This window comes from Singulisphaera rosea, from assembly GCF_054877945.1.
In genome coordinates this window covers 57,672-115,342 of record NZ_JBTYIP020000026.1, presented here as the reverse complement: position 1 = coordinate 115,342, position 57,671 = coordinate 57,672, and the positions used below count along the sequence as shown (strand labels likewise).

48 protein-coding genes and 1 pseudogene (2 of these 49 cut by a window edge) are annotated in these 57,671 nt (G+C 64.7%); 25 read left to right on the top strand and 24 right to left on the bottom strand.

Annotation, left to right across the window (positions count from 1 at the left end):
- From ACYOEI_RS31575 to ACYOEI_RS31555, 5 genes are all read right to left on the bottom strand, one after another.
- A protein-coding gene (locus ACYOEI_RS31575; RefSeq protein ID WP_462853808.1) for a DUF4838 domain-containing protein crosses the window boundary here: on the bottom strand, positions 1-650 show its 5' portion. Its footprint begins 1,228 nt before the window's first position; 650 of the gene's 1,878 nt are visible here — the first part of the coding sequence; its start codon is at positions 648-650; its stop codon lies beyond the left edge, outside the window.
- Between the two features lie 69 nt (positions 651-719).
- Positions 720-1,133: a hypothetical protein gene (locus ACYOEI_RS31570; RefSeq protein ID WP_462853806.1), complete on the bottom strand. Its 414-nt coding sequence runs from the start codon at positions 1,131-1,133 to the stop codon at positions 720-722.
- Between the two features lie 272 nt (positions 1,134-1,405).
- A complete protein-coding gene (locus tag ACYOEI_RS31565; RefSeq protein ID WP_462853805.1) occupies positions 1,406-2,509 on the bottom strand; it encodes a DUF1559 family PulG-like putative transporter in 1,104 nt (367 codons plus the stop codon).
- Between the two features lie 137 nt (positions 2,510-2,646).
- Positions 2,647-4,353 carry a LamG-like jellyroll fold domain-containing protein gene (locus tag ACYOEI_RS31560; protein ID WP_462853804.1) on the bottom strand — a complete coding sequence of 569 codons (1,707 nt, stop codon included), beginning with the start codon at positions 4,351-4,353 and terminating at the stop codon, positions 2,647-2,649.
- Positions 4,350-4,907, bottom strand: a complete 558-nt coding sequence (locus ACYOEI_RS31555; protein ID WP_462853802.1) for a sigma-70 family RNA polymerase sigma factor — start codon at positions 4,905-4,907, stop codon at positions 4,350-4,352. Before ACYOEI_RS31555 ends, ACYOEI_RS31560 begins: the two co-directional genes overlap by 4 nt.
- Before the next feature lie 509 nt (positions 4,908-5,416).
- Here ACYOEI_RS31555 and ACYOEI_RS31550 point away from each other — a divergent pair.
- The 4 genes from ACYOEI_RS31550 (at position 5,417) to ACYOEI_RS31535 (ending at position 9,602) form a co-directional block, all read left to right on the top strand.
- Positions 5,417-6,352: an alpha/beta hydrolase gene (locus tag ACYOEI_RS31550; protein WP_462853801.1), complete on the top strand. Its 936-nt coding sequence runs from the start codon at positions 5,417-5,419 to the stop codon at positions 6,350-6,352.
- A gap of 341 nt (positions 6,353-6,693) precedes the next feature.
- On the top strand, positions 6,694-7,782 hold the full coding sequence (locus ACYOEI_RS31545; protein WP_462853799.1) for an aminopeptidase: 1,089 nt from the start codon (positions 6,694-6,696) through the stop codon (positions 7,780-7,782).
- 214 nt (positions 7,783-7,996) lie between these two features.
- Positions 7,997-8,257: a GxxExxY protein gene (locus ACYOEI_RS31540; protein WP_462853842.1), complete on the top strand. Its 261-nt coding sequence runs from the start codon at positions 7,997-7,999 to the stop codon at positions 8,255-8,257.
- Between the two features lie 55 nt (positions 8,258-8,312).
- On the top strand, positions 8,313-9,602 hold the full coding sequence (locus ACYOEI_RS31535) for a hypothetical protein (protein ID WP_462853797.1): 1,290 nt from the start codon (positions 8,313-8,315) through the stop codon (positions 9,600-9,602).
- Positions 9,603-9,710: 108 nt separating this feature from the next.
- On the opposite strand, the gene ACYOEI_RS31530 is transcribed toward ACYOEI_RS31535, so the two are convergent.
- On the bottom strand, positions 9,711-11,135 hold the full coding sequence (locus tag ACYOEI_RS31530; protein WP_462853796.1) for a sigma-54-dependent transcriptional regulator: 1,425 nt from the start codon (positions 11,133-11,135) through the stop codon (positions 9,711-9,713).
- A gap of 118 nt (positions 11,136-11,253) precedes the next feature.
- Positions 11,254-12,828 carry a trypsin-like peptidase domain-containing protein gene (locus ACYOEI_RS31525; RefSeq protein WP_462853794.1) on the bottom strand — a complete coding sequence of 525 codons (1,575 nt, stop codon included), beginning with the start codon at positions 12,826-12,828 and terminating at the stop codon, positions 11,254-11,256.
- A 325-nt stretch (positions 12,829-13,153) separates the two neighbouring features.
- Here ACYOEI_RS31525 and ACYOEI_RS31520 point away from each other — a divergent pair, with 325 nt between their 5' ends.
- The 4 genes and pseudogenes from ACYOEI_RS31520 to ACYOEI_RS31505 form a co-directional block, all read left to right on the top strand.
- Positions 13,154-13,453, top strand: coding sequence for an acyl carrier protein (locus ACYOEI_RS31520; protein ID WP_462853791.1), 300 nt, complete (start codon positions 13,154-13,156; stop codon positions 13,451-13,453).
- Between the two features lie 340 nt (positions 13,454-13,793).
- Complete coding sequence (dinD, locus tag ACYOEI_RS31515) at positions 13,794-14,711, top strand: DNA damage-inducible protein D (RefSeq protein ID WP_462853789.1); 918 nt, start codon at positions 13,794-13,796, stop codon at positions 14,709-14,711.
- 5 nt (positions 14,712-14,716) lie between these two features.
- Positions 14,717-15,010 (top strand): nucleotidyltransferase family protein, encoded by a 294-nt coding sequence (locus ACYOEI_RS31510; RefSeq protein WP_462853787.1) that lies wholly within the window; start codon positions 14,717-14,719, stop codon positions 15,008-15,010.
- Positions 15,011-15,095: 85 nt separating this feature from the next.
- A pseudogene (locus ACYOEI_RS31505) lies at positions 15,096-15,344 on the top strand (HepT-like ribonuclease domain-containing protein); the annotation flags it as partial.
- Between the two features lie 125 nt (positions 15,345-15,469).
- Here ACYOEI_RS31505 and ACYOEI_RS31500 read toward each other — a convergent pair.
- The 3 genes from ACYOEI_RS31500 to ACYOEI_RS31490 form a co-directional block, all read right to left on the bottom strand.
- Entirely contained in the window at positions 15,470-18,154 is a 2,685-nt protein-coding gene (locus tag ACYOEI_RS31500) for a bifunctional YncE family protein/alkaline phosphatase family protein (protein ID WP_462853785.1), read from the bottom strand.
- A 109-nt stretch (positions 18,155-18,263) separates the two neighbouring features.
- Entirely contained in the window at positions 18,264-18,653 is a 390-nt protein-coding gene (locus ACYOEI_RS31495; RefSeq protein WP_462853783.1) for an EamA family transporter, read from the bottom strand.
- A gap of 61 nt (positions 18,654-18,714) precedes the next feature.
- Positions 18,715-19,944, bottom strand: coding sequence for an aminotransferase class I/II-fold pyridoxal phosphate-dependent enzyme (locus ACYOEI_RS31490; protein ID WP_462853781.1), 1,230 nt, complete (start codon positions 19,942-19,944; stop codon positions 18,715-18,717).
- 303 nt (positions 19,945-20,247) lie between these two features.
- On the opposite strand from ACYOEI_RS31490, the gene ACYOEI_RS31485 reads away from it, so the two are divergent.
- From ACYOEI_RS31485 to ACYOEI_RS31470, 4 genes are all read left to right on the top strand, one after another.
- Positions 20,248-21,099, top strand: coding sequence for a beta-ketoacyl-[acyl-carrier-protein] synthase family protein (locus ACYOEI_RS31485; RefSeq protein ID WP_462853779.1), 852 nt, complete (start codon positions 20,248-20,250; stop codon positions 21,097-21,099).
- On the top strand, positions 21,096-22,310 hold the full coding sequence (locus tag ACYOEI_RS31480; protein ID WP_462853777.1) for a beta-ketoacyl-[acyl-carrier-protein] synthase family protein: 1,215 nt from the start codon (positions 21,096-21,098) through the stop codon (positions 22,308-22,310). The genes ACYOEI_RS31485 and ACYOEI_RS31480 overlap by 4 nt, the downstream gene beginning before the upstream one ends.
- A 252-nt stretch (positions 22,311-22,562) precedes the next feature.
- Positions 22,563-23,339 carry an SDR family NAD(P)-dependent oxidoreductase gene (locus tag ACYOEI_RS31475; RefSeq protein ID WP_462853775.1) on the top strand — a complete coding sequence of 259 codons (777 nt, stop codon included), beginning with the start codon at positions 22,563-22,565 and terminating at the stop codon, positions 23,337-23,339.
- Positions 23,340-23,344: 5 nt separating this feature from the next.
- Entirely contained in the window at positions 23,345-24,472 is a 1,128-nt protein-coding gene (locus tag ACYOEI_RS31470) for an ABC transporter permease (protein ID WP_462853773.1), read from the top strand.
- 117 nt (positions 24,473-24,589) lie between these two features.
- Here ACYOEI_RS31470 and ACYOEI_RS31465 read toward each other — a convergent pair whose 3' ends face one another.
- The 5 genes from ACYOEI_RS31465 to ACYOEI_RS31445 form a co-directional block, all read right to left on the bottom strand.
- Entirely contained in the window at positions 24,590-24,880 is a 291-nt protein-coding gene (locus tag ACYOEI_RS31465; protein WP_462853771.1) for a hypothetical protein, read from the bottom strand.
- A gap of 872 nt (positions 24,881-25,752) precedes the next feature.
- On the bottom strand, positions 25,753-26,931 hold the full coding sequence (locus tag ACYOEI_RS31460) for a potassium channel family protein (protein WP_462853769.1): 1,179 nt from the start codon (positions 26,929-26,931) through the stop codon (positions 25,753-25,755).
- Between the two features lie 134 nt (positions 26,932-27,065).
- Positions 27,066-30,071, bottom strand: a complete 3,006-nt coding sequence (locus ACYOEI_RS31455) for an ATP-binding protein (RefSeq protein ID WP_462853768.1) — start codon at positions 30,069-30,071, stop codon at positions 27,066-27,068.
- A 282-nt stretch (positions 30,072-30,353) separates the two neighbouring features.
- Positions 30,354-31,313 (bottom strand): acyl-ACP desaturase, encoded by a 960-nt coding sequence (locus tag ACYOEI_RS31450; RefSeq protein ID WP_462853766.1) that lies wholly within the window; start codon positions 31,311-31,313, stop codon positions 30,354-30,356.
- Between the two features lie 260 nt (positions 31,314-31,573).
- Complete coding sequence (locus ACYOEI_RS31445; RefSeq protein WP_462853840.1) at positions 31,574-31,951, bottom strand: response regulator; 378 nt, start codon at positions 31,949-31,951, stop codon at positions 31,574-31,576.
- A gap of 990 nt (positions 31,952-32,941) precedes the next feature.
- Between ACYOEI_RS31445 and ACYOEI_RS31440 the strand changes: the two genes are divergently transcribed.
- The 10 genes from ACYOEI_RS31440 to ACYOEI_RS31395 all read left to right on the top strand — a co-directional run bounded on the left by ACYOEI_RS31440 (position 32,942) and on the right by ACYOEI_RS31395 (position 43,548).
- Entirely contained in the window at positions 32,942-33,622 is a 681-nt protein-coding gene (locus ACYOEI_RS31440; protein ID WP_462853764.1) for an ABC transporter ATP-binding protein, read from the top strand.
- Positions 33,623-33,626: 4 nt separating this feature from the next.
- Positions 33,627-34,574, top strand: coding sequence for an efflux RND transporter periplasmic adaptor subunit (locus ACYOEI_RS31435; RefSeq protein ID WP_462853762.1), 948 nt, complete (start codon positions 33,627-33,629; stop codon positions 34,572-34,574).
- A 285-nt stretch (positions 34,575-34,859) separates the two neighbouring features.
- Positions 34,860-35,519 carry a phosphoribosyltransferase gene (locus ACYOEI_RS31430; protein ID WP_462853839.1) on the top strand — a complete coding sequence of 220 codons (660 nt, stop codon included), beginning with the start codon at positions 34,860-34,862 and terminating at the stop codon, positions 35,517-35,519.
- A 134-nt stretch (positions 35,520-35,653) separates the two neighbouring features.
- Positions 35,654-36,124 (top strand): hypothetical protein, encoded by a 471-nt coding sequence (locus ACYOEI_RS31425; RefSeq protein ID WP_462853760.1) that lies wholly within the window; start codon positions 35,654-35,656, stop codon positions 36,122-36,124.
- Between the two features lie 348 nt (positions 36,125-36,472).
- Positions 36,473-37,801 carry a PepSY-associated TM helix domain-containing protein gene (locus ACYOEI_RS31420; RefSeq protein ID WP_462853758.1) on the top strand — a complete coding sequence of 443 codons (1,329 nt, stop codon included), beginning with the start codon at positions 36,473-36,475 and terminating at the stop codon, positions 37,799-37,801.
- Between the two features lie 157 nt (positions 37,802-37,958).
- The gene (locus tag ACYOEI_RS31415) at positions 37,959-38,891 is read left to right on the top strand and encodes a DUF1559 domain-containing protein (RefSeq protein WP_462853756.1); all 933 of its coding nucleotides are present in this window, start codon (positions 37,959-37,961) and stop codon (positions 38,889-38,891) included.
- A complete protein-coding gene (locus ACYOEI_RS31410) occupies positions 38,881-39,384 on the top strand; it encodes a hypothetical protein (RefSeq protein ID WP_462853755.1) in 504 nt (167 codons plus the stop codon). The genes ACYOEI_RS31415 and ACYOEI_RS31410 overlap by 11 nt, the downstream gene beginning before the upstream one ends.
- 297 nt (positions 39,385-39,681) lie before the next feature.
- Positions 39,682-40,662: a DUF1559 family PulG-like putative transporter gene (locus tag ACYOEI_RS31405; RefSeq protein WP_462853754.1), complete on the top strand. Its 981-nt coding sequence runs from the start codon at positions 39,682-39,684 to the stop codon at positions 40,660-40,662.
- Positions 40,663-40,737: 75 nt separating this feature from the next.
- The gene (locus ACYOEI_RS31400; protein WP_462853752.1) at positions 40,738-41,205 is read left to right on the top strand and encodes a hypothetical protein; all 468 of its coding nucleotides are present in this window, start codon (positions 40,738-40,740) and stop codon (positions 41,203-41,205) included.
- A 114-nt stretch (positions 41,206-41,319) separates the two neighbouring features.
- Positions 41,320-43,548 (top strand): G8 domain-containing protein, encoded by a 2,229-nt coding sequence (locus tag ACYOEI_RS31395; RefSeq protein ID WP_462853751.1) that lies wholly within the window; start codon positions 41,320-41,322, stop codon positions 43,546-43,548.
- Between the two features lie 52 nt (positions 43,549-43,600).
- Here the strand turns inward: ACYOEI_RS31395 and ACYOEI_RS31390 are convergent, their stop codons facing one another.
- From ACYOEI_RS31390 to ACYOEI_RS31375, 4 genes are all read right to left on the bottom strand, one after another.
- Complete coding sequence (locus ACYOEI_RS31390) at positions 43,601-44,083, bottom strand: GNAT family N-acetyltransferase (RefSeq protein WP_462853750.1); 483 nt, start codon at positions 44,081-44,083, stop codon at positions 43,601-43,603.
- A 112-nt stretch (positions 44,084-44,195) separates the two neighbouring features.
- Complete coding sequence (locus tag ACYOEI_RS31385) at positions 44,196-45,092, bottom strand: NmrA family NAD(P)-binding protein (RefSeq protein ID WP_462853749.1); 897 nt, start codon at positions 45,090-45,092, stop codon at positions 44,196-44,198.
- Between the two features lie 142 nt (positions 45,093-45,234).
- On the bottom strand, positions 45,235-45,519 hold the full coding sequence (locus ACYOEI_RS31380) for a YciI family protein (protein WP_462853748.1): 285 nt from the start codon (positions 45,517-45,519) through the stop codon (positions 45,235-45,237).
- Positions 45,520-45,556: 37 nt separating this feature from the next.
- The gene (locus ACYOEI_RS31375) at positions 45,557-46,447 is read right to left on the bottom strand and encodes an NmrA family NAD(P)-binding protein (RefSeq protein WP_462853746.1); all 891 of its coding nucleotides are present in this window, start codon (positions 46,445-46,447) and stop codon (positions 45,557-45,559) included.
- Between the two features lie 179 nt (positions 46,448-46,626).
- On the opposite strand from ACYOEI_RS31375, the gene ACYOEI_RS31370 reads away from it, so the two are divergent.
- Together ACYOEI_RS31370 and ACYOEI_RS31365 are read left to right on the top strand one after the other, a co-directional pair.
- Positions 46,627-47,253, top strand: a complete 627-nt coding sequence (locus ACYOEI_RS31370; protein WP_462853744.1) for an RNA polymerase sigma factor — start codon at positions 46,627-46,629, stop codon at positions 47,251-47,253.
- A gap of 35 nt (positions 47,254-47,288) precedes the next feature.
- A complete protein-coding gene (locus tag ACYOEI_RS31365) occupies positions 47,289-50,510 on the top strand; it encodes a protein kinase domain-containing protein (protein ID WP_462853743.1) in 3,222 nt (1,073 codons plus the stop codon).
- A gap of 289 nt (positions 50,511-50,799) precedes the next feature.
- Here ACYOEI_RS31365 and ACYOEI_RS31360 read toward each other — a convergent pair whose 3' ends face one another.
- Positions 50,800-51,480: a GntR family transcriptional regulator gene (locus ACYOEI_RS31360; protein WP_462853742.1), complete on the bottom strand. Its 681-nt coding sequence runs from the start codon at positions 51,478-51,480 to the stop codon at positions 50,800-50,802.
- A gap of 238 nt (positions 51,481-51,718) precedes the next feature.
- Between ACYOEI_RS31360 and ACYOEI_RS31355 the strand changes: the two genes are divergently transcribed.
- On the top strand, positions 51,719-52,828 hold the full coding sequence (locus ACYOEI_RS31355) for a serine hydrolase domain-containing protein (RefSeq protein WP_462853741.1): 1,110 nt from the start codon (positions 51,719-51,721) through the stop codon (positions 52,826-52,828).
- A gap of 236 nt (positions 52,829-53,064) precedes the next feature.
- On the opposite strand, the gene ACYOEI_RS31350 is transcribed toward ACYOEI_RS31355, so the two are convergent.
- The 4 genes from ACYOEI_RS31350 to ACYOEI_RS31335 form a co-directional block, all read right to left on the bottom strand.
- Complete coding sequence (locus ACYOEI_RS31350; RefSeq protein ID WP_462853740.1) at positions 53,065-54,297, bottom strand: TlpA family protein disulfide reductase; 1,233 nt, start codon at positions 54,295-54,297, stop codon at positions 53,065-53,067.
- Between the two features lie 706 nt (positions 54,298-55,003).
- On the bottom strand, positions 55,004-55,543 hold the full coding sequence (locus ACYOEI_RS31345) for a DUF2778 domain-containing protein (protein ID WP_462853738.1): 540 nt from the start codon (positions 55,541-55,543) through the stop codon (positions 55,004-55,006).
- A gap of 526 nt (positions 55,544-56,069) precedes the next feature.
- A complete protein-coding gene (locus ACYOEI_RS31340) occupies positions 56,070-56,330 on the bottom strand; it encodes a hypothetical protein (RefSeq protein ID WP_462853737.1) in 261 nt (86 codons plus the stop codon).
- A 342-nt stretch (positions 56,331-56,672) separates the two neighbouring features.
- Positions 56,673-57,671 carry the 3' portion of a SpoIIE family protein phosphatase gene (locus ACYOEI_RS31335; RefSeq protein ID WP_462853735.1) on the bottom strand. It continues 204 nt past the right edge of the window, so the window shows 999 of its 1,203 coding nt (coding positions 205-1,203); its start codon lies off the right edge, out of view; the stop codon is at positions 56,673-56,675.

The following is a 57,671-nucleotide window of genomic DNA, read 5'->3' as shown; positions in this document are numbered from 1 at the left end:
CGATGGAAGCGGAACCAGACGGCGGAGGGCTCCTCGAACCGTGTGTAGGCCTTACGGTCCCAGCCGAGGGCGTCGAGCTTCGGGTCGAGGACGCTCCCGGCGTTCCCGAGGTCGCGGATCCCGCGCTGGACGAGCCGAGGGGTTTCGCGGATGTCGAGGTCGCGGACCTCGATGGTCGGTCGCTTCGGCACGATCTCGCCCAACGCGCCGGGCCAGAGCAGCCGGACGCCGAGCACGCGATCGACGAAGACCTGGGCGGCGAGCGAGGTCCCTCGGATCGGCAGGCCGTCGGCCCGCACGTCGTTGCCGAGGACCACGAGGGTCTTGCTCTCGAACGTCTTGAGGAGGAACTCCTCGCGGCGCAGGCGGCTCGGGTCGATCCCCAGGGCCCTCGACCGCTTGGTGTCGCCGACGAGGATGGCGGTCGACCCAAGCTCGGCGGGGGCCTTCGACTCGACGACAATCGGCACGACCGCACCGCTCGACTTGCGGAGCCAGATCTGAAGATCGCCGGCCGCCTCCCGGGCCGACGGCGAGGGGTCGTCGGCCGTGATAATCGTGCAGGCCGACGTCCCTTCGCGGACCAGGACGACCGGGCCCGTGTCGCCGAGGAGGGCCATGGCGGCGATCAATGCGAACGTCGGGATCATGGGTGCAGTCTCACGAGGTCTCGGATCGTTCGAGTCGAGGGTTCCGGCAATAGGCTTCCCCCGCGGCCGCTACTGGGAAGTGGCGGGAGGGTGAGCCGGGATGTCGATGTCGAGGGTGCTTTCGCCGGGCTTGATGATAATCATCTGCTCGTTCTCGGCCAGGATCCGGTTCTTCGCCGTGAAGAGTTCCTTGCAGGAGACTTCGACGAAGTTCTCCCCCTCGAGCGTCTTGATGCTGTAGGTCCCGTCCTTGCCGATCGGGGCCTCGTTCAGCGGGGCATTCGGGCGGTTGATGTTCGCGGTCCGGAACGAGACGATCCCGTTCGTCACCGCCTTGCCCCGAACCCGCACCGTCCCCTTGAGGTTGACCTCCGTCGTCGACCCCGAGATCGGTGGCGCATCCGAGAAGCTGCACCCTCCCGCCAGAGATGTCGCGGACAAGGCCATGATGAGGATTTGTCGGGGGACCTTGCGCCTTCTCATTCGGATCCTCCTGATTTCGAAGCCCGGTTTTTTTCTTCAAAACCGGGCTTCCGACACCGTCAACGCCGACCCCTCGCCACTGGGCATGTCGTCTCAGGGAAAGGGGCTATCGTCCTGAAATTGCCACCCGGCGATTTCCTGTCGCTCCTCCGGAGCTCGCATACAACATCGAAGCTGCAATACGCGAGGCTGTGTATCTCCGGAGTGAATTACCCTCCAGGAGTCGCACAGCCTTTGCGGACGTTCATGTGTGAGGATAACGGTGTGGCAACTCAATAGCTGTCGGCCGAGATGACCTCGCCGCCGGCGCGGGTGCCGAGGTTCCACCATGTCTGGGGAGAGATGCTCTCCTTGACGAAGCGGACGGAGCCGTCCGCGAAGGTGACGTTGACGCCGCCGGGGTGGTAGCTGTTGGGGCCGAAGGCGAGCTCGCCGCCGTTGATGCCGCCGGCGGTGCAGAACTTCGAGTTCGGCGGCATGACGTGGTTGTAGCGCCCGGAGATCCAGCGTCCGATCCACCAATACATGCCCATGGCGGTGATCGACGTGGTGTCGACCCCCGAGCCCGCGGTGAACACCGTCGACGACGACCGGCAGTTGTTGTACGTCACCTGGATGACGTCCCTCCAGCTCGTGTAAGGAGATGGGGGGCTGTCGGCGAAGTACGCCGTGCTGGGGATCTTGTAATACGTCGTCGAAGGCCTCGAGGAGTCGATGACGTCGTTGTTCTGGGTGCCGACGCCCTTGATCCGCTCGCTGAACGCGGCGGTGTTGCTGGTCCCGTCGGTGATGTCGGCGATCCGGACGACGAAGCCTCGCTGGGCGCCGGCCGATGCCATGAGGACGGCCCCCGAGTTGACGCCGTCGACCTTGCAGAAGATCCCGTCGCAGCCGGTCGAATACGCGAGCGGGACCGTGCCGCCGCTGGCCGCATAGTTGGTGTGGCCCACGGCCAGCGAGAGCGCCTCACGCCCGTCGGACGGACACAGGGCCACGTTCAGGCGAAGCGTGAGCGCGGTCGAGTTCACGGGGACCCTGGCGCCGCTCGGGTAGGGGATCCTCGGCCCGCCGAGGTTGGCCGACCCGAAGACGAAGTTGATGGTGTTGAAGGTGTTGCCCTGCTCCATGTAGGGCAGCATCAACGCCAGGGCCGACCAGTATGTGTCGAGGGTCGGCCCTTCGCCCCATGGGTAGGATCCGAAGCCGCTCTCGTAGTTGGCCATCGACAGGCCGATTTGCTTGAGGTTGTTCGTGCATTGCATCCGGCGGGCCGCTTCGCGGGCCGACTGGACGGCTGGCAGGAGCAGGGCGATGAGGACGGCGATGATCGCGATGACGACCAAGAGTTCGATGAGTGTGAAGCCGCGGCGTCGCATCAGGTTCCTCCTCCCGGGCATCGAGGCCCGGGATGATCCAGAAAAGACGGGGATCCGGTCATCCGAGAAGACGGGAAACGGCAGACGTGAAGAGACGGGCAACCCATCGTCGAGAGGTCCCGGCGATAAGTTTCCACTCAAGGCGTGCGCGAACGCCCTCCATGCACGCCCAAGTCGTAGTGGTGTTGGACCTCCTCGGGGGTCAGGATGTGGTTGTAAAGGGCCAGCTCGTCCATCCGGCCGACGAACGGCCGGCTTTGTCCCAGGCCCGCCATCCTGGGGAGGGGCTTCAACCGCCCCAGGAGTAGGCGGCAGGCCCGTTTCGCGTGCTCGGCCGTGGGCCAGGTGGAGTGGGTTGGCGCCCCGTCCATGTAGAGCTCCATGCGCCCCCCCTTGCTCTGGGCCACGAGGTGGTGCCAGCGGTACGGGATGTAATACTTCGCCCCGAAGACGTTGTCGCCCGCCGAGGCCGCCGGCGGCCAGCGATGCAGGAACCGGGCCGAGGCCGGGGGCAGGAGGGGCGACGCCAGGCGCACGCTGGCCGTCAGCTCGAGGAGGCACAGGTGCTTATAATCGTCGGCCGCCGGATCCGACTCGATCAGGCCGGCGAGCGCGGCGTGGCTGATCTTCTCGGGCAAGGCCCAGAGCTCGATCGCGTATTCCAGCGAGGTCGGAGTTTCCCACAGGCCGTCCATCTCGAATGACTGCTCGGCAGGGTCGTCGGAGAACTCCGCGCAGCGATTGTCGTCCCCCGCGACGACCGCCTGCACGGGGCCGGTCGCCCGGAGCGGCGGCTGTTCCGCGACCTCGTTCGCAACCGTCCCCCGATCGATCGACTCGAAACGCCAGTAACCCCAGGGGCCGTCGTCGAGCACGGCCTGGCGGTAGGAAGGGTCGAGGGCCAGGGGGGGGATGGCCAGGGCCGGGCGCCTGACGAAGTCTTCGGAATGAGCGGTGGCCTCTTCGATCCGTCCGCTCTTCGGGTCGATCTCGAAGGCATGACGCTCGCCGACCTGCCGGCTCCGTAGCGGTGACCCCACTTCGTTCAAGACGGCGGCCTCGGCTTTCCCCTCGAAGACCATCACCTGAGATTTGCCGTCGCCGTCGACATTCAGGCCGAACTCGGTCCCGAGGTCGACCACGGCCGAGTTGGGCGAGGCGACGACGAACCCTTCCGCCCCCTCGGGGACCCTGGCCCGCAGCCGGCCTCGCCGGCAGAAGACCCGCCCCATCGAGACGACGTCGATGTCGGCCGGCCCTTCCAGGGTCAGCGTCACGCCGCTGAGGAACGCCAGCGTTGCCCTGCCCGCCCGCAGGCAGAGTCGCCGGGCGGACACGACGTCCCCCTCGGCGGGCGCCGGTCCATCGAGCGGCTCCCACTCGGCCTGGACGAGTTGGATCACGACCGCGAAGCCATTGGCCTTCGGGGTCTTCGCCAGCACGCCGGCAGGCCTCGACGGCGGGTCGATCGGTCGTCGGGGCGGCCAGAGCCGGACCGTGAGGGCCAGGAGGAACACGGCCGCAACGGCTGCAAAAACCCACGCCTTCCTCGAGACGGGGGCGTCCTCGTGGTGGATCTCGCGGATCCGCTGCAAGAAATCGCGCTCGAGGTCCTCGGCCGTACGCTCCTCGGTCCCGCAGCCCAGCTCCTCGTGCATCATGAGCCAGCGGGGTTCGGTGTACTGGACCGCCCTGAGCATCCCGAGCATGCGGAGCTCCGCGGCGGCCGACGCCCGGAAGTCCCCGTCGCCCCGGAGGCGGGCCAGGAGTTGTTCGCAACGGGCAGGGGAGAGGTCCCCGCCGCGGCAGGCCGAGATCAGGTCGATCAGGTCGTCGTCCATCATCCCAGCTCTTTCTGCATGCAGCCGCGGAGTAACTGGTTGGCGCGGTAGTGGAGGCGATAGATCGCCCCCACGGTCGTCTCAAGCCTCCCGGCGAGGTCCGCCGGCTTGTCGCCTTCCAGCCCGGCCCGGACGACCTTGCGCAAACGTTCGGGCAGTTGGCCGATGCAACGCAACAGGACCTCGATCGACTCCGAGCGGTCGGCGGCGACTACCTCCTCGAGGTCGACCTCCAGCACCCGCACGACCTCCTCGCGGAACCGGGACATGGCCCTGTGCCGCCTCGACGACTTCCGGAAATGCTCGGAGACCTTCTTCCTCGCGATCCCCCGCAGCCAGGCCCCGAAGTCGTCCCCTTGCCGGTAGTCGCGAAGATTCCGGAACGCGACGAAGAAGACGTCCTGCGTCACGTCGTCGACGTCGTCCATGTGGAAGACGTGGCTCGCGACATAGGATCGGACCGGGAGCCCGAACGCGCGCATGATCTTCAGGAACGCGTCGTGCTGCCCTCGAAGGACGGCGTCGACCACGGCCCGAAGTTCGAAATCATTAAGCATCAACGAACACTCAGATGGACAAAACCACGGGACACTGAATGTTGTTCGATTGTGGCCGGATGCTGGGGACGGATGCTAGTAACATTGGCCGGACAAGCCCGGATCTGACATCGACCAGGAAGATTTTTTTGTCGATCCGGCGGAAGTGGCGCAGGTGCCGAGATTTGCAGGTCGCGAGACCGAATTCCATCGCCGGGACGGATCCGCGACGCCAAGGGTACGCTTACTTGAACCGAGGCATTTCGGCGCCCGGAGTTCGCGCCTTGCCGCCCCGCCGACGCCCTGACATCATGGTCCCTCGCGCCGGTCGGGATGCGTGCGGTCGTCTCGGACGAGGTCGGGTGATTCTCCGTCCCGACCCCGGCCATTACTCCAAAGCCGAAATCCTGGCCCTGCCGACGGTGACGACTCCCGCTCGGGATATCATGGCTTTCCCCGACAGGAGCCCGGTTCCGAAGCATCCGTCGGGTTTCCGGATGGGCACCATTCTTCGAAGAGGATCGACTTCAATGACTTACGTGGCTCGGAGTCTGATCGTGGCCTGCCTGTTCGCCGTGCTCGCCCAGCCCGTCGCCGCGCAGCAGGTCGTCAAGACGGACGAGTACGACAGCCCGTCGGTCGGTCGTAAGCTGAGGTGCCGGGTCATCCTCCCCGCCGGGTATGAATCCTCGGGCGAACGATACCCGGTCCTGTATCTGCTCCACGGGTTTTCGGGCGATTTCACCAAGTGGAGCAACCACGGCGCCGAGCAGGCGGCGGCCCCGTTGAAGTTGATCGTCGTCCTCCCCGACGGGGCCAACTCCTGGTACGTGAACTGGGCGTCGAGCGAGCCGGGGGGAAAGAACGACTGGGAAGATGCGATCGTCAAGGACCTCCTCACGCACGTCGACTCGTCCTATCGGACCGTCGCGGCTCGCCAAGGACGGGCGATCTTCGGCCTCTCGATGGGAGGCTACGGCGCGATCACCCTCGGCCTCCGCCATCCCGACATCTTCCTCTCGATCGGCAGCACGAGCGGCGCCCTCGACTACGCCCGGGGCGGCATGAGGCTCCTCAACGAACACCCCGATGCCGTCTTCCCGAGCCGAAACCCCGAGGCCAAGGTCAACTCCGCCATCGGCCAGCCCGACTTCGACAGCCAGGAAGAACGTACCCCCCACGGCCGGATGTTCACGACCCTCGCCGAGTGCCAGGCCCACGACCCCTTCACCCTCGTCGCCAACGCCCGCCTCGAATCCCTGCCTTTCATCCACCTCGACTGCGGGACCGAAGACCCCTTCCTCGGCCACAACCACGAGTTCGCCCGCCTCCTCATGGAGAAACACATTCCCTTCAGCTACGCCCAATCCCCCGGCGAACACCGCTCGGCCTACTGGAAACGCATCATCGGACCGGCCATGAATGAGCAATTTCACATCCTGAAAGACGCGCTCGCCAAAAGTTGATTGTTTGGCCATGAGTTGAGAATTTTTGGCCGCGGATCGAACATGGATGGGATACGAAGATTGAAAATCGAAAATAATGAATATAATTAAAAACTAAGAGAGACTAAGTTTTGATTGGCTGATTCGGCCTGCGTCATCTGTTGATGATCATCTTTCCCATCCGTGTTTCATCCGTGTTCGATCCGTGGCTGAAATCTTCCTCACGTGGCCGACATCCCCTTGATCGGAGACCACCAAAACCTCTCCCCCGTGATGGCTCGGTTGCAGCCCCGACAGGGTTGCGATAAGCTGAATTCTTGCGGTGTTTGACAGTTGTCGCGTGGGTCGGTGGGGGTGGTCTCGTGACGGATGACGTGATCGGGCGTTGGGCGGATCTCCTGGTGGATTATTGCGTGCGGGTCGCGGCCGGCGAGACGATCGTGATCGCGTCGGACTGGGAGGGGCGGCCGCTGGTCGAGGCCTGCGCCCGGGCGGTGATCCTCCGAGGGGCCCATCCGCTGGTCCGGCTCGAGCTGCCGGGCCTGGGCGAGTTCTTCGTCCAGAACGCCAGCGACGCCCAGTTGGAGCACGTTTCCCCCCAAGCGTTGCACGAGGCGGAGACGGTCGACGGACGGATCCGGATCTCGGCCGAGAGCGACACCCGCTCGATGCGCCAGGTCGACCCGGCGCGGCAGGCGAAGCTCGACCGCGCCCGCGACCCGATCCGAAGGGCCGCGCTCAAGTCGCGCTGGGTGCTCACACAGTATCCCACCGCCGCGTATGCCGCCGACGCCAAGATGGACCGGGATGCGTATGAGGCGTATGTCGCCTCGTCGATGTTCCTCGATCGTCCCGACCCCGTCGCCGCCTGGCAGGAGCTCGGCCGACGCCAGGCGGGCCTAGTGTCGTTCATGGGGGGCGTGAGCACCGTCCGGATCGAGGCGGAGGGGACCGACTTGACACTCTCGGTCGCCGGCCGGACCTGGATCAACTCCGACGGCCGGCGCAACATGCCCTCGGGCGAGATCTTCACCGGGCCTGTCGAGACCAGCGTGAAGGGACGCCTCCGGTGCGGATTCCCCGTCTGCCGAGGGGGTCACGAGCTCGTAGGGATCACCCTCGAGTTCGAGGGCGGCCGGGTCGTCTCGGCCCGCGCCGACGAGGGCGAGGCCTATCTCCTCTCCATGCTCGACCTCGACCCGGGCGCCCGTTATCTCGGCGAGCTCGGGCTCGGCCTGAACGGCGGGATCGACCGCTTCACCGGGAGCATCCTCTACGACGAGAAGATCGGCGGGACCGTCCACCTCGCCCTCGGCCAGAGCTACCCCGAGACCGGCGGCACCAATGTCTCCGCCCTCCATTGGGACCTCATCGTCGACACTCGCAAGGGGGGGAGAATCACCGCCGATGGACGAGTCGTGATGGAGGATGGCCGATGGTCGGTGGGGTGAAGCCGAGGATGGAGCGAGAAGAGGTGTTCACCACAAAGGCACAAAGACGCAAAGGAAGACCGAAGAATTTATGGAAAAGCATAATCATTCTGATGAAAATAAAAGGCAAGCCGATCGGCTTTCAAACTTGGTCGTTGGAGCCGCAATCGAGGTGCATCGGTTCTTGGGTCCGTGACTGATGGAATCGACACATGAACAATATCTTTGATATGAGCTGTCGCTGCAAAATACTCAATTCGAGAGACAGTTGGATTTGCCGTTGAATTACAAGGGGTGTCAGCTCGATTGTGGGTATCGACTCGATTTCGTTGTTGAAGCTTTGGTGATTGTCGAGATCAAGTCTGTCGAGAGGTTGATGGCCATACACGAGGCACAGCTCTTAACCTACTTGCGACTTAAAGGTTTATGGCTTGGTTTGCTGATCAATTTCAATGTCCCGCTCCTGAAGAACGGCATCAAACGTCTCGTGGGTTGACTTGCTTTTCTTCCTTTGTGTCTTTGTGCCTTTGTGGTGAAAGGAAGTCCAGGAAATGCGATACCGCTTCGCGGCAATAGGGGTATGGGTTTTGGTCCTCTCACTCACGGGAGCCAAATCCTTCGGGCAGGCGTCGGATGCGGCGCTGAAGGATCGGGTGGGGCAGTTGGTGGAGAGGCTCGGGTCGCCCAAGATGGAGACTCGGAAGGCGGCCGAGGAGGCGTTGATCAAGCTCGGAGCGAAGGTCTTGCCGCTCTTACCCGAGCCGGGGAAAGACCTCACGGGGGAGAAAGAAAAGGGCCTGGGACGAGTCCGGGCGGCGCTCAAGGAGGCGGAGGATCAAACCAACCTCGGCGCCTCGAAGGTCACGATCCAGGGGACGGGGATCCGGCTCACCGAGGCGCTTCAGAAACTCCAGGCGCAGTCGGGGAACGTCATTAACGATCTCCGTGAGAAGGAAGGGGGCGAAGTCACCAACCCGGCGCTCGACCTCGACATCGCGGGCAAGTCGTTCTTCGAGGCGCTCGACGAAATCGCCGAGAAGGCGGAGGTCACTCCCAACTTCTACACAGGGGACGGCTCGATCGGCCTGATGGCCGGGAAGCCCCAACCCCGCAAGTACGTCCAGTACAACGGCCCGTTCCGCATCGCGTTCAAGCAGATCAACGCCTTGCGTGACCTCCAGACCGACATGAGCACCGCGAACACCCAATTCGAGGTCGCGTGGGAGCCGAGGCTTCGCCCGATGCTCCTGGCGCTCAAGGTCGACGAACTGAAGATCACCGACGACCAGGGCCGGACGGTCGAACCCCAGGTCATGATGGAGTCGACCTCGGTCGTGCTCCGGCCCGAAAATCCGGCGGCCGAACTCTACGTCATGCTCGTCGCCCCGGATCGTTCGGCCAAGGCACTCGGGTCGATGAAGATCAAGGCGGACATCACGTTGCCCGCCGGGATCAAGACGTTCAAGTTCCCCAGCCTGGTCAAGGAGAACGTCGTCCTCAAGGAAGGGGATATCCAGGTCAAGCTCGAGGGGACCGAGGTCGATGAGCAGGTCTGGAAGGTCAACGTCCAGCTCAACTATCCCGGCGACGGTCCGGCGTTCGAGAGCTACCGCCAAGGGCTCTTCAACAACCGCCTGTGGCTCCAGAAAGCCGATGGCTCACGCTTCGAGCACAACGGCGGCATGAACAACACTGCCGCCGACGGCGGCCAACTCGGCTTCGAATACCTCTTCGTCGACGCCCCCGGCCAGCCGTCCGACTACCAGTTCGTCTACGAGACCCCGAGCAAGGTCCTGACGATCCCGCTCGAGTTTGAATTCAAGGGTGTTCCCTTGCCGTGATCGAAATCAAAAGAAACTCACCACAAAGGCACAAAGGACACAAAGATTAAAATTTTTGAATTCTACTTTGTGTCCTTTGTGCCTTTGTGGTGAATCTCTCCGTTCCTTTCACACATCCGCCGGGTCGACGACCACGGCGTCTTTGAAGCGGGTGCGGTCGAGGTCGTATTTTTGGAGCTTCTGGGTCACGCTGCGGCGGGAGAGGCCGCTGTGCTTGGCGCAACGGGCGACGTTGCCCTTGTAGCGGGCGAGGAGTCGGACGAAGTAGTCGCGCTCGACGCGGCCGATCAGGTCGTTGGTGAGGTCCGGCAGGGGCCGCTCGATGTCGATGAGGGAGGAAGACGCGGCCGGCTTGCGTGCCCGGGGGGCGACGGTGGCGGGGAGGGCGTCGCGGTGGATCTTGGACCCGTCGGCCATGGCCACGGCGGCCTTGATCGCGTTCTCGAGCTCGCGGATGTGCCCCGGCCAGGAATGCTGCAAGAGCGCCTGCATCGCCTCTTCGTCGATCTCGGTGACCGGCGGGGTGCTCATCGGCGTGAACTTCTCGAGGAAATGCATCGCCAGGAGCGGGATGTCCTCGGCCCGCTCGCGGAGCGGCGGGAGGTCGATCCGGATCACGTTCAGGCGGTAGAACAGGTCGGAGCGGAACCGGCCCGCCTTGACCTCGTCCTCGAGCCGCTTGTTGCTCGCCGCGATGATCCTCACGTCGACCTGCAAGGTCTCCGTCCCGCCGACACGCTCGAACGTCCCCGACTGGAGGACCCGGAGCAACTTCGCCTGCATCGCCGGGGAGACGTCCCCGACTTCGTCGAGGAAGAACGTGCCGCCGTCGGCCAGCTCGAAGCGTCCCTTCTTGCGACGGTCGGCGCCGGTGAACGAGCCCTTCTCGTGGCCGAACAGCTCGCTCTCGAGGAGGGACTCCTGGAGCGCCGCGCAGTTGAGGGCGATGAAGGGCCCGTTGCGGAGGCTGTCGGCGGCGTGGATCGCCTGCGCGACGAGCTCCTTGCCGGTGCCGGTTTCGCCGTGGACGAGGACGGTCGAGCCGAGCGGACCGACGTGCTCGATCAGGTCGAAGACCTTCCGCATCTTCGGGCTTTTGGACACGATGTTGTGGAAGCTGTAGTCCTCGCTCATCTGCTTGCGGAGCTGCCGGAGCTCGTCGATCAGGAGCCGGCGTTCGAGGATCCGCTTGACGAGGAAACGGAGGTGGTCGGGCTCATAGGGCTTCGTCACGAAGTCGTCGGCGCCGGCCTTCATGACGTCGAGTGCGACCTGGGTATCGCCGTGGCCGGTCAGCACGATCACGCCGAACGGGAGCTTTTCGGCCCGGACGATCGTGAGCAGCTCGATCCCGCTCATGTCGGGCATGCGCAGGTCGGTGATGACCAGGTGGAAGAGGCGTTCGCGGGCGCAGGCCAACGCCGAGCGGCCGTCGACGGCGGTCTCCACCTCGAACCCGTCGCTCTCGAGGATCTGGCGCAGGTGCTCGCGGATCAGTGGCGTGTCGTCCACCACCAGGATACGGCGTTTCATGACGTGGCCCTTCCCTTACCTTTGTGGCTCATCTTGAGTCGTTTCGGGTCCGTTCCTTGGACGAGGCGGTCTCGGGTCATCGTGCATGCCCCGGGTCACGTCACGTCGCGTCGCGTCGTCAATCCGGGCTCGAAGGGGGCTTGGCTTGGCCGTCCGGCGCTCCCGTCGCCGGGCCGTTCTCCACGGCGGTGTCAGGGATCAGTCGCAGCTCGGCCTTGGATCCTCTGAGGACCCGGACGACCAGCTCGCGATCCTTGGGGCGTTTGGCCAGGGCGTCGCGGACGTCGTCGATGGAGTCGAGCGTGCGGTCGAGGAGATTCGTGATGATCATCCCGGTCTCGAGCCCGCCGCGGTCGGCCGGCCCGTCGCGGTCGATGCCGACGATCAGCAGCCCATGCGTCGGTCGGGCGATCCGGAACCGCTGGGCGAGCGCGGGCGATGGGTTGCTGAGCCTCAGGCCGAGCTCGGGGAAGTGGACGTCGGCCACGAGCAAGTCGGTCTCGATTCGGGGGATGTCGACCCGAGGGCCCGCGGGGCGAGGCTCGGGGAACCGGGGGACGCCATCGAACGGGCCGGGCCGGACTTTGGGGAATTCGCTCGGCGACCGCTCGCGGAGGCCGAACGACTCGGGCTGCTCCTTGGGCACGACCTTGAGCTCGCGACGTTCGCCGTTGCGGTCGACCTCGACGGCGATGGGCGTGCCGACGGGGGCCACTTCGATGGCCGTCTGGAGCTGACCCGAGCCGCCGACCGGCTTGCCGTCGAGGCGGAGCAAGACGTCGCCGACCCTCAGCCCGGCCTCGGCGGCGGGGCTGCCGGGGCTGACCCCGGTAATGGCGACCGCACCCGGTTGGTCGAGGCGTTCGAGCGTCGAGCGGTCGACGATACCGATCTGGATCCCCATGTAGGAGCGCCGGACCCTCCCGTGCTCGGCGAGGTCGGCGGCGACTCGTCGGGCCCTGGCCGACGGGATCGCGAAGCCGACCCCCTCGTACGCCCCCCGGACGGTCTTGATCGCGGTGTTGATCCCGACGATCTCGCCCCGGAGGTTGACCAGCGGGCCCCCCGAGCTGCCGGGGTTGATCGCGGCGTCGGTCTGGATCAGGTCCTCATACATCGACATCCCGATCCCGCGACTCTTGCCGCTGATGATGCCGGCCGTCACCGTGCCCGAGAGCCCGAACGGCTGCCCGACGGCCAGGACCCAGTCGCCGATGTCGAGCGACTGCGAGTCGCCCCAGTCCGCCTTGGTCAGCCCCTTGGGGTCGATGATCAGGAGCGCGAGGTCGCTCTTGGGGTCGCGATGGATCTGCGAGGCCGGTCGCTCCCGCCCATCCTGGAGGAGCACCACGACCTTCGACGCGTTCTGCACGACGTGGTCGTTGGTCAGCACGAAGCCCTTCTCGGCGTCGATCACAACGCCCGAGCCTCCCCCTTCGTCTTGGGGCATGGAGTCCGGGCCGAATCGTCCCCCTCGCCAGAGCGGGTCATAAGGGGCCGGGCGTTCGAACGGGGCGACGACCCCGATCGCCTTGACCGAGACGACGGCGGGAAGGGCCCTTTGGGCCGCTTTGCGGAAGCTTTGCGAGAGTGATTCGGCCTCGCCTTGCGCGAGGGCAGTAGCCGTCCCGAGGGCCGTCAGGGCGAGCGCCGCGGTCGACAGGATCACCCGCCAACGGATGGTCGTGGGCATCGTCGTGCTCCCTTCCGTGCGAGTCATGGAGCCGCCGGACGGCGATCGTGTCCTGCTTGCGCGTCGGGGCGGTTTCGTCGACTATAACGCCGCCCGACCCGCGGTGCCAAGTCCCGATCGCCGACGATCTTGGGTAACGCGGGACGGCGAATCGCACTGGCCGGACTCGCACCGTCTGGGGTAGCCTGGGAACCACCCCCCGTTGAATCCGAATCCCGACGCGTCGTCCGACGTCGAGGTTGGAGTCGTCGGGGATGTCCCCATGCCCCGGGCCGGGCCGAGGACGGCCCAACCTCGGGCGGTCGAGAGCCCATCAGGAGGCGTAATGATGTCGACTCGTGAGGCCTTGCGCACGACCCTGCGGACCCTTCTCGAAGACGAGATGGGCGAGTCCTATCCCGACCTCACGGACGACCGGGACCTGCGCGAAGGCATGGGCCTCGACTCGGTCGACGTCGTCGGCGTGGTCATGCGGATCGAGCGCGAGTTCCGGGTCCGCCTCACCCAGGAAGAACTCGCCCAGGTGAAGAACGTCGGCGACCTCCTCGACCTCATGCAGGCCAAGCTCGCCGCCGGCCCGGAAACGCATCCCCCCGGCACCGTCGGGGAGATTCCGCCAAACTGAACCATCGGGTCCCATCACCACGTCAAACGGCCTATCGCACCGACGGCCGAGAAGCATTTCCTCCTCGACTCAACGACCCTCTAGCGTCGCTCGAGGTTGCAGTGTACTTTTGTTCGCTGCGTGGGTTGGGCGGCGAAACCTCCGATTCTTCGATGAGGACGTGCAGACGTCTTGTTGACGAAGTTCTCTGCCATCAAGCGGCTTGAGCAAGTTGGCCCTATAGGACCGACCTCAGCCGATCGGTCGCATCAAGAGCTCCGTCAAAGTCGAAAGAGGTGGTTCCGTCGCTGTTCACCGCGTAACGACGAGTGGCCTCGCTTCGACGATAGTGGAGACAGTCATGGGCGACGAGCAACGACCCGTTCTCGGCGGTAAGTCCTTCGAGGATTTGAAACAGACGAACGAGCACGGCGCCGAGTACTGGAGCGCGCGTGAGATTCAATCGCTCCTCGGCTACGGCCAATGGCGGAACTTCGAGGGTGCTGTCAAGAAAGCGATAACCTCTTGCGAACAATCGGGTAATGTTTGCGAGTATCATTTTGCCGGCGCCAGCAAAATGATCGAGATTGGTAAGGGCGGGGCCAGGAACGTCCCCGATTACCACCTCTCTCGGTTCGCCTGCTACTTGATTGCTCAGAACGGCGATCCCCGAAAGGCGGAGATCGCCCATGCTCAGCAATACTTCGCCATCCAGGCTCGTCGCCAGGAACTGTCCGACCTGCACGCTGCCGATAGGGAGCGGTTGGAATTGCGTCGGCAGGCATCCGAGGAGTTCAAGAACCTCTCGGGGGCGGCCAGGCAGGCGGGCGTGAGGGACCGCATGTTCGGCATCTTCCACGACGCTGGGTACAAGGGGATGTATGGTGGGCTCGGAGGGGATGCGATCAAGCGGAAGAAAGGTGTTCCTGACAAAGAAAACCTGATGGATCGGATGGACTCGACGGAATTGGCCGCCAACCAGTTTCGCATGACGCAGGCTCGCGACAAACTCGCGAGGGACGGCGTAAAGAGCGAACAGCGGGCCATCCAGACCCACGAACAGGTTGGCAAGGAGGTCCGTGAAGCGATCAAGCGGATCGGTGGCACACTCCCTGAACAGATTCCGCCTGCCGAGCCGATCAAGGACGTCGAGAAGCGACTGAAGCAGGCGAAGCCGAAACTGGTACTCGAGGGCCCCGAGGCCAGTGGTCTCCTCGGAGACGGTACAATAGGCGGAGAGGACGTGGAATCATCGGATGCGTCGTCTTCCCAGGAATGAGCCCCATGAATCGCCAAGCCATCCTCGACCGTCTGAATGCCGAAGCCCCGGCCTTGAAGGAGAAATACGGGGTCAAGTCACTGGCCGTCTTCGGCTCAATGGCTCGGGGCGACGATCACGAGGGGAGCGACGTCGACATCCTCGTCACATTCGAAGGGCCGGCCACGTTCGACAACTTCATGGGGTTGAAGTTCGACCTCGAAGACCATCTTGGTAGGAAAGTGGATCTCGGCACGCCGAACACACTCCGGCCCGAGATGCGGGCGAGAGTCGAGAAGGACCTTCTCTATGTCCCGTGAATGGCAATCCTGCCTGGCTGACATCCGTACCGCTTGCGAGAAGGTGTCACGTTTCACGGTCGGTATGGACTGAGAGGCGTTCCTCGGGGACGAGCGGACCTATCATGCCGTGGTCCATTGTCTCCTCATCGTCGGCGAGGCTGCGAAACGTATCCCCGACGACGTGCGCCAACGCCTGCCCGAGGTCGAGTGGAAGAAGATCGCCGGGATGCGGGACTGGATGATACACGCCTACTTTTCAATCAACGACGATATCCTCTGGAATGCGGTCGAATCCAAGGTGCCGGAACTCTTGCGAGCCCTTCAGAAATTCCATGACGAGGATTCGTCTTGAGCGGGAAGACCGATTTGGAACTCACCTGGATTGGCAAGATCGAAAACGAAACCTCCCTGCCAGCCTGTGACCATCCCAAAACCCGGCTCTGAAGCCGCCGCCGGGTTTTGGGGCCGCGAGCCCGATCAACGATCGTCGTCGTCATCATCCTCCGCGAAGCCGATCGCCCACTCCGGGTAGGGGATCATCGAACCTTTGATCGCCCGCCAGAGGATGCGGTTGAGGAGATCTTCGGGCGCCTTGTCGACTTCCCTGAAGTTGAGCTCGGCGGAGGCGATCGCGTCTTTTTTGAGGATGTCATCCCGGATCGCGTTCGGGGCGGGGTTCATTTGGTCCAGGGGGACGAGGTTCGCGACCGAGTCGAACGGGGTGGCGTTGGGGGTGTCGGTGAAACAGTCGAACATCGGCGTCGCGGAGGCGTCGAACTGGTTCATCGGCGGCAGGCCGAGGACCTGTTCGATCGTCCGGATCACGCTCGTGGTGTTGTACTGGGTGCCGACGACCGCGTTGCGTTTCGCATAAGGGCTGACGCAGTACGCCGTGGTCCGGTAGCCGCTGATGTGATCCCAGCCGGCCTGGGGGTCGTCCTCGATCGCGAAGATGGCCATCTTGCCCCAGAAGCGGGAGTGGCTGAGGGCCTCGACGATTCGACCGAACGCCAGGTCGTTGTCCGCCATGCACGAGGCTGGGGTGGGGCTCCCGGGGCTCGTGCCGCTGGTGTGGTCGTTCGGTAGGCAGATGATCACAAGATTCGGATATTCTCCATTCTTCTCGAATTCCTTGAGCTCTCGGATGATGAAATCCGCCCGATACTGGTCGGGGACCGCCATCTCCCAGCCGACATAGGCCGTGGGAGAGTACGGGCGAATGGATTCGACCGACGGCTCGCTCTCGAACACGACCTCGGTGGATTCTCCCTTCCAGGTGCGGTAGCAGGCGAGATAGTCGGGTGTCCCTTTCTTGGCCTTGTCTCTCCAGCGGACCTTCGGCCCCATGAACTCGCCGTAGTTACGGAGCGTCTTCCGATGGGCGATGGCGTTGTCCCACAAGAAGCCGGCGGGAGAATAGGCCAACGCGTCGACGTCGTCCTCTCCCATGCCGTCGGGATAGCTCCTCGGGAACCCGGCGAAGCTTTTCTCCATGTAGTCCGTGCTGAAGGCCGTCGTGCTCCACTGGTGGCCGTCCGCGCTTAGGATCCCGGCGCAGTAAGTGTTGTCGAGGAGGACGAACTCGTCGACCAGCTTGTGTTGATTCGGCGTGATGTCCGCCCCGAAGATGCACAACTCAGCCTGGCCCTTCCCACGGTTGATCTTGCCGAAGACTTGATCATAGGTGCGATTCTCCTTGATCACATAGACGACATGCTCGATCAGGCTGGGCTCTCCGATCCGCTCGGGGATGGCTCGGGGTGGCTGGTTCGGTCGGGCCGGCAACGCCGCCTGGGCGATGGCACCTCGGCGAGTATTTCTGGCGACCCGTTCCGAGAGCTTGGGCAAGTCCGTCGCGGAGGGCAGCGGCATCAACGACACCGAGCCGTGATAGTGGTGCGAGTTGAACCCCTTCGTCCCATCCCTCTGCGTCTTAGGCTGTGGCGGCAGCCCCTTGATGTTGGCCACACACAGCGCCTTGCGGCGTGCGTCGAACGCAATTGCCCCCGGGAACCAACCCGAGGGGATCAGGCCCTCGAGTTTCGTATCTCCCTTGTCCTCGGGGTCGAAGTGGAAGACGGCGATGGCGTTCTGAGTCCCGTTCGCGACGAACAGCCGGCGGCCGGTGTCGTCGAACGCCAGGGCGTTGGGCGACGCCCCGAAGAGGTCGGACGGCTTTTCCTTCGCCCAGACCGTCTCGACGACAGCCTCTTTGGCGACGTCGATCAGGCTCAGATTGTCGCTCCCCGCGTTGGCGCAGACGACGAACTCGCGGTCGGGCGAGACGGCCAGCGCGGAGGCGTGCCGGCCCGTCAGCAGTTCTTGAGAGACCCGGTTTCCCGCCAGGTCGATCAGGCTCACCGAGCCTTCGCTGGCGATATGACGGACCGGGTCGACACGCACTTGCGTCCCCTGGCCGGCTGGCCCGGTCAGGTCGCCGGGGCCGGGGCGCCGGCCTCCCCAGTTGCTGACGAACGCTTTGCCACTCACTAGGACGACGTCATAAGGCGCGACGCCGACGTCCCAGGAACGGAGCAGGGCGCCGTCGGCGGTGTTCAACTCGAGGAGTTTGTTGGAGAGATTGCCGCAGACATAGAGCCGGGTGTCGTCGTCCGAAAGCGCCAGTCCGCTGGGAATCTCCGGCTTGCGCCGAGGGGCATTCGCTTCCGGCAGCCGGAAGACCTGCGTGGGTTGAATTGCGCCGTCCGCCGCCACGGTGAAGACCTTGATCGACCCGTTCACATTACTCAGGAAGACACGTTTTCCGTCGTGCGAGAACGTCAATCCGGTGTAGCTGACCTGGCCCTCGCGGTCGGGCTTGAGGATGTTCGGCGAGACCGCGTCCGGCGTCTTCTGGCCTTCGTTGGGGAGGGCCACGCGTTGCACGACTTTCGCCTGGTCGACGTCGATCACGAGCAATTCGCTCGTCTTGCCCGAGACCAGGAGATGCTTGCCGTCCGGCGACAACGCCAACGCCTGGGGACGCAACCCGGCCAACTCCACTTGCCGACCGTAGGGGGTGAGCACCTGGTTGACGGGGGTGCTGATCATGTCGTCGCGCCAGCGCCCGACGAGATCCGTGGTCGTCTCGATCGCGGCGTCCTGGCCAAAGGCCGAGGTTGCCAGGATCATCCAACTCGTCAGGGTCCAGCCACGGATCATAACTTCCTCCAGGATCGCGGTCTTGCGGCTCATACCGGCAGCAGTATGAATCGGGCGCCGCCGACCGTCAATCGGGCGCGAGATCCAGCGATCGGGCGATCTTCGGCGGTCAGCGGCCGGCCTGGGCGTCGTCCAGGCCGACGACCGCCACGCCGATCGTGATGAGGAGCATGCCGGCCCAGCGCAGCAGGCCGACGTCCTCGTGGAGGAAGTACTTCGCGAGGATCGCCGCCAAGGGGTAGGAGGCGGCGGTCAGGGGCAGGACGAAGCTCAGGTCTGCCCCCCGCATCGCGGCCATGTAGAGCCCGACATGAATGACGAGGAGTCCGCCCCCCGCCCAGATCCAGCCGTTGCCCACGATGGCGATCGCCTGGGGTCTCCAGCCGGGAGGAGCCTCGGCGGTCTGCTTCATTCCCTTCGAGAGGAACGTCTCGCCGACCGACAGCGCCAGGACCGCCACGAGCATGATCAGGAGGATCCAGGCGCGTTCGGAGGGCATCTGTGATCAGTCTCTTGGAAACGTTATGTTTTTGGGATAATCATGGTAGGCGATGCCCACTCTACGAGGGATTCTTCGACGACAAAGCGGCGAAGGCGGCGAGGAGGCCGTCGACGGACTCGGGCGAGTGGTTCGCGTTGCATTGCACGCGGAGGACGCCGCCGTGGTAGGGGACGGCGGGAAAGAGGACCGACTGGACGTAGTAGCCCTGGTCGAAGAGGAATTTCCCGGCGAAGAGCGTGTCCGCCTCGTCGCCGATCGGCACGGAGACGATTGGCGTGACGCCACCGATGACCGAGTAGCCGAGGGCCGTGAGGCCAGTCGTGAGTCTCTCCACGTGCGCGACGAGCTGGTCGCGGAGGGGGGCGTAGTCGGCCGAGCGGAGGATGTCGACGACCGTGCCGATCGCCTCGAGGTAGGGGGGGACGACCGGTCCTCCGAAAATATAAGGATTCGAGCGGATTTTGAGCAATCGTTGGAATGCCCGAGAGCAGCCGACGAATCCTCCTGCGCACGAAAATGCCTTTGAGAGCGAGCCGACGACAATGGCGTTCTCGTAGCTCCCCAGCGCCTCGAGCACTGTCCCTCGGCCATCCTCCCCGAGCACGCCCGTGCCGTGGGCGTCGTCGATGTAGAGGACGGCGTCGAGCGATCGGGCGGTTTCGTCGAGCTCGGCCATCGGGGGGATCTCGCCGCTCATGCTGTAGACACCGTCGATGCAGACGAGGGCACAGCGGTAGGGGCGGAGCCCTTCGAGGGTGCGACGGAGTGAACTCGGGTCGTTGTGGGAGAAGATGGCGACCTTCACACCATCGGCCCTGGCAATCTTGGCGGCCTCTTGCATCGAGTTATGTGCGTGCTCGTCGAGCACGATCACGTCCTGCCGGCCGACGAGGCCTGGAATCGCCCCCATGTTGGCCAGGGTAACCGAGGGATAAATCAGGACCGACTCGATCCCGAGCCAGTCGGCGAGCTTTTCTTCCGCCTCGATGTTGGCCCGCACGCTCGCGAAGGCCCGTGAGGCCCCATTGTGGCTTCCCCAACGCGTGAGGCCTCGGCGGATCGACTCCTGGACCCTAGGGTCCTGGTCGAGCCCCAGGAAGCTGTCGGACCCGAAATTGACCACGCGCCGGCCGTTCACGACGATCTCGCGGCCAGGCCCCACCTCGTCGACGACCAAGTCCTTCAGGTGGATCTCGGCATGTTCCTCGCCGAACTGCTCGATGATCCGCACCAGGCGATTCTGCCGAAGCGCGTTCTCGAGCTTCTCCATCGGGGACGTGACGATCATCGGGCCTCCTCCTTGGCGGAGCTTTGATGCCGGGACCAGTCCGTGCGTGACGCCATCGCGACGAGGTGACGGGGGGCGGTCGATGATCGCGAGCCTCGGGGACTTCGTTGAGGAGGATACAAAAGTTTGCGATCGCGGGACAAGCCGTTCTCGGATTGGCGCGGGGCGTCGGTCACGTCATAGTGGTTTTCGATGGATTCCCCCTCTTCACCCGATCGACGACCTGCAACACGAACCACGGCCGTGAGGCGAGGCCGCCGACTCGACGTCCATCGACGAGGCCCTTGCGAGGACTTGCAACCTATGGAGGGGGAGAATCCGGCGTTGGTCGCCCCGATCGTCGAGCATGGGAGCCCGGCTTTCGACTCCGGGCTCGTCGGGGCGATCGTCGGGCATGGGACCTATCGAGCGACCCGGGAGCAACTCTCGGAATGGCGGAAACGCCCCGCTGCGGGATCGGAACGAGACGCTCGCATTTCTCCGGCGCTCTTACGCTACTCGGATGAGCAGACGATTGCGGGCGTCATCGCCACATTCGACGCGGCGGACCGAATGGGAGCCGAGCCGGCGCGATTCAAGGACTGGGGCCTCGTGGCGGCGCCTCGCTACCTCGGGCGGTCGACCCTCGCCCTGACGTTGCAGAGGTTCGGAGTCGAGGGGGTCTGGGGCACCTCGCCCCACCTGATCCCCCACTTCGCGCTCCACTCGGCGTCGGGCACGATCAGCCAGGCACTGGGGATCCAGGGGCCGAACATCGGGGTTGGTGGGGGTTTCTACTCGGCGGCCGAAGGGTTCCTCGCCGCCTTGAGCTGGCTGAAGCTCGGGAACGTGCCGGGGATGTTGCTCGTCTTGAGCGGCTGGTCTCCCGAGCTACGCCCGGCGAAGGGCGAGACGCCCGCGTCCGAGGGGGAATGCCAGGCGCTGGCGCTCGCGCTCGTGGCCGAACCCGGCGGGGCCCGGCCAATGGTGCGGATTGCGAACGGGCCCGAGGGGACCTCGACCGCGTCTCCGGCCACGCTGGGACGATTGATCGAAGCCTTGTACGAAGGGCAGGGGGCCGGAGGAGGGCCGATCGCGACCGATCCGACCGGCCGGCTCCGCGTCGAATGGGTTCCGGCCGGGGCCGAGGACAAGTCGGCCGGGGAAGGATCATGATGACCTTGGATGAGCCGGTCTGGATCACGGGGGTCGGGGCGGCGACCCCTCTGGGGTGCGACCTCCCGACGATCGACGCCGGGCTGCTCGCGGGACGCTCGGGCGTGGGGCCGGTCCGGAGGTTCTCGACGGCCGACTACCCGAGCCAGATCGCCGGGCAGATCGACGCGATCCCGTGCCCGCCCGGACGGGATCCCCGGGAATTCGAAGCCCGTCCTCCGCTCGAACGCGTCGCCATCTTGAGCATCGAATCGGCCTTGCGCGACGCCGGTTGTTGGGGGGGCCAGCGGCAGGACCGGATCGGCCTGGTCCTCGGCCTGGGGGCCGAATGGATGCTGCTCTGGGAGGCCGACTACGCGTCGGGGGGGACGCGGGTCTACGACCCCGAGCAGGACCGCGAGTCGACCCTGGAGAGGGTCCGGCGGGCCTTGCCGATCGCGGGACCGTCGCTGGCGCTCTCGGCGGCCTGCGCGAGCGGGAACCATGCCCTGGAGATCGGCCGGCTCTGGCTCCGGCTCGGGATGGTCGACGTCTGCGTCGCGGGGGCGTTTGACATGGCCGTCACGCCGATCGGCCTGGCGACGTTCGGCAACCTCCGCGCCCTCTCCCGACGCAATGCCGAGCCGGCCGCCGCGTCCCGTCCGTTCGACCGGGCCCGCGACGGCTTCGTCCTGGGCGAAGGGGGCGCCGCTTTCGTCCTCGAGCGGGCCTCGGACGCTCGCCGACGCTCGGCGAGAGCGTATGCCGAGGTCGCCGGCTGTGCGGGCACGAGCGACGCCTACCATCACGTGATCCCCAGCCCCGACCCCGCCCCGGCCGTCGCCGCCATGCGACGCGCCCTGGCCGATGCGCGGATCGACCCCGCCGAGGTCGACCACGTCAACGCCCACGCGACCGGGACCCCGGTCGGGGACGCGTCCGAGGCCCTCGTCCTGCGCACGGCCCTGGGAGACTCGGCCGACCGGATCCCTGTGAGCTCGACCAAGAGCATGACGGGCCACCTCCTGACGGCCGCCGGGGCGGTCGAGGCCCTGGCGTGCCTGACGGCCCTCCGCCATCAGGCGATCCCCCCGACGATCAACCTCGACGAGCCCGACGTCGACCTCTGTCTCGTCGCCAACGAGGCGAGGCCGCACCCGGTCCGAATCGCGGTGTCGAACTCCTTCGGCTTCGGCGGGAGCAACACGTGCTTGCTTCTTCGTATGGTCTGAGCATCGGTCCCGAAACCTGTTTTTTTCTTAAAAACCGGTTTCTGTGGGAGTAGACGACGACATCCCGCAAGGGGTTGCCCGCGTCCAGCTGGGCGGGAACGGGCATTGTGCGAGCGACTCGTTGAGTTCCGCGAGGGATTGACGACGTCGGGTGGGTCAGAAACCCATTTTTTTGAGAAGGAAACAGGTTTCGGGATTTGTTCTGAACACCGGGCCTAGCCGGCCCTTTCGATGGTCGAGAGACTCTCAACGATGGCGAGTGCGGGTGGCGTGGCGTTGATCACCGGGGCGTCGAGCGGCATTGGTCGGGCCTTGGCGGTCCGCCTGGCGTCGGAAGGCTACCGCGTCGGCTTGATCGCCCGGCGCCAACCCGAGCTTGAGGCCGTGGTTGCGACGGTCGAAGCGAACGGGGGCCAGGCCAAATCAGCGGTGGCCGACGTCGGCGACCGCGAGGCGCTTCGGGAGGCCATCGCCGGTCTCGAAGCCAAGCTCGGCCCGGTCGACGTCGTGGTCGCCAACGCCGGCTTCGGTGCCCCGACGCACCTCGATCCTTTGAACATCGACGACGTCGAGTCGACCTTCCGGGTCAATCTCCTCGGCGTGGTCTACTCGCTCGAGTCCGTCCTCCCGGGGATGATCCGGAGGGGGAGGGGACATCTCGTGGCGATTTCGAGCCTCGCCGCGTTCAAGGGCCTGCCCGGCGAGGGGGCCTATTGCGCCAGTAAGGCCGCAGTGAACGCCTACATGGAGAGCCTGCGGATCGCCCTCCGGGGGCGGGGTGTGACGGTGACGACCGTCTGTCCTGGATTCGTCCAGACCGAGATGACGCCGATGGACGCCGCGTTCACGCCGTTCCTGATGTCGGCCGACGCGGCCGCCCTGCGGATCGCCCGGGCGATCGAGCGGAGGCGCGGAGGCGTCGTGCGGTTCCCCTGGCCGATGGCCGTGCTCACCGACCTGATCGCCCGGCTCCCCGACGCGCTCGTCGCTCGGCTGGTCACGGTGCCGTCCGGGCCCTCGACGGAGTGATCCCGATGGTCGACCTGGCCTTCAAGATGCTCCTCGACGACAAGACCCGATTCGCGATCACCGTGATGGGGGTCGGGTTCGCGGTCGCGTTGGTCTTGATCCAGATCGGGCTATTCTTCGGCCTGCTCGAGAACGCGAGCATCACGATCGACCGCCTCGACGCCGAGCTCTGGGTCTCGGCGCGGAGCACGCCGAACGTCGACTTTGCCAACCCGTTCCCCGAGACCTACGTCCAGCGCGTCCGCTCCGTCCCAGGCGTTGCCAAGGCCGACAACCTGATCGTCTGGTACGCGATGGTCGCGCTCCCGAGCGGTGCCAAGGAGTCGGTCGTGTACTACGCCCTCGAGGACTTCGCCCGCTGGCACTTCCCCTGGAGTGTCGCGACGGGCGACCCGGCCGACCTCCGCCGAGGTCGGTTCGCCTTGCTGGATGACTCGGCCGAGCGTCGATTCGGGGCGTTCGGCGTGGGCGACTACCGCGAGTTCCAGGGCCGTCGGCTCAAGCTGATCGGCCGGACCCGCGAGGCCCGCTCGTTCACCACGAGCCCGATCGCCTTCCTCGACTACCGGCTCGCGCAAAGCCTCTCGCCCGACGAGCTCCGGCACCGGACGACCTTCATCATCGTCAAGCTAAAGCCGGGGGCCGACGTCGAGGCTGTCCGGCGCGAGATTCGCCGCCGACTCCCCTACAACGACGTCCACACCAAGGCCGAGTGGGCCTCGATCTCGCGTTGGTACTGGATCGACAGCACCGGCCTGGGCTTGACGATCTTCCTCACGGTCTTCCTCGGCGCCCTCGTCGGCGTGGTGATCGTGGCCCAGACGCTGTACGCGTCGACGACCGAGCACCTCCCCGAGTTCGGCACCGTCAAGGCCCTCGGCGGCCGGAATGCCGACGTGTACGGGATCATCGCCGAGCAGGCGTCCTTCGCCGCCGCCCTGGGGTTTCTCCTCGGCCTCGGCCTGACCTTCGCCCTACGGCCGGTCCTGACCGAGCTCGACATGGCGATGATCGTCACCCCGACCCTCGCCGCCCTCGTCTTCGTCGGTACCCAGGGCATGTGCCTCTCCGCCGCCTTCCTCTCTTTCCGGAAGGTCGCCGCCCTCGACCCGGCCATCGTCTTTCGAGGTTGAACCGTGCTGCTCGGACGTATGCCGTACCGGGCCCGCCTCGGCATAGTCCACGGAGAGTTTCCCATCTCGGGAGGATCGGTTCTGGGTCGCTTCATAGCCATCGCTCACCTTCACCGCTCAGCTTACGATTGCGCCATCCTCTGCGAGGCCGTTGATGGCCGAGCGGACCGTTCGCTGGGCTACCGCGATCGCTGTCTCTTTCTGTAACTCGGTCGGTAGGTCCCAACCAAACTCGTCGGTCCGAAGGCATCCATTGATCGCGCCCCGCAGGCAGTCGCGATAGTAGACCTCGTACATTTCCACCGAGTCGTCCGCGTCCCTGAATAGGGCAAATAGGCGGAGCATGTCCGCCCGGACCTTGTGGTAGCGATCTTCGATGATAATGACTTTAGGGGTCAGGATTCTCACGGAAATACCCTCGAAGGGCCGAGCGGTGCGCCGCCTCTCGGGTTGCCACTTTCTCCCGGTGGTAAGGCGGGTGCTCGTCCCTTCCATGAATCAGGCGATTGAATTGTGGGTACTCCTGGATTGTCCTCCTCATCCCGGCGGGCGGCGGAGGAGATTCGCCCTTCAGTCCGGACGGTCAGATCACGGGCGACTTCGCCCTCCGGGACGTCGAAGCCGCGAACCAGGTCCGCGGTGACATCCTCGAGAGGGTCGTCTCGCGTTGGACCGGCCCTGCTTTGGGCTACGACAGACCCGTTGAGAATCTCGGATCGCAAAGAAGTGATCCCGGCCCTAGGCCGGCGGGAATGGCGAGGGAGGTGAGCGGCAGAATTGTAGAGAGGCTGCGGGCTCGCTTCGGTCGTCAGACCAATGCGCCCTATCCTAGTCGAGATATCGTCGAAAGGCAAGATGGACAATTGTGGAAGATCGTTGATTTGGAAGGTTGAATCAATCGAATCCTGTCTAGGGTCTTTGCGTCGAAACAGTAGGCCTTATTTGAAGAATAACTATATTAACAAGAATAAATGGTTTGATAGGTGTTTCGGCGGGTTCGCGTGCTGGCCAGGAGTCCGGCACGCTTGACGAGCCGCCGCGCCCATCGGTTTCGCTTCCCTGGGGTTCACCGCCGAGCTTGAGCGGCCCGGGGTCACCATTGTGTGGCCATGCTCGGCCTCCCTCTGCGACTATCAGGCCGCCCGGCAACGTACCGAGATCCGCCGTCTGGAGAGGAGCGTTCAGGTCTCAAGGTGAGCAAGAATACGAGCCTCCTCCCCCGGAGCTTTCGCGAGGTAACGCCTGGCCATTCCGGAGAGTGCGGCTCCCACAACCGGACGCTAGGGATTTTTCGCGGGACTGTCAGGCCTCGTGGTCGGCAGTGGCTGGGTGGGGTTCGGGAATACGCGGCTTAGGAGGATGAGCTGGTCGTCGGCCCTGAGCGGTCCCGCTTCGTCGCCGACCGGGTTGAGCAGCATCTCGCTTCCCCGCTGGATGCCGATCAGGAGGCAGGACCGTCTGTCGGCACGGTTCCTGGCGAACAGGTTCGACAACTCGGAAAAATCCTTGCCCGTCAACTCCTCCGGGGCGGCGACGAGGTACACCTCGTTCGCGTCTCGCCCGACGGTGAGCAGCTCCTGGTAGACCTGAGTCATCCCGTGATAGAGGGAGGCCCGGGCCAGGAGGCGGAGCCCGAGCTCATCCGAGGAGATGATCTCGTCGGCGCCGGCTCGCTTCAGGTGGTTGCGATTCGCCGAATTCCGGCACTCGACCGCGAGGTTCGGCTGACGCTCGCCGCGGCAGACTCCCCGGACCGCGATGCAGGTGAGTATCGTCTTCCCGTCGGCATGCTTACCCTCGCGGTCGTCGGCGAGCACGACCACCGAGTAGGCTTGCGAAACCTTCGCCCGCTTGAGGATGACGTCGTTGCTGGGGTCACCCTTGACGATATAGACGTCGCTGAATGCGTCTTCCTCTTGCTTGTCCGGCAGCTCGATGTCCTCCGGGCTGTCGTGGATGATGACGACGGGCCGCTTCTGGCCCTGGATGATTTTGTTGTGCACCTCGCGGATCCAGTCGAGTCCGCGTGGGGACCAGTTGCAGAGGATGAGATGATCCTCCATGGCGAATTCGCTCACCTCTCGCCTCCTGAGGTACTTCTCGACGAGCAGTGACGCCACGGTCGCCGTGAACAGGCCGACAAGGGCCACCCCGACGATGACGAGGAACATCGCCACCAGGCGGCCCGCGCGGGTCTCCGGGGCATCTTCGAGTCCGCTGAAGAGGAGGAGCCAGACGTTCCAGAGGGCATCGAACGGGCTCCGGTAGTGGGGATTGGTCTGCCGTTCGGCGAAATAGAGACCGAGCGAGCCCAGGAGCCAGATCCCCAGGGCGACCATGACGAGTCGGCCGACCTGGTGGCGACCCCAGGTCGCGAAGGACCGCAGGACCTTCCGCCACTTCCCGGATTCGACGGCCCAGACAAGGAGCTTGACGGGTTTCCGGCCTCGACTCTCCATGAGCCCCGTCTCGGATAAGAGTGAAGGGATCGTTCGGTGTAGGGTCTCTTGATTGAAGGCGAATCGCCTCCTTCGGTCGTCCGAAGGCATCGACGATTGCTACGCACTGGGAGGACTCGCCGCGAACCGGCCCGTCACGCCTGGCCATTCGCCCCGGCGGAGAGCAGCGCAAGCAAGGCGTCGTAGTCGACCGGCTTCGTGAGGTGAAAATCGAACCCGGCACTTTTCGAGCGTCGTCGGTCCTCGTCCTGGCCGTACCCGGAGACGGCGATGATCACCGCGTCCTTGCAGCATGCCTCTCGACGGAGCTGCGAGGCGACCTCGTAGCCGCTCATTCCCGGCAGGCCGATGTCCAGCATGATAAAGTTCGGCCGCTGCTCCCTCGCGGCCTCGATCCCCTCCATCCCGTTGTGGGCGGTCTCGATCTCGTGACCGAGGAGCTTCAAGAGCCTCGCCATCCCGCGGGCGGTGTCCACGCTGTCGTCGACGATCAGGATGCGGAGCTTCTTCACCGGGTGCTCCGCCTGGCCACCCGGCGTGGAACGCATGCTGGCAGTCGTCTTGGTGAGGGGCAGCCGGATGAGGAACTCGCTGCCCCTACCGACCCCCTCGCTACTGGCGACGATGCTCCCGCCATGCAGCTCGACGAGCTTCCTCACGACCGTGAGCCCGATCCCAAGGCCGCCTTCGGAACGGGCCAGCGACCGATCCCCCTGGGCGAAGAGTTCGAACATCTCGGGTAGCTTCTCGGGCGGGATGCCGACGCCGCGGTCCTTGACGCTGATCACGACCTCGTCGCGGTCCTTACGGGCTGAGAGGCGGATATGTCCGCCGTTCTCGCTGTACTTGGCCGCGTTGTTCAGGAGGTTCACGACGACCTGCTCGAGCCTCGTCGGGTCTGCGTTGACCCACAGGTCCCCAGGTTCGTGCTCCAGCTCAAGCGTGTGCTTCCGCTCTTCGATGAGTGGGCCGACCGTGGCGGCGGCGCTCTCCAGGATCGGTGAGACTTCGATGACATCGCGGCGGAGTCGGATCTTCCCCTGCGTGATGCGCGAGACGTCCATGAGGTCGTCGATGAGTCGGGACAGATGTTGCGTCTGCCGCGTGATGACTCCCATCGACCAGTCGACCTGTTCCCTGCCTTCGCTCTTTTCGGTCAGCTTGACCGCGTTGCCGATGGCGGCGAGCGGGTTTCGCAGCTCGTGGGCGAGCATGGCGAGGAACTCGTTTTTGCGCTCGTCGTTGATCTTCAACTCTTCGTTGAGTCTCGCATTCTGGATCGCGATGGCGGCGAGCTGAGATAGCTGCACGAGGATGGCTTCGTCGTCGGCATCAAACTCGCCGTCTTTCTTGTCGGCGAGTTGGATGAGGCCCATGTTCTTGCCGTTGCGGCCCACGAGCGGGGCGGCCAGCCAGCCGTTGGCGGTCGGGCCGACGCCGGCGAGCTTCGCCAGCGAATGCCATCTCGAGTCGGCGTCGAGCTGGGCCTGCGTGAGGCGGACCGGCCCGTGGGCGACCCGGATGGCTTCGAAGAACGCGAGACTGGCCATCGCCGACGGTGTCGAGTCGCGTGGGTATTTCTCAGAGTTCGAGACGATGTTGATCGGCTGGGGATAGTGCGGGTCGAGCACAATGCTGGTGGCGGCCTGATGGGCTCCGACGAGGTTCCTGGCTTCCTCGGTCACGACGCCGATGACGGAATTGACGTCGCGGGCCGAGTTGACGCGATTGGCGAGGTCCGTCAGCCCCTGGAGTTGTCTCGCCCGCCGTTCCCTCGCCTCCTCGGCCCGCTTCCGATCCGTGATGTCGACGACGGTGCCGTCGAAGCTCGTGAGTCGCCGATATTCGCCCTCGCCCTTGAAGTTGGCCCGGCCGACGCCGAAGACCCAGCGGACCGTCCCGCTCGGATGGACCACACGGTACTCGGCAGAGTAGGGCACGGGGCCCTGCGGGCGCACGGCGGCCTCGACGGCGGTGCGCACGTTGTCGCGGTCTTCGTCGTGGATGAGGGCGAACGCTTCCTCATAGCTAATCGGGTCGTTTCTCCCGGTGAATATGACTCGGAACCTCTCGTCGGACTCCAGGGCGTTCGTCACCGGGTCGATATTCCAGGAGCCGAGCTGGGCGGAGTCGAGCGCTAAACGTCTCCGCTCGTCAATTCGTTGCGAACGCTCCTCGTGCCGCTTGCGGTCCGTGACATCGACGACGATCCCGGAGAGGCTCCTCGGATTTCCCTCGGCGTCATACTCCGGCTTCCCCTTGGCGACGACCCAGCGAGGAGGGCCATCGGTCCTGGCGAGCCGATACTCCGCCTCGTACCCTTGGCCCGACCGAATCGCTTGGTCGATGACCGCAGACACCCGCTCTTGGTCCTCGGGATGGACCGCCCTGACGTAGTTCGCAATCGGCCCGCCGGCCGCGTCCTCGGGGGAGACCGAGAAGAGCCGGGCCAGATTGGCATCGGCGACGACGCGGTCGGCCGGGATGTCCCAGGTCCAGGTGGCGATGGCGCCGGCATCCAGGGCGGAATTGAGGCGCGTCCGCGTGTCGCGGAGGTCCCGATCCCCGGCCTCGATCGCCTCGAGGTTCTCGAGCGTGCGGACCGCGGCCGATGCGAATCGGGCAAGGCTCTCCAAGAGCCGGACGTCCTCTGAGTCGAACCGCTTTTCCTCGGTATGGGCCACGGCCCAGATGGTGCCGATGGGCACCTGCCCTCTGTAGAACGGGACGAGGAGGACCTCCCGGACCGGGGGATCGAGGGCGGCGATGTAGCCGTAGCATCCCACGGGATCGGCCATGAGGACGGGGGCATTTCGATCGAGCACGACCCCACAAGGGCTGAAGCCGCGCGGCATGGTCTCGCCGACGTACTTGTCATAAGCCCCGGACGTCGCCCGCCAGCGAAATACAGGATTTCGCCCTTCCGCCTCCTCGATGCTGATGCCCGCCGAGTCCGTTCGGCACAGTTCGAGGACGGCATCGGATAGCCTTTGGAGGATGGCCTTCGGGGATTCGGCCATCACTTCGGCAAGTCCGACCAGGGCGAGATTCTCCGCCCCGAAATCGGGAAGACGACGCGGCCGTCGGGCGAGTTCTTCGGTGATGACGACGTGGTCGATGGGGGCGGCATGGCGATTCATCGGCATCCTGGCCTGCAAGACGTTTTTCGCGATAGGGAGCCGAAGTGCTCCCGAAAATCGGCCGACGATAGCCGGCCCCCCGTCCTCCGCCACGGGCCTCCACCATCTTAACCGTGGGCTCGTGGCCAAGGACATCCTCATTTCAACTGCTCCGGTCATCCAGGCGCCCCTGTCCTCCACCACGCCACGACCCCTGGCCCCGGATGCCGCCGCCAAGGCCGCGATCGGCACCGATCAATGGCCGATGTCACGACAGGAAATCGCGAGAGATCACCGTTCCTCTCAGGACGCCACTCGTTGCAGCCAGGAAAAGGTCGCTGGGGACGGATCGGCAACACGCGCCTCGATCTCTTCGGCGAGGCCTTCGTATCGTTCCGGTTGACGGCAGAGGTAATCTCGGGCCTTGGCCGCTTGCCCCGCGAACGTCCGCCGCTCCAAGCCCCAGGCATCGTTCAGGTGGCGGATGATGGATGCATAATCCTGAGACGTATAGATTTGGCTGCGCTGGACGACCGCGGAGTAGTGATCGAACAGGTCGGGGTCGCGACCGTCCTCCATCCGACTTCCGGGCATCGCGATCAGGCGCCGGAGCATCCCCCGATAGGCCAGGATCGCGCCTTCGGGATCACGTTCGAAGACCTCGGCGACCGTCTTCGTGTAGAAGATCTCGTGCCGCGTTTCGTCGGCCGCGATCTTGCGGCAGATCCTGGCGAGGTTCTCCTCGCCCCGTCCGCCCGCGACTTTTGCCAGGTTCCCGTGGCTCAGCCGGGTCGCCCGCTCCTGGAACGCCGCGTAGATGAGCCCGGCGTAATCGTTGCCTTCGCTGCCCGGCGAGAAACCGTTGCGGATGAGGTGCTGGATCGTCGTCTCGACGGCCCTCATGTCGACGCGGCCGGAGAGCCTGAGGTAGGCATTGAGCAGGTCGCCATGCCGATTCTCCTCCGCGGTCCAGCCGCGGAGCCATCGCGCCCATGGGGTACCGCTCGTGCCCGTCGGATCCCTCGCGACGTGTTCGAGGGAGACCGTGTAATTCGGCAACGCCTCCTCGGTGATCATGTTGCCCACCAGGACAATGAGCAGATCATCGGGCAGGCATCGGGCCGTCTCTCGGAACCGTCCCAACTGCTCCGCCCAGTCCTCGGCCGTCAAGTCGGGGAGGAAATCGGTTGCCTGCCAGCTCTGCTCGACCGGGAGGAGCAGGCCCAAATGATCGGCGACATGTCCCTGTAAACTTTCAATCATGTCTCTCTGCATACGCTGTCACCTGGAGTCGCGAGAGGAAAATCGCCGGAGATGGTTCGGTGTAGCCGATCGGAAGCGAAACTTAAGGCTGGCGACCGCCGGGTGGGATCCGCACCCACTCGGCGGGCCGAGGCTGGCGATCGTGGATCGATTCGCTCGATGACCAGATAGCGGGTCGCGGACGGGCGCGATGAGCTCCCGAGCGAGGTCCGCGGCACGGGTCAAATCCCCTTGAGAACTCCGTCCGCAAGGCCGGCCTCCTACCGATTCCCGAAAGGTCTCCGTAAGCACTGGTTGAGTCTATCGACTAATTCGAAGAGGTCGACGGGCTTGCCGATGACGTCCGACGCGCCCGCTTCGCGGGCCAGCCGATCCACCCTCGTCCCTACGTCGGCGGTGCACGCGATCATCGGCACACGGCGTAAACTTGGGATCTCCCGCAGCTGACGGATCAGCTCGATACCATCGAGCTCCGGCATCCGGACGTCGGTCAGGACCAAGTCCGGTTGGAACTCCCCGACCCAATCCAACGCCTCACGCCCGCCTGCCGCGCCTTGTACCACGAACCCGTTGCGGTTTAAGAACTTCGTGAGGAGCTGGCGGAAATCCTCATTGTCATCAACGAGCAATACACGCATCGGAGAGGCCGCCACCTTCCCTAGGGTCGGCCGATCTCGGCGGACGAGCCACAACCGGCTCGGCCGGCGCTCGTCGTCGACTTAGTTACACCCTGACGCAAATCGTACGCCAAATTTTTCAATTATCAATTTTTTTGTATATTTTGTTGCTTGAGTCATGGAAAGGATGCCCTGGGACGCGATATAATCGAGTTCCCCCGACCGGGCCTGTTGGTCGTCGCCTTTCGCCATGCCCGCCGCGACTATGTCCGATTCCAAATGGGGTGATCGGTCGACGCGTTCTCGGTCTTGTGATAGGTATGAGTTTTTTTGTTTGTATTTATATTTTAATAAATATAAGTTTAAATCTAGTTATTTGGTCTTCGGTCGCCCGATCTTTGCTGTCGCGAAAGCGAAGGCCCATGACCCTGGATTCATCATCAACTATGGGGCCAGACCCGGCGATTCAGCCTCTACCTGGACGGTTCCCTCTGGCAGCGGCTCTCGGACGGTACCGAGCTCAGCCTCGGCTCGGTAGGGTCGGCGTGGGATCCGCGCGACCTACCTTTCGCCGGCCCGGAGTGGCTCGCTCTCAAGAAGCTCTACGAGACCCTCGCCGGACAAGCGACCTATGGCTCCAGCCCATCGGTTTTGGCTCGATGCTCGAGAATGGGAAGGGGCCAGCCCCAGCCCGAGCGATCCTGTCGCGTGCCAATGGGCCGCCGAGTCGGCCGAGGTCTTCGTGGGAATTGCACGTCCCGGCCGCGATCGAGCGAGCCGGGCTGTTTTTCGGCGTTCTCCTCCGGGGCGAATCAGCGGAGGCCGCACTTGTCGGACTCACCGTCCGATCGGTTTGATGCTGGCTCGAAGGTCGCCGGGTTGACTATGATGCGCCGCCGTAGGCGGTTCGCGACGAAAGACCGACTCTCGCCTCCAGGTTGTTCACGGACTAGGATTCGGCTTTGGTCAAGGCGTCCCGAAGCGGTGGGACCAGGAGAGAGTACGATCACGATGGCGGCCCTCGAAGCGATCGACGTGACGAAGACTTATCAAGAGGGGAGCCGGGCGGTCCCGGTGCTTCGAGGGGTCTCGCTGTCGTTGGATCGGGGCGAGGTCGTGGCTCTTTCGGGGCCGTCGGGGTCGGGCAAGACGACGTTCCTATGCATCCTCGGCTGCCTGCTGACGCCGAGCGGCGGACGGATCGTGGTTGACGGCCGCGAGGTCGACGGGACGGATCCCGGCAAGTTGTGGAAGGTCCGGCGACAGTCGATCGGCTTCGTCTTCCAGCAATACAACCTGTTCCCCTCGTTGACGGCGGAAGAGAACGTGGAGTATGCGCTCAACCTCAAGGGTTGGCGCGGGGCGAAGGCTCGCCGAGAATCGGTGCGAGTGCTGGAGGCGGTCGGGCTCGGCGAACGCAAGGGCTTTCGGCCCCGAGACCTCTCGGGAGGCCAACGACAACGCGTGGCGATCGCCCGGGCCCTGGCCGGTTCGGCGCCGGTGATCCTGGCCGACGAGCCCACGGGCAGCCTCGACTCGACCAGCGGGACGCAGGTCCTCGACCTCTTCCGCGACCTCGCCAGGTCCGAAAACCGGGCGCTCCTGATCGTGACCCATGACCCCAGCGTCCGTGCCGTCGCCGACCGCGTCGTCGCGATCAAGGACGGTCTCTTGAACCCGGCTGAGGCCTGAATCGATGTCGCCGACGATGATCGTGGGGCGGGTCATCCTGCCGGTGATCGGCCTGACCTTGGCGGCACTCCTAATCCGCCACGTTGTCCCGACCGGTTCGGTCGGGCTCCCCGCTGCCTTGGCTTCGGCCACGGGAACCGGGGCGAAGCCGACTCAGGGACCGTCCCACGCTGCTCCGCCATGGAAGGTGGTTGCGGAAGGGCGCGTCGTGGCTTATCCGGGGGCCGAGGTCGTGGTGGGGGCCGAGGTGGCGGGGAAGATCCTCGCGATGCCCGTCGGCGAGACCTCTTCCGTGCGCAAAGGGGCCCTCCTCGCGGAGTTCCTGTCGGACGACGCCGACGCATTGGTCCGCGAGGCCCAAGCTCGTCTCGCGGAGGCGGAGGCCGAACTCGCGAAGGCGACCGTCGAAAGCCAAAGACGCCAGGCATTCCAATCTCGCCTTGCCGGGACGGTTCTGGAACGGGACCGCGTCGACCACGAGTTGGGAATCGCCCGCGCCCGTCGCAACGCCGCCAAGGCCGCCGCCGATCACGCCGAAGTCCTGAAGGGCCGGTGCCGGGTCCTCGCCCCGATCGACGGCGTCGTCGTCGCGCGCCACGCCGACCCGGGTGAGACCGTCAACCTCGGCTCGCCGCTGGTCACGATCGTCGACCTGGGTCGACTTCGGGTCGAGGCCGAGGTTGACGAGTCCGACATCGCCCGATGCGTCCTCGGTGCGAAGGCGATCCTCTCCGCCGAAGCGTTCCCCGGCCGGTCCTGGAAGGCCGAGGTCGAGGAAATCCCGGTCGCCCTCACCGGCCGCGAGATCCGCCCCGAAGACCCGAGCCGGCCGACCGATCTGGGCGTCCTCCGGGTCAAGGTCACGCCCCGCGAAGCGAACCCGCTGAAGTTGGGGCAGAGGGTCGATGTCGAGATTTTTGCCGGGAGTGATCATCTGTCCGGAGGTCGTTGAGCTTTTTGCGACGGATGGACCGTGGATATGAAAGATGATAGCTATCCGCAGATGACGCAGATTCGGACGAATGAATCAATTGAAAATTCGTTGATTTTTCTGCGTGGATCTGCGTCATCTGCGGATAGATTTCCTTTTCTTGTCCGCATTTCATCCGTGGCCAAGAAGTCAACGACCCCGCCTCGGGCTAAGGCCCGGGTTGTATCGCCAAACCGGCGCAGGGTTTGCTTGGTTATCCGAGATATGGGAAATCGTTCTTCGACTCTGCAATTGGAGGAGAGGATGATGGCCAAGCCTTACCGAGATAGGGCCGAAGCGGGGCGTGTCCTCGCCGGGTGGCTGAGCAAGTATGACGGGTGGTCGGATGTGCTCGTGCTGGCCTTGCCGCGCGGGGGCGTGCCGGTTGCGTTCGAGGTAGCGATCGCACTCGGCGTCCCGCTGGACGTCTTCATGGTCCGCAAACTCGGCGTGCCGGGCCGCGAGGAACTGGCGATGGGGGCCATCGCGAGCGGCGGGGTGCGCGTACTCAACTGGGATGTCGTGGACCAACTCCGGATCTCCCGCGAGGACATCGAGGCCGCCGCGGCCCGTGAAGGGAAGGAGCTTCGCAGGCGCGAACGGGACTATCGCGAGGACCGCCCCACGCCGGACGTCCGCGACCGGGTTGTGATCCTGATCGATGACGGCCTCGCCACGGGTTCGACGATGCGGAGTGCCGTCGAGGCCTTGCGGCGACAGGGGCCGGCTCGGATGGTCGTGGCCGTGCCGGTCGCGGCCGCCTCGGCCTGCGAGATGTTGCGCGAGGAGGTCGACGAGGTCGTCTGCGCCGCGAACCCCGACCCGTTCCTCGCGGTCGGCGTCTGGTACGAGGATTTTACCCAGACGACCGACGACGAGGTTCGTGACCTGCTCTCGAAGGCCAAACGCGAGGCCGTGGCACTTTGAATGAGCCGTGGCCAGAGAGAATCGAATCCCAGAGAGATTTGAAAAGATCGATGTCCGCATCGAGAAAGGATGGCGTTTACCTTCATGCGGCGGGTTCGCTCGACCCGCGTCATGAAGCACAAGTGAGGTGACAAATGCCATTCCTTGACACCGCATACTATGGTCGCCCGATGCCATTGCCCCCCGGTGGGTTCTGGAATGTCTCGCAGAGCGTGGGGCCGATCTTGAACGGCCCCTACACCCCGGGCGACGTCATGCTGTTGCAGACGTTGCTCAAGGAAATCTTCCGACTCCCTCGCCCTATACCCTCGGCGCCGTCCGGCCCGGTGACGCCAATCCACGGCAAGATCCATGTCAACGGGACGTTCGACCTCAGCACGAGTACGCATCTTTTGCACTATCAGCAGACTCGTAACCTGTTCGGCGACGGCCAGTTGACCAAGCCCCCGGTCGGAAGGTCGATCGGCATCAATTCGGGCAAGGTGTATACGATTTTTTTGCTCAACGAGGAATTTCGGTTGAGCGACTCGTCGTGGTTCGAGAACCTGTCGACGGATTCCAAGACAAACCCCATGCTCCGCGCGGCCCTGACGGGCACGCCCTGAATCGTCGTCCGGCGCACGGGCGTGGGATCGTTCCCACTCGCACCCCCGGACGCCAGATGACGCGACCCCTTCCGTCCTCGGGCCATCGCCGTTCTCGCAAGCTTCGCCGCACCCTCCGACGCATGACGCCGCTTCCCTCACGCCCAAACCTCAGTCATTCCTCCAACACGTGTGTTGACCTCTCGCCACTCCCGGAGTACAGTCTTTTCTGAGACTGAGTCTCAGTTTCATCAAAGCGCTTCTTGATCGGCCCTGGTCCCGCCGTTTCAGAGCCTGGGCACAGGACATGGTTTGCAGCGATTGAGCCGAGAGCTCAACGGGCAGCCGTGTCCTCGATCGGGAGGGGAGATGGGGGAGGAAATCGTCGCGGAGGCGCCTCGGACTCGGGCGCGACGCCAGCCTTTGGGAACGCAGGCGGGCTTGTACCGGGTGCTTTGGAGGTGGCATTTCTACGCCGGGCTCCTGGTCTCGCCGGTGCTCGTCGTGGTCGCCGTGACGGGCGGGCTGTACGTCTTCAAGGGAGAGCTCGAAGGGGTCCTCTACCCGAAGCTGATGTTCGCAACGCCGGGGGCCTCGCGGACGTCGTATGACGCCCAGGTCGCGACGGCCCGACGGGCCGCGCCTCGGGGGTACAACGCGATCAATCTGGTGGTCCCTGCGGACCCGGGCCGGGCCACGATCGTCTCGTTCGCGGCGCCCGATCGGCCGTTCCGCGAGACATTCGTCGACCCTTATTCGGGCAAGCTGCTCGGCACGCAGGAAGACGACGGAGTCTTCGGGGTCATCCTCGACATCCATCGCCGGCTCTTCATCGGGAGCACGGGACGGGCGATCGTCGAGCTGACGACGTGTTGGACGATCATTCTCTTGGTCACCGGGCTCTACCTGTGGTGGCCCCGGGGCCGCTGGAAGGCGCCGGGGACCTTTGGGTTCCGCCTGCGAGGCAAGCCTTACGTTGTCCTCCGCGACCTCCACTCGGTAGGCGGGTTCTACGTGCTGCCGATCGCCTTGACGATCGCCGGCACGGGGCTGCTTTACACCCTGGTCTGGGGCACGGGCTACCGCTACGCGGCGGTGAAGACGGGGGCGTTTGCGTTCCTCACCAACCCGCCGAAGGCGGTCTCATTGCCGAAGGCCCCGCGCCTTCCGCTCGACGAGATCGTGGCGATCGGCCGTCGGCGTTATCCCGGAGTCTCCCTGAACGTCAACCTCCTCCCGCGGCCTGGCAAGGCGACCATCGTCCTGGCCCGAGGCGAGTACGGGCCGAACATCTGGGGAGGCCTAGCCCTCGACCCGGCGTCGGGGGCCGTGCTCGCCGAGAGCACCCCCAACCGGATCCCCGCGCTCGGGTGGTGGTCCAACTGGAACTACCCCCTGCACGTCGGCTCGGTGCTCGGGACACCGACCAAGGTCCTCTGGCTGCTCACCTGCGTCGTCCTCGTCGCCTTGCCGGTCACCGGCGTCTGGATGTGGTGGGACCGTCGGCCGATCGGCCGGACCGGCTTCCCGAGACGCCCCGAGACCACCGTCCCCGGCTGGCTCCTCGGCCTGATCCTCGCCCTCAGCGTGTTCTTGCCGACGGTCGGGATCAGCCTCATCGTCATCCTCTTCGGTGAGTGGGTGCTCGGCCGTGTGTTGCGATGGCGGCGACCCGCCGCGATCCCCGGGGTCGCCTGAACCCCGATCCGCCCTCGAGCGGCCCACGGTCGAATGACGACTCCGCCTCCGAAATGAGCGTGGGCCGACACACCCCACGATCTGGATCTCCACGCCGGTGAAGCCGAAGGTCCCGGTATCGCCCGCCTTTTCTCATGGTTCATCGAGGTTGATTCTCATGCATCGCGAATCGAGACGTGGTTTTACCCTGATCGAGTTGTTGGTCGTGATCGCGATCATCGCCGTGCTGATCGCGCTGCTGTTGCCCGCGGTGCAGGCGGCCCGCGAGGCCGCCCGACGCGCCCAGTGCACGAACAACCTGAAGCAGATGGGCCTCGCCGTCCACAACTACGTCAACGTCCACGAGCGACTCCCGATCGGCCAGGTGGTCAACGGGGCCGGCATGGCGTCGCCCACGCAATACCGGATCGGCACGAACTGGTCGGTGAGCCTTCTCCCGTTCCTCGAGCAGTCGGCCCCTTATAACGCCTGGAACATCAGCTACAGCTTCGGCGAGCTCGCCAACACGACGGTCTCCCGGATGTCGATCGCGGCCTACCACTGCCCCTCGGCGTTGTCGCCGAACGTCGACACCTACACCGCAAATTACGACATGGCGGGCGCCGCGATGGGGACGAGCTTCACGGCCGGCGTGGTCGACTACTCCGTCACGTCGACGGTCTACCAACCTCCGCTGGTCCTCGGCGGGATGATCGACTTCTACGTGACCCCGAAGGGATCGCCCCTCTCCGTCGTCACCGACGGCCTCTCGAACACGACGATCTTCGCGGAGATGACCGGAGGCGCGTCGATCTACGGCCACGGCGGCGTGAAGTTCGCGGCGAACGACCTGGCCATGGGCCATCTCGGGGGGCTGAACCGGATGATGCAGCACACCTACAGCGCCGACGGCCGGATCTCGTACGGGGGCAATTGCGTGATCAACTGCGCCAACGCGGGGAGCTCCCCCTTCAGCTTCCACCCGGGCGGTGTGAACGTCGCCATGGGCGACGGAACCGTCCGGTTCCTGAAGGAGACGATCGCGGTCAACACGATGTTCAAGCTCATCGGCATCAATGACGGGGGGATCATCTCGTCCGATGAATATTAACGAGACTTTCCGGCGTGTTCCCGTGATTCGGCGCGACGCGTACCTGTCCTGGATCGTCGCGCTCGTCGCGAGCGGCTGCCCGGGCGGGGTCGACGACGGCCCGACCAAATACCCCGTCAAGGGGAGCGTGAAGGTCAACGGCGAGCCCGCCGCCGGCATGGTGGTCAACTTCAACGGCCTCGGCCAGGGGCAGGCCGGGAACGCGTCGAGGCCCGTCGGCCGGACCGACACGGCCGGGGCGTTCGAGCTCTCCACCAACGGCGACAAGGATGGCGCCGTCGAGGGCGAGTTCGCGGTGACCTTCTTCTGGCCCTCCGACGAAGGGGCGATGCCGACCGACCTGCTCGGCGGCAAGTTCGGCGACCCGGTCCGCTCCAAGATCAAGGCGAGCGTCGCGCCGAAGCCGAACGAACTCGCTCCCTTCGAGCTCGAGGTCGACGCGAAGAAGCTCAAGGCCGCCAAGTCCCGCAGCAGCGGCAACCCCCAGCCCTGAGCCCGAGGCGAGGCCGAGGACCCACTCCCCCCACGGCCCGTCGACATCCGAAGCGGATGCACCGGCCGTCGGGACCTCGGCCCCGACCCTTGGTCAATCCTTGGCCACAGGGCGGACAATCTTTGGCCGTTCGCCCAGGCGCGGTCGCCGGGGATCCTGGCGGATCCCTCTGGAAGCTATCGACATCGGTCCGATGATCCGACGGGGTACGGGACTTGCCAACGCCAAGGTTAAGTCTCCTGAATCGCCCGCAGAGGTCATCTCCCCCTTGGCTCCCAATTCGAGAACGGCACCCCTATGAGATGTCTGAGCAGCAAACCCACCCGCACTCGCCACGAGGGTTTCACGCTGATCGAGCTGCTGGTGGTGATTGCCATCATCGCGGTCTTGATCGCTTTGCTGTTGCCGGCCGTCCAGTCGGCTCGCGAGGCCGCGCGTCGGGCCCAATGTATCAACAACCTCAAGCAGATCGGCCTGGCGTTCCATAACTACGTCGACACGAATAACATGCTCCCCGCCTCGTGCGAGGGGGTGAGCCGGCCGAACCTCGAGCAGTTCGGGGGTTGGGGCATCCGGATCATGTCCCAACTGGAACAGAGGGCGCTCTACGACGCCTACAACTTCCAGTGGGGCTTCCACATGCCGACGAACCAGACGGTCACCCGGACCGTCGTGGCCGTCTACCTCTGCCCCTCGTCGACGCGCTCGTCCAACCCGACCAGCGGCCTCGTGAGGTTCACCAACGGCTCGACCAGCGTCTCCGACCCGACCCTTGACGGGGCCTCGAGCGACTATTTCACGGCCCGCTCGTATATCGACCTCTGGAACGTGCCGACCCTCGTCGAGCACGTCGGGGCGATCGATCAGACCTTGTACACGCCCTTCTCCAAGATCACCGACGGCCTTTCGAACACCCTCCTGGCCTACGAGTGCGCAGGCAAGCCCGACTACTGGCGGAACGGCAAGCTCGTCGCGAGCTACAGCGCCGGCTCGACGGCGATCCGCACGAACGCCAAGGGCTACAGCCACGGCGTCTGGACCGGGTTCATGAACATGCGGATCGTCAGCTTCACGGGGGGCGAGTACGAGTACGACGGCCCTTGCCTCATCAATTGCCACAACGGCTGGAACGCGGTCTACTCATTCCATCCTGGTGGCGTGAACACCCTCTCCTGCGACGGCTCGGTGCGGTTCCTCAAGCAGTCGGTCGCCAAGCCCGTGATGCGGGCTTATGTCACCCGGGCCGAGGGCGAGATCATCAGCGCCGATCAACTCTGAGCCCGAATTTGCACGCATGAGACGGTAGGTCCCATGACTTCCAGGAACGACGTCCGACCCATGCCGAGATCAGTCATGAGCTTTGGCGCGATCTTGTTGGCCGCCATCGCCTCGCCGGGGTGCGGCCATGACGACCGGTTGCCATGCTTCCCCGCGTCTGGAAAGGTCCTCGTCGACGGCAAGCCGGCCAAGGGCGTGGAGGTCCGCCTCGTCCCCGCGCAGGCGCCTGACGACCCCGACACGCTCCGCCCGTTCGCGACCTCTGGAGAAGACGGAGGTTTTGCCCTCGGCACGTATGAGGCTGGCGACGGTGCCCCGGAAGGGAAGTACAAGGCGACCCTCTTCTGGCCCGACCGCCCCCCCGGCCCCGGCCATCCCAATGACCTCCTGGGAGGCGATTACGTCCAGGCGAGCCGGTCCGGATTCGAGGTCGCGATCGCCGAGGGGACGAATACCCTCCCGGCCTTCGAGGCCAAAACGCCCGTGAAGCCGGCGAAGCCCCGCGCTTCCGCAAAGGTGAAAGGCTCTGACGGCATTGAATGATCATCGCCGGTTATAAACAGGTTTCGTGGCAGACGCCCCGAACTTGCAACGCCTTCGGCGAGCACGTTCCCATTTCCCAATACAACTCTCGACGACGCACACGACGAGACTAAAATGATGCTCAATCTCCAGTCCATCGTCCTCGTCCAGGCGCTCCTGACCGCCGAGCCGAGCCCCCCGGCCGAGCTCCCGCCCTTGGTCCGCTCCGCGGCCAACGGCGCCTGGTCCGACCCGAAGACCTGGGAAGGGGAGAAGATCCCCGGCCCGGGCGTCCGGGTCCAGGTGCGTGCAGGACATTCGGTCCGCTACGACCTCGACAGCGACAAGGTGATCCGCTCGATCCACGTCGCGGGCACGCTCGAGTTCGCACGGGACCGGAACACTCGCCTCGACGTCGGCCTGATCAAGGTCCAGCCCGGTGACGACGCCTCAGAGAATGGATTCGACTGCGACGCCCATCCCGCCTCGGGCGAGGCGGGGCACCTCCGGCCGTCGTTGATCGTGGGGAGGCCCGACGAGCCGATCCTCGCGGGGAAGACGGCGAAGATCCGCCTGACCTACGTCGAGGGGATGAACAAGGAAACCTGTCCCGCCATCATCGCCTGCGGCGGCCGGATGGAGTTCCACGGCACCCCGCTCGTGAAGACCTGGACCAAGCTCTCACGCGAGGCCCATCGCAACGAGCCGATCATCCTGGTGAAGGCGGACCAGGTCGCCGACTGGAAGCCCGGCGACCGCATCATCCTCGCGGGCACGACCCGACAATTCGGCTACAAGGACACGCGGACCTACAGCGTCGTCGAGCGGCCGTCGACCGAGGAACGGGTGATTGTTGAGATCAAGAAGTATGTCGAGAGTGGGCTCGTGCGGATGACGCTCGACAAGCCGCTCGACTTCGACCACCGCGCCGAGGACGACTACCGGGCGGAGGTCGCGAACCTATCGCGCAACGTGATCATCGAGTCGTCGGATCCGGACGGCGTCCGCGGCCACACGATGTATCACCGGAATTCCGCCGGCTCGGTCAGCTACGCCGAGTTTCGACACCTGGGGAAAGCAGGGGTGCTCGGGAAATACAGCCTGCACTTCCACCTCGCCGGCGACTCGATGCGGGGGACGTCGGTCGTCGGGGCGTCGTTCTGGGACAGCAAGAACCGCTGGATCACGATCCACGGCACCAACTACCTCGTCGTCCGCGACTGCGTCGGGTACAAGTCGGTCGGCCACGGGTTCTTCCTCGAAGACGGCACGGAGACGCGGAACGTCTTCGACGGGAACCTCGCGGTGATGGCGCTCCGAGGCAAGCCCTTGCCCGACCAGGTCCTGCCTTATGACAAGAACCTCGGCTCGGGCTTCTGGTGGGCGAACAGCCTGAACTCGTTCACGAACAACTCGGCCGCCGAGTGCGACCAGGACGGCTACCGCTTCGAGGTCTTCGCGGGCGCGGGGTTCAACCCGACGCTGTCGGTGCTCCAAGCCGATGGCTCGAAGAAACGGACCGACATCCGTACGCTGCCGTTCATCCGCTTCGAGAACAACGAGGCGCACTGCATGCGGTTCTTCGGCCTCAACCTCGGCGGCTTCAACGACGGCGGCGTCCCGGCCTACGCGGGCGAGAAGCCCGCCGCCAAGGAGCCCACCGCCGCCTATCCCAGGGTCACGACCCGCGAACGTATCGAGGACGTCGAGGGGGTCGGGCCGGACCCGAAGCACCCGTTCCTGATCAAGAACTACCGCGCCTGGGATACGCACTGGGCCTTCCACGCCGGCTCCCCGTCGGTCAGGGCCGACGGCTTGGACCTGTATGACTCGCAGTACGGCGTCTGGCGGAGCGTGGTCGACCACCATGAGTACGGCGACCTCAAGATGGCGAAGATCATCTCTCGAGGGGTCTTCTTCCCCAGGCCCGGGCTCTCGAAGCCCGACGATATGGCCTTCCTCACCCCGACCGACGACCTCCCGCCGTCCACGGCGATCACGACGGTCGTCCTCGCCAAGACCAACGGCTCCCCGACCGGGCGCCTCCTCGTCCGAGGTTCGTGCGCCGACGACTACACCGTCAAACGCGTGACCGTCAACGACATCGAAGCCCGGCCCCTCCGGCCGAACTTCGCCCAGTGGGAGGTCGAGATCGACGCCCCGAACGGGGCCATCACCGCGCTGGCCGAGGACGATGCCGGCAACCTCGAGAAGATGCCCCACGTCTTGACATTCGGGATGTCCGAGGAAGGTGGCCTCGTGTCCCTGACCTCGGCCACCCTGCCTTCGGGTCACACTCCGGCCGCCGACGAACGAGGACACGACGCGGCCCAGTCGTCGGACCACGCGCACTCGCGCCGTTGAACCTGAATCGGCCCGGCCAATCCCCTGGCCGGGCCGATCGGTCTTCTTCGGGTTACCTGCCGGCCGCCAACCGTTCGATCTCGGCGTCTCCCAGTTGCACGCAACGGAGGTCGTTGCGGATCGTCCCCCCCTCGCGCTCGTAGAACGCGATCCCCCGATCATTCCCCACGTTGACGGTCCAGGCGATCTTCCCGCCTCCCCACTCCCTGACGATTTGCGCGAGGCTCGCCAGCAGGTCCTTCCCCGCGCCGAGGCTCCGGTATTCATCTCGGACAAACAGGTCGTCGAGCCAGATCCCCGGCCGTCCGACGAAAGTGGAGAACGTCCGATAGTAGGTCGCAAACCCGATAACCCGACGCTCCGACTCGGCCAGGAGGACGTAGGCGTCGGGCGTCGCCGAGAAGAATGCCTTGCGAAGTTGCTCGGACGTCGCCACGAAGTCGCTGACATCGCCGTCGAATTTCGCTTTCAAGGTCAACAGCTCCATGAGGGTGGGCATGTCCGTCTCGGCCGCCTGGCGCACCTGGATCTGCATGACTCGAGCTCATTCGGTCTGGAAGTCGGTGGACGACCGCCACGCGCGTGGCGGTCGATGACACTCCAGAGGAGGGAGCCGCGGCCGAGGTTCGCGGATACCCCCGACAACCTCAAGTCAGCATCCCGCGGTGTTCCGCGATGAACTCCTCGATGGTCATCAGCGGCTGCCCCATGATCGCGGCACCGATGTCGTCCGTCCCTTCGAGGAGCCCTTCCTGCTGATCCACCCGCACCGATGTGAAGTGGCTCCGGAAGGCGGTGTTGCTCTCGAAGCCGAGAAGTTCCAGGTAGGTGGAAACGTCGACCTGCTCGAACCGGATGACTTTGCCCAGCACGCGGCCGACGATCGCGGCAAGCTCCGCGTGGCTATATTCGACCGGGCCGTGGAGTTGATAGGCCTTTCCCGCGTGTTCTCCGGGATTCTCGAGGATCCCGACGACCACCCGAGCGATGTCGCTCGCCGGCATCGGGGCGAAGCGGCTCTCCGCATCGAAGGGGACGACGTAGCGCCCCTGCCGGATCAAAGGCGCGATGTAGAGCAGCCACTCGGCGAAGAAGGTGACGCGCAGGTGTGTCACGCCCAACCCCGACCATCCGAAGACCTGCTCGGAGAGCCAGTGATTGAGCGTGGCCTTGCTCCTGGCGTGGGGACGTGACTGCTTGTGCGACATGTTCGCGATGTGCTCCAGGCCGTTCTCCCTGGCCGCCTGGGCAAAGAGCACCGTGGACTCGACCAGGCCGTCCGCGAGGGGATAGACGTAGTAGGCCCGCGAGACCCCTTCTGTCGCCGCACGCAGGTCGTCCAGTTTGAGGAGGTCGCCGTACACGACCTCCGCGCCCTGTGCTTCGAGTTTCTCCGACCGCTCGTCAGGCTTCCGTGCCATCGCACGGACGCGGTGACCACGCTCGAGGAGCCGCTTCACCGTCGGCCGGCCCGTGTCGCCCGTGGCGCCGGTCACGAGGAAGATCTCGTCCGACTCGCCATTGGCGTTTGAATTGGTTTTCATTCGTCACTCGGGGAATCGGGAGATCGAGGGGCAACTGGAATAGGTAATGATGAGGGACGTCCGTCGCCTCGTCTTTCGCAGGAAGAGCGGGGCAAGAGTGCCCCGCCAACCAGGGGGACATCCGTGATGCGGAGGCCGTGATCTACTTGATCAACATGCCGAGCGGCAGGAGCGGCCCGATCGGCATGAGGTCGAAGGTGAGGAGGCCGGCCTGGCCGAGCGGTAGGGCCTTGAGGAGCCGATCCGCCTCGTCGACCGAGTCGACGCTCATGAGGAAGATGACCCCGGTCTCTTCCTCCCTCAGCCAGAACTGCTCCATCTTGCCGGAGAGATAGAGCTGCAAGGTGGCCGGGACCTCGTCGGGCAGGTAGCGTCGGCGTTGTTCCGGCGAGAGAGGTTTCAAGGTTCCGATCGCCATGACTTTCATCGGTCTTCTCCAATCATTGAAGGTGATGATTCGACAACTAAGCCGTCTTCGGGTTGAGTTGGTCGGCGTGGGCACGCGCGAATTCGCCGACGCTCATGGGCTTGCGGCCGGAGAGTGTCTCGACGTTGTCGTTCGTCCCGCCCATCACGCCGTTTTGGTAGGCCTCCATCGCGCCGGCGAGGTGCTGGACGATGTACGGTGGGACGCCCATCGCCGCGATGGAGCGGCCGTAGTCGTCGATCGGGAGGTCCTCGAAGACGATCTTGCGGCCCAACGCTTCGGTGAGCTCGGCCGCCATCTGCTCGTGGTCCATCTCGACAGGCCCGAAGAGCGGGTAGGTCTGGCCGGCGTGCCCGCCCGGATCTTGCAAGAGCGCGGCGATGACGCGCCCCTGGTCTTCGGCCCCGATCGGGGCGTGCTTCCCCTTGCCGACGGGCAGGCGGATGACTCCCTTCTCGAGGAACAAGGGGAGCTGCCAGGGGTAGAGCAACCACTCGAGGAAATAGGTGGGACGCAGGTGCGTCACCGCGAGTCCCGACCAGTTCAGGACCTGTTCGGCGAGGAAGTGGTCCCGACAGGAATCGCTCTTCGAGTGGCGGTCGGCCGACCGCTGCGACAGGTTGATCACCGCGGAGACGCCCGCCTCCTTGGCGGCCTGCGCGAAGTTGACGGTAGCCTGGATCAGCCCCGGCTGGACCGGGTAGACCAGGTACGCGGCATCGATGCCTTCCATGGCCTGGACGATCGTGTCGATGGCGAGAAAGTCGCCCTCCACGACCTCGGCCCCCTGGGCCTCCAGTGCCGACGATCGGCCGTCTTTGCGGTGCACCAACGCGCGGACTTTGAGCCCGCGCCGGAGGGATTCCTTCGTGGCGGCGCGGCCGGTCTCGCCCGTCGCTCCCGTGATCAAGACATGATGTTGTGCCATTTCCACGCTCTCGATTCGAGGGTCCCGGGCCCGACGCGTCGGAACGTCTCCGGCGCCGGATCTCGCTCCGGTAGGCGGCGCGTGTGGTCACCCGACGGATCGAAATCCCGAAAGAGGAGAGGACGTATCGTTCGGAGTCGCCTGACAGCCTGACGAAAAGCGGGTATGATTCATGAGTTATGGAATCAGGCCGCACGACGCTCGTGGTCCAGAAATACCTCGATCAGCTCGCCGACGCCCGCGAGGGGTCGGACGCCGAGCTGGTCATCTCGGCGCTCCTGGCCCAATCGGCGCGGAGGCTCCAGCGACTCTGCGCGACGCTGCTCTATCGGAGCTACCCCCGACTCGCCCGGCCGCCTCTCGGGCTGGAGGCCGAGGAGATGCTCGGGGCGGTGGTCGAGCGGTTGCTGAGGGCCTTGCGCCAGACTCGTCCCACGACCGTCCGGGGGTTCTTCACGCTGGCCGGGCAGCACATGCGTTGGGAGCTGAATGACCTGGCCCGTCGCCTAGATGAACGTGGAGGTGCGCTCGACGTCCTGGAGATCGACGTCGCATCCCCGCCGAAGAGCGACTCGGGGCTTGCCCCCGCGGCCCGGCGCATGCTGGACGCCATCGGGAACCTTCCCCAGGGCGAGCGTGAAGCCCTGGACCTGGTGCGGATCCACGGGATGACTCATGCTGAAGCGGCGGAGTTGCTCGGAGTGTCGCTCAAGACCGTCCAGCGCCGCCTTCAACGAGCGCTCCTATGTCTCGCGGCCGAGTTGAACGACTTGAAGCCCGGGTCTTCCGACGACACAACCTGCTGAGTGAATCAACGGGCGGAAAGGCGTGGTGTGTCGAGATGCCGATCAACCCGCTCGTCCTGGAGCTCCTGGAGGCCGTGCTCGAGTCGGGGAGACCGGTCGAGGAGGTCTGCAAGGATCGCCCGGAACTGATCCCCGAGGTCCGCGCCTGCCTGCGTCAGCTCTCTTCGGTCCGGGACGAGCTGGATGCTCTCTTTCCGGAAGATGACGAGCTCGTACCCGCCCCGAGCTCGTCGGCGAGCCCGGAGATCCCCGGCTATCTCGTGGGCGAGGTCGTCGGGCGTGGCGGGATGGGCGTGGTCTTTCACGCCCGACACTTGACGCTCAATCGGCCGGTGGCACTGAAGATGATGCTCAACGGCGGGTTCGCCGGCCCGCCGGAGCTGGCGAGGTTCCGGCACGAGGCCGAGGTCCTGGCCGCGTTCCAGCATCCGAACATCGTCCAGGTCTATGATGTGGGCGAGTCCGGGGGCCTGCCTTACTTCACCATGGAGTTCGTGGGCGGCGGGAACCTCGCCCAGAAGCTCGGCGGGGTCCCGCTGCCGGCCCGAGAGGCGGCGACCCTCATGACGATCCTGGCGGGGGCGGTCGAGGTCGCGCACCGGGGCGGGATCGTCCATCGCGACCTCAAGCCGTCGAATGTCCTCCTGACCCTCGACGGCACGCCCAAGATCACCGACTTCGGCCTGGCCCGGCGCTTCGAGGTTGATGCTGGGCTGACCATGACGGGCGTGCGGATCGGGACGCCCGCCTACATGGCCCCCGAGCAGGCCGCGGGACTCGCGAGGGTGTCGGGGCCCGCCACCGACATCTATTCGCTCGGGGCCATACTCTACGAGCTGCTGACCGGCCGCCCGCCGTTCCTCGCGGAGTCGAGTGCCGAGACCGAGCGGCAGGCCCTCTCCGAGGAGCCGGTCCCTCCTTCCCGGCTCAATGCGAAGGTCCCACGCGACCTGGAGACGATCTGCCTCAAATGCCTGCAGAAGAATCCGACGCGGCGATACGCCTCGGCCGACGAACTGGGAGACGACCTCGGCCGGTACTTGCGCGGCGAGCCGATCCGGGCCCGACGCGTCTGTTCGCTCGAGCGGGCGGCCAAATCGATGAGACGCCACCCGACCCGGACCTTGGCGATTCTCGGTGGTCTGACGATCTCCATGGCGACCCTGACCGCGACCTGGTGGGTCGTGTCGTTCCGGTCGACGACCATCCGTTCGGTCGAGGAAGACTTGCAGCTTGCCAGGCGAGCGCTGAGGCGCTCGAGCTGGGACGAGGCTCGCTCCGCGCTGGATCGGGCGAGGGGCAGGCTGGGGCAGGGCGATTACGGTGGCCTGCGCCCCAGCCTGGATCAAGCCGACCGCGACCTGCATCTGGTCGGGCGCCTGGCCGCGATCCGGCTGGATCGCATCATCCGGGCCGAGCCTGGGGCCGACGCCTACGAGCACGCCTTCAGCTCCTCCGGCGTCCTCGACCTGAAGGCAACGCCTCAGGCCTCGGCCGAACGGCTCGGGAGGATGGACGTCAGGGACGCGCTCGTGTCCGCGATCGACGATTGGGCTCTTGGCTCCATCCATTTCGCCGATCGCCGTCGCGAAGCCTGGTTGCTCGACGTGGTGAGGAAGTCCGATCCCGACCCGACGGGTTGGCGTGATCGCTTGCGCGATCCGGGCGTGCGGCGTGACAAGGAGGCGCTTGCGAGACTGGCGAGCACGGCGAAGCTCGCCGAGACGCCCGTCGATCTCCTGGTCACGCTCGGCGAGCTCTTGCAGAAGGCCGGAGGCGACGCGATCCCGTTCTTGCTCTCTGTCCAGCGGGAACACCCGGACGATTTCTGGGTCAATCACTTGTTGGGATTTTATGCCGAGTGCCGGAATGACAACCCGGAGGCGCTTCGCAACGATCAGGCGGCGCTGGCCATTCGGCCGGACACCCCTTATCTGCTGAGCAGCCTCGGCCGCGCTTTGGCCCGGGCCGACAGGATGGCCGAAGCGATCGCCTATCATCGGAAGGCCACGCACCTCGCCCCCGGAGACCCTATCTTGAGGATGAGCCTCGGCGCCTCCTTGATGGAGGTCGGCGAACCCGCCGAAGCCGCGGAGCAGTTCGAGAGGGGGCTCGAGCTCCGGTCGGAAACCTCGATGCAGCAGATGCTCCGAGATAAGCTCCTGCGTTGTCGGCTCCAAATGGGAGACGTCACGAAGGCCGACGCATTGTGGCGGAGTTCCCTCGAGGCGAAACCTCCGCGTCACGAGACTTGGGACGGTTACGCCGAGTTCTGCCTCTTTCGCCGCCAGGACGGGGCGTATCGTGCGGCGTGTCTCGGCTTGCTCCACCATTTTGGCGGGACCGAGGACCCGTTCATCGCCGAGCGGACCGCACGCGCCTGCCTCCTGACCCCGGTCTCGGGTGATGCTTTACAAAAGGCGACGGCCCTCATCGACCTCGCCCTGGCCGACCCCAAGTCGAAACCTGACTGGGTCCGCTCGTACTTCCTCGTCACCAAGGGTTTGTCCGAGTATCGCGCCGGCCGTTGGGCCAGTGCGGTCGCGATCATGGACGGCCCGGCGAGCATGGCGCTCCAACCCGTACCTCGCCTGATCTCCGCCATGGCCCGGCATCGGCTCGGCCGGGATGCGGAGGCGTTGGACACGTTCGCGGATGCCGTCCTCTCGACCGATTGGAGGATGAACCAGGCCATTGATCGAGAAAATTGGATTGCACATATCCTGCGACGAGAGGCCGAGGCGATGCTTCTGCCGAACTTCAATGACTTCGGGACTGGTAGATACCAACCTCGGAGTCTGAAGGAAAAGGTCGGCTCTCTCGGAGTCTGCCAATCTGAAGGACGATATGCGAACGCATCCTCGATCTATGGGGAACTCCTGGCCGCCGACGCCCGACTCGCCAATGACCTGAACGCCGGCATCCGTTATCGCGCCGCCTGCATAGCCGCCCTGGCCGGGGCCGGGCTTGGTGTGGAGGGGGCCGGTTTAGACTCCAACGCTCGCCTTCGATGGCGGCAACAATCTCGAGATTGGTTGCGCGATGATCTGAATCTGGCGAAGAGACTTTCGGAAACCAATGTGGCCGTCGGCCTTCGCGGCTTCCTCTCGAACCGCCTCAAAGCCTGGAAGACCGACCCCGACCTGGCGGGACTTCGAGACCCGAACGCTTGCAATGGGCTGTCCCCCGCAGAGCAACGGGACTTCCAGGACCTTATTGAGGCCCTCAAGGCACTCGTCGAGGTCACCAAGAATTGAAAGCGCATAGGGAAGTCGGGGCTGAGTGTCTGTCCCGAATCCGGTTTTACTACAACGAGACGTCTTGCTGATCGCCACCGATCCCCAGCCGGAAGACCGCTACACCGCAAAGCCACGTAATGACACAAAGAACTGTCGAAGCAGGTCCGAGGAGTATTGGTTCTCGCTGGCTCCTCTTGATTTGTGTCCCTGTGCCTTTGGAGTGAAATCCTTACGCGGTGAGAGTCTTGTGGAGCTCAGCCAGGAGTGTCAAAAGCAGGGCTCGGGATTTCCTTCGGGCTTGGGTCGATCAGCGTTGTTCCTGGTTCTCCGCCAGCATCCGGATCCGCCCCAGGCTCCCCGCCCAGTTGTTTCTGAGGGCTTGGCATGCTAGAGGTAACGAACTTTTTCGCAAGGCCTCGATGATCGCGGTGTGCTCGCGAAATGATGCGTCAACGCGTGGGGCCGCGTCGAAATAGGCGAGCTCGACTCGCCGAAGCCGCAACTTGAGTCGTCGCAAGACGGACAGCAGCTCGCTGTTCCCGGTCCGGAGGATCCAGAGTTCGTGGAACTCTTCATCGGCGACGGCGGCCGCCGCGGCCTGCCGGTCCTTGGCCGCTTTCCGCATCGCACGATTGATCTCCTCGAGGCCTTTCAGGTCTTCCGGGGTCAGCATAGGGAAAGACTGCTCGAGCGCGAGGATCTCGAGCGACTCGATGATGGGGTAACTCTCGACGGTCCGCGTCAGGTCGAGGGGCGCGACGCGGGTCCAGCGGTTTAGCGCCGTGACCACGAGGCCTTCGTCTTCCAGTCGGCGTAATGCCTCGCGCACCGGGGTCCGGCTCACTCCGAGCACGGCGCCGATTTCATGGTCGTTCAGGTTCTCCTCGGGTTTGAGGGTCCCATCGATGATCCACCCGCGGAGCTTGCTGTAGGCCTCGTCGCGAGCCAACGTCCGCGACACCTTGGAGACGGGGTCAGGCAGGGGCATGGAACTCCCTCGTCCGTTTCGTCGCTTGATTTTGATCCGGTGGTATGTAATATATCACAGCGACACCAGGCGGCCAAGACGAGCATCTCGCAACGATCTGCGGCCGGACTCGTGTCGACCGGGCCAGGTGTCGGGTGTGGACGGCCCGGTCGATCCGCCGGGGATGTCGGCGAATGCGCCGACGACCCTCGGAGTGATCCTCTTATCCTCGAAACCTCGAAAGGGTCGGTGTCTTCCCATGAGAATCCTATCGGCCATGATCATCGTCGGCCTGGCATTCGCCCCGCCGTCATTGGCCCAAACCACCGAACGTCGCATCGCCGAGAAACTGGAGCCGTTCCTTGCCCAGGTGATGAGCAAGCAGCAAATCCCGGGGCTCGCTATCGGGGTCGTCGAGTCCGGCCGTCCGGTCTATATCCGCGGCTTCGGGGTGATGGATTCGAAGACGCCCGACCGACCGGTCACCGCCGACACGCTCTTCCACATGGCGTCGATCACCAAGCCTTTCGTGGCGACGTCGGTGATGCAACTCGTGGAGCAGGGCAAGGTGCAGCTCGATGCCCCCGTCAGGCAATTTCTGCCGTACTTCGAGATCAAGGACCCTCGCGGCCCTACCATCACGGTGCGGCAGATGCTGACCCATTCTTCAGGAATGCCGGACGTCGAGGACTATCTCTGGAACAAGCCCGAGTACGACGATGGTGCCCTGGAACGCTACGTCCGCAGCCTTCGAGACAAAGAACTGCGCTGGGACCCGGGGACGAAGTTCGCCTACAGCAACATGGCATTCGAAGTCCTCGGTGACCTCGTCGCCAAGTCGTCCGGGATGAGCTTCGAAAATTATGTGCAGTCCCATATCCTCAAGCCGATCGGCATGACGTCGAGCACCCTGCTGCTGAAGGAGGCGGATCCGGCCCGACTCGCGACCGGTCATACGCGGACGAAGGATGGCCCGCTGACCGCTGTGGCCCACTATCCCTACAATCGCATCCACACCCCCAGCTCGAACCTGCATTCGAGCGCGGCGGACATGGTCCGTTGGATGTTGGCGAACTTGAATCGCGGAGAGCTGGACGGCCATCGGATCCTGAAAGACTCGACCTATGACGTGCTCTGGAAGCCGGCCGTCGAGATTTCCAAAAAAGAATATATGGGGATTAGCTGGTTCCTTCCGGATCATAAAGGCCAGCAGGTCGTGATGCACGGCGGGAGCGACGACGGATTCCTGACCATGCTCATATTCATGCCGGCACGCAAGACGGGTGTCGTGGTCATGGTCAACACAGACCACGCCCCCATGTTCGGGATCGGCAAGAAAGCGTTCCTCGTGGCGCTCGGAGAGGAATAGGGTGAGCCATCTCCCTTGCCTCACGGAAGGTTGGCTTACTACTATTGTTGAAATAATTCACTTGATCCGTTCTCGTTCCCACGGTCCCCTGGGAATGCCGTCTTGCACGCTCTGCGTGCCGAGTTCTTAACCTCGAGGTGCATCGAATCGCTCCTCCTTCGAGACGGAAGCACGATTCGTCGCCAGGAGGTATTTCGATGTCGAAGCCGTCGACCCAGGGCGTCGAAGACGGGATCTCACGGGGACTGAAGAAACGAAAAATGTAAAATGACGATCCGTTGTATTGGTCGAAGATGGACCCTGGGAAAACGGGCGAAAGGCCGTCTGGGCGACTCCACGTTGACGCCGACAAGAGCGTGGTCAATGCGAATGAGATCCGCAGCATGCGACGATGATTCGCCCTTGGCTTCGGCTCCGACTTCCTGGAGGAGTTGCTCGACCGCCCTCTCCAGTTCCTGTCCCTTGAGGTTCTTGTGCCGGATGATCCCCTTGTGGTCGATCACGTAGCTCGTCGGCCAACTTCGCACGTTCCAGGTCTTGGAGATGGGGTCGGTCTTCGCGCTCCCGTCCCACCAGGATCGCCAATTGATCTGGTGGTCTCGGACGGCTCGCCTCGCGGTCTCCGGGTCAAGGTCGCCGTTGATCCCGAGCAAGACGAACGGCGTACCGTCGAATCGCTTGACCATGGTACGCTCGTCGGGAACCATCGCCATGCAGGGTCCGCACCATGTGGCCCAGAATGAGAGCACTACAACCTTGCCACGAGACTGGGTCAATCGAAACGGAGCGCCGTCGAGGTCTTCCGCTTCGATTTCGGGTGCAGGTTTGCCGATGGCAAGTGTCGATAACTCGAAATAGTGGGGCCTGGCGAAGTCTGCCAATCGCCCGCCCGCCCATTCCACGTCCCCGAACTCGCCGTTGAGTCGCTCGAGGAGCGAAATCGCATCTTCGGTCAGTCGCTCGGAATCGAGAGTCTTGAGGTAGTCGGTCGAGCCTTTGCCGAAGCCCGTTTCCAACCGATTCAGCCAGTCGGCGTCCATCTCTTTGACGGCTCGATCGCGGAGCCACTTCTTGTAGAGTGCGAGATCAAAGCAGGCCCTCGCGCGCGTCTGTCGATCGGGGCTATGTTCGAGGTACGCCCGCATCCACGCCTCGGCGACGGGCATGGGCCAGTTCATGACCTGCAACCCCGTCTCCACGAACGGTGCACCGTGGAGGTCCAGGTGATCCCGCCTCAGGAGGTCGGCCGCCTTCTGGGCTTCCTTGGTGAAGCGGCCATGCTGGACGACCGTGGTGAGCACATCCACGGCCCCGGCATCCTTCGGGTTTCGCTCGGCCCAACCCACCAGCTTGGCCGCATCCGGGACGGGTACGGGGCGCGTCTCGATCGCTTTCTTGTAGTGTTCGGGATTCTTGGAATCGCGCAACGCCTTGATGTATGCGTCGTAGTCTTTGGCGTATCGGCTCACGACCTCGCGTGCTTCGACTTTGAGTTGAGCATCATCGGATTCGGAACTGCTGTTCGCAAACGCGCTTTCTGTTGTGTGGAAAATAGAAAGAATGATGATAAATTTAACGAGTAGCGTTAGTGGCATCCAACTGCGGCGGCCCTCCAGGGCTGAGGAAGGAGCCGGGGGCGTGGCCCAATGAAGTGGTAAACCCCGTGGCGTTCGTCCGCGACTGTCCGAACTTCGAACGAACGAAGCCTTGGGAGCATCTTCGCCGGACGCGATTGCTGGGCTCGATTCGTGGCCTTGGATGCTGCGATCGTAGGGCCTACGTTCGGCGATGGGACGCTTGCCCATAAGTGCCTCCAAATTCAGAGGAAATCCAGCAATGGCGATCCGTCCCAGCTTAGAGAACGAATCCACGCTTTACAAGAGTCAGAGGATGGCTTGGGGGGTCGGGAGGGGATGATTCGTTCTGTAGGATCGTCAAGGCTCGACTCGCACCGTTCCGAGACGAGTCCGAAGCGCCAGCGGGTGAATCGCTCTCGGTTTCATGCGAGAGGATTCACCCGCTGGCGTTTCGGGCTTGTAAGAGGTCGCCCGGAGGCGTTGTGCACGGAGTTCAACCCGGGGTGATTCGCTCGGTCGCGGCGAATCCTCGGGAGATACTCTCGCACGTCGAAGCTGAGTCGGGACCTGTTGGATCTCGTGGCGAGGACGGTCGGCCTCAGGGGGTGACGAGGGTCCCACCGTTGGTCGAGGTGCCGGGGCCGGGGTATTTGACTTTGATGATGAGCCTGTTGCGATTCCCTCGCTTGGCGGGCGGGGTCGCGGCGAGGCGTCGCAGGCTCAGGAAGAAGGCGGGGTCGACCTCGATACAGCCGTGCGAGAATCCTTTGGTCGAGTCATGGAGGTAGAAGCCGCCCCGTTTGCGGTTCGCGGGGCTGTCGATGTGCTCCGTGCGGAGCCGGACGCGGTCCGGGCCCCAGGCGTTGTTGGAGAAGATCTTGCCGTGAAACGTCCAGGTCGCCGGCAGGCTCTCGATCCCCTCCCGAACGTCGAGTGATGTCTCGCTGATCATCTCGCCCGGCTTTTTCTCGACGTGGAGCGTGAAGGAATATCGCCCTTCGGGGATCGGTCCCATGTCGACCTTCCCCTGTTCGTCGGAGTTTTGGTGACCCATCAATCCCGACGTTGCCTTGAACTTACCGACACCGTGCCAATCCACTTCGGTGCCGTTGTACACCATGTCTGCCTTTTGTGCCACCGTGGAGCCCTCCGGGGGGTAGGGGGTCAATGGGCAGGCATCGCCTTGCCCATAAGAATCCAAGTCACACGATATGGTTTTCCCCCTATACGATGGGAATGGCCCCCCGGTGACACGGCGACGCATGAGGTCGGCTGGCGTTTGCCGATTTCCGACTGGAGGGTGGCAGCGGTTGGAACAACCGGGGTCGCGCAGCGACAAGAGGCCGATTGCCAGTCGGCTATAAATACGATTCGGGATGTCTCACGGCACGGACGGCCGAAGGCGAGGTGGCTCTCGCGGACGCTCGGGCGTCGTGGGATGAGCCAACCCTTTGCATCCCACAGCCGATCCCGGCTCGACGAGGGATTCGGCATGGTGGTCTGAGAATGGGGTGCTCCTCCTGACTGGGTCCCGGCCCCGACCCACTCGAGTCGTGAGCCTTCTGTCGCTCCGCGACCCCGGTCGTTCAAACCGGCGTCACCCGCGGGCCAGGCCGTGCTGGCTCGATCGACTTGGGAGGCTCCGGGGCTCCTCCGGTGCCCGGTTAGACAGGCCCGCCCCTCTGGCCGTGCTCGATGGCTTCCAACAACGCGATCACCCGGTCCAACCGCTCGGCCACTTGATCGACCTGGGTTTCAAGGCGCCTCATGTGTTCTTCTGCGTGTTGTCTGTGTTGCCGGAAGGTTTCTTCGCTCTTCTCGACGCTCTGCTCGACCATCCCCTGATTCCGGCGGGAATTGCGGAGGATCGAGTAGATCAACAAGATGACAATGAACGTCGGGAGTAACACGGGGATCCACACCATGGGGGAAGCTCCCTTGTTCCCACCCGGTCCGTCGGCCGCGAGGGCGGAAGTCGCAGAGCCGGAGATGAGGACCAATAACGTCAGTCTCCGGGCGAATGCCCGCATCGCACATCTCCTGGGATGCTCGGGCCTCGTTCGCAACACGCCCCAACGCCCGGTTTTGGTGGCCTGTGCCCGCAGGACGTCTTCGGCGCCGCGGGCTGGATTGGACCCACGTTCGTTCTACCAGAACCTCTGCCGGAAGGGTTGCTGGATTTCGCAAACGGTCCCCTGAATCTGGTGGCCCATTTTCACGGTCTCCCCGGTGCAAACGGCCCGGCTCGAGCGGCCAAGCATCGGAGTTCAGGTCGCGGCCGGGAAGTCGAGCTCGACGATGGAGAAGTCGTCGACGAAGTCGTCGCGTTCGCCGACGCGTCGGGCGTCGGCGATCATGCGGTCGAGGTCGGAGGTGCCGGGGCGGGCGGGGTCGCCGAGGACTTTGACGAAGTCCTCGAAGGGCCACATGACGCCGTTGGGCTGTTCGATCTCGAAGAGGCCGTCGCTGTAGAGGAAGAGCTTGGCGCAGGGGGGGATGTCGCATTCGCCGGTGACGAATTCGAGGTCCTCGACGGCGCCGACCATCGGCCCCTGGGAGTCGAGCAGGCTGATGGAGAGTTGGTCGGGGGAGGGGCCGCCGACGAGGAGGGCCGGGGGGTGGCCCGCGCCGGAGTACTTGAGGTGGCGGGTCTTGGGGTTGTACACGCCGTACCAGATGGTGAAGAACTTGCCGTTCTGCTGATCCATCGGGAAGGCGCGGTTCAGGGCGTTCAGGACCTGGCCGGGGTGGCGGAAGTCGGTCTGGGGGAGCGACTGCGAGCGCAGGGCGTTCAGGGCCGAGACCGACAGCAACGCCGCGCCGACGCCGTGGCCGCAGACGTCGAGGAGGTAGAAGGTGTAATGGTCGTCGTCGAGCGGGTGGTATCCGAACGAGTCGCCGCCGAGCGTGGCGGAGGGGATGAACCGCCAGTCGGCGCGGACGGGCCCGCGACGCACCGGCTCGGGGAGGAGCGAGCGGACGTATTTCTCGGCCTGGGCGACATCCTCGGCTAACCGCTTCTGGCTCTCCAGCAGGGCCTGATAAGCCTCGTTACGCTGGAGGAGGTTGATATAGCCCTTCGAGTGGTAGCGGATCCGCGCCACGAGCTCGAGCTTGTCGGGGAGTTTGACGAGGTAGTCATTCGCCCCCCGCGCGAAGGCCTCGGCCTTGGTCGTCGGCTCTTCCTTGGTGGAGAGGACGATCAAGGGGGTCTCGCGGGTCGCCTCGTGGGCCCGGAACCGGTTGACGAGCTCGAGCCCGTCGAT

Bases quoted from the DNA above. Each gene is read 5' to 3' on its own strand.
- ACYOEI_RS31370 (WP_462853744.1), top strand. From the start codon at position 46,627: ATGGAATCAGGCCGCACGACGCTCGTGGTCCAGAAATACCTCGATCAG.
- ACYOEI_RS31565 (WP_462853805.1), bottom strand. From the start codon at position 2,509: ATGCGACGCCGCGGCTTCACACTCATCGAACTCTTGGTCGTCATCGCG.
- ACYOEI_RS31390 (WP_462853750.1), bottom strand. From the start codon at position 44,083: ATGCAGATCCAGGTGCGCCAGGCGGCCGAGACGGACATGCCCACCCTC.
- ACYOEI_RS31550 (WP_462853801.1), top strand. From the start codon at position 5,417: ATGACTTACGTGGCTCGGAGTCTGATCGTGGCCTGCCTGTTCGCCGTG.
- ACYOEI_RS31470 (WP_462853773.1), top strand. From the start codon at position 23,345: ATGGTCGACCTGGCCTTCAAGATGCTCCTCGACGACAAGACCCGATTC.
- ACYOEI_RS31435 (WP_462853762.1), top strand. From the start codon at position 33,627: ATGTCGCCGACGATGATCGTGGGGCGGGTCATCCTGCCGGTGATCGGC.
- ACYOEI_RS31425 (WP_462853760.1), top strand. From the start codon at position 35,654: ATGCCATTCCTTGACACCGCATACTATGGTCGCCCGATGCCATTGCCC.
- ACYOEI_RS31480 (WP_462853777.1), top strand. From the start codon at position 21,096: ATGATGACCTTGGATGAGCCGGTCTGGATCACGGGGGTCGGGGCGGCG.
- ACYOEI_RS31340 (WP_462853737.1), bottom strand. From the start codon at position 56,330: ATGGTGTGGATCCCCGTGTTACTCCCGACGTTCATTGTCATCTTGTTG.
- ACYOEI_RS31485 (WP_462853779.1), top strand. From the start codon at position 20,248: ATGGAGGGGGAGAATCCGGCGTTGGTCGCCCCGATCGTCGAGCATGGG.
- ACYOEI_RS31380 (WP_462853748.1), bottom strand. From the start codon at position 45,519: ATGAAAGTCATGGCGATCGGAACCTTGAAACCTCTCTCGCCGGAACAA.
- ACYOEI_RS31355 (WP_462853741.1), top strand. From the start codon at position 51,719: ATGAGAATCCTATCGGCCATGATCATCGTCGGCCTGGCATTCGCCCCG.
- ACYOEI_RS31365 (WP_462853743.1), top strand. From the start codon at position 47,289: ATGCCGATCAACCCGCTCGTCCTGGAGCTCCTGGAGGCCGTGCTCGAG.
- ACYOEI_RS31500 (WP_462853785.1), bottom strand. From the start codon at position 18,154: ATGATCCGTGGCTGGACCCTGACGAGTTGGATGATCCTGGCAACCTCG.
- ACYOEI_RS31525 (WP_462853794.1), bottom strand. From the start codon at position 12,828: ATGCCCACGACCATCCGTTGGCGGGTGATCCTGTCGACCGCGGCGCTC.
- ACYOEI_RS31535 (WP_462853797.1), top strand. From the start codon at position 8,313: ATGCGATACCGCTTCGCGGCAATAGGGGTATGGGTTTTGGTCCTCTCA.
- ACYOEI_RS31375 (WP_462853746.1), bottom strand. From the start codon at position 46,447: ATGGCACAACATCATGTCTTGATCACGGGAGCGACGGGCGAGACCGGC.
- ACYOEI_RS31530 (WP_462853796.1), bottom strand. From the start codon at position 11,135: ATGAAACGCCGTATCCTGGTGGTGGACGACACGCCACTGATCCGCGAG.
- ACYOEI_RS31420 (WP_462853758.1), top strand. From the start codon at position 36,473: ATGGGGGAGGAAATCGTCGCGGAGGCGCCTCGGACTCGGGCGCGACGC.
- ACYOEI_RS31445 (WP_462853840.1), bottom strand. From the start codon at position 31,951: ATGCGTGTATTGCTCGTTGATGACAATGAGGATTTCCGCCAGCTCCTC.
- ACYOEI_RS31555 (WP_462853802.1), bottom strand. From the start codon at position 4,907: ATGCTTAATGATTTCGAACTTCGGGCCGTGGTCGACGCCGTCCTTCGA.
- ACYOEI_RS31450 (WP_462853766.1), bottom strand. From the start codon at position 31,313: ATGATTGAAAGTTTACAGGGACATGTCGCCGATCATTTGGGCCTGCTC.
- ACYOEI_RS31510 (WP_462853787.1), top strand. From the start codon at position 14,717: ATGAATCGCCAAGCCATCCTCGACCGTCTGAATGCCGAAGCCCCGGCC.
- ACYOEI_RS31475 (WP_462853775.1), top strand. From the start codon at position 22,563: ATGGCGAGTGCGGGTGGCGTGGCGTTGATCACCGGGGCGTCGAGCGGC.
- ACYOEI_RS31440 (WP_462853764.1), top strand. From the start codon at position 32,942: ATGGCGGCCCTCGAAGCGATCGACGTGACGAAGACTTATCAAGAGGGG.
- ACYOEI_RS31490 (WP_462853781.1), bottom strand. From the start codon at position 19,944: ATGATCGTCACGTCCCCGATGGAGAAGCTCGAGAACGCGCTTCGGCAG.
- ACYOEI_RS31385 (WP_462853749.1), bottom strand. From the start codon at position 45,092: ATGAAAACCAATTCAAACGCCAATGGCGAGTCGGACGAGATCTTCCTC.
- ACYOEI_RS31405 (WP_462853754.1), top strand. From the start codon at position 39,682: ATGAGATGTCTGAGCAGCAAACCCACCCGCACTCGCCACGAGGGTTTC.
- ACYOEI_RS31520 (WP_462853791.1), top strand. From the start codon at position 13,154: ATGATGTCGACTCGTGAGGCCTTGCGCACGACCCTGCGGACCCTTCTC.
- dinD (WP_462853789.1), top strand. From the start codon at position 13,794: ATGGGCGACGAGCAACGACCCGTTCTCGGCGGTAAGTCCTTCGAGGAT.
- ACYOEI_RS31395 (WP_462853751.1), top strand. From the start codon at position 41,320: ATGATGCTCAATCTCCAGTCCATCGTCCTCGTCCAGGCGCTCCTGACC.
- ACYOEI_RS31430 (WP_462853839.1), top strand. From the start codon at position 34,860: ATGGCCAAGCCTTACCGAGATAGGGCCGAAGCGGGGCGTGTCCTCGCC.
- ACYOEI_RS31400 (WP_462853752.1), top strand. From the start codon at position 40,738: ATGAGCTTTGGCGCGATCTTGTTGGCCGCCATCGCCTCGCCGGGGTGC.
- ACYOEI_RS31570 (WP_462853806.1), bottom strand. From the start codon at position 1,133: ATGAGAAGGCGCAAGGTCCCCCGACAAATCCTCATCATGGCCTTGTCC.
- ACYOEI_RS31455 (WP_462853768.1), bottom strand. From the start codon at position 30,071: ATGAATCGCCATGCCGCCCCCATCGACCACGTCGTCATCACCGAAGAA.
- ACYOEI_RS31360 (WP_462853742.1), bottom strand. From the start codon at position 51,480: ATGCCCCTGCCTGACCCCGTCTCCAAGGTGTCGCGGACGTTGGCTCGC.
- ACYOEI_RS31410 (WP_462853755.1), top strand. From the start codon at position 38,881: ATGAATATTAACGAGACTTTCCGGCGTGTTCCCGTGATTCGGCGCGAC.
- ACYOEI_RS31415 (WP_462853756.1), top strand. From the start codon at position 37,959: ATGCATCGCGAATCGAGACGTGGTTTTACCCTGATCGAGTTGTTGGTC.
- ACYOEI_RS31460 (WP_462853769.1), bottom strand. From the start codon at position 26,931: ATGGAGAGTCGAGGCCGGAAACCCGTCAAGCTCCTTGTCTGGGCCGTC.
- ACYOEI_RS31560 (WP_462853804.1), bottom strand. From the start codon at position 4,353: ATGATGGACGACGACCTGATCGACCTGATCTCGGCCTGCCGCGGCGGG.
- ACYOEI_RS31495 (WP_462853783.1), bottom strand. From the start codon at position 18,653: ATGCCCTCCGAACGCGCCTGGATCCTCCTGATCATGCTCGTGGCGGTC.